A 57,671-nucleotide genomic window follows, 5' to 3' on the forward strand; every position below is an offset into this window, starting at 1 on the left:
GCCACTGAAAAAACCTAGTAACCAATCTTTTGAATAATTTATAGCTGTTGATTGGAGCAATAGGCGAAGACTCCTACGGGGGAGTAGCGACAATGTTGAGACCCCGCAGGGCGTAGCCTGAGGAGGCTCAAGGTCGCCCCGTGGAAAGCGAAGCCGTTTGCGGAAATTAACAGCGGTGTCTTAAAATAATCTAACATCAAAGACTTTTTCAGTGGCCAACTTCGTTGCGGGGTCTCAACCTACCGTTACTCCCCCGCTGGAGTCGAACACCTTGCACTTCAATCTACAGGAGATACTACTTTATTCTAAAATTATATAGGAGGTTTTTTGGATGAACCACCCGAAACTCTCTGGGCTTGTGGATGAATGGTTGCCGAATGCGACGATTGAGGAGCTGCAAGCGGCGATGGAAAATGGCGAAGTTACTTCAAAAGAGCTAGTTCTCATGTATCTTCACCGCATTAGTAAATATGATAAAAACGGGCCAAAGTTGAACTCAGTTCTTGAGGTTAATCCTGATGCGGTGTTTATTGCGGAAGCCCTTGATTTGGAAAGAGACCAGTCCGGTGCACGCGGGCCTCTTCATGGCATTCCAGTTCTTTTAAAAGATAATATTGATACAGGCGATATGATGCATACAAGCGCAGGTTCTCTTGCTTTGGAACATCACGTGGCAGCGGAAGATTCCGCTGTGGCAAGTCAACTGAGAAAAGCTGGTACGGTCATACTTGGCAAAACCAATATGACAGAATGGGCTAACTTCATGACGGAAAAGATGCCAAATGGTTACAGCTCCAGAGGTGGACAAGTCCTTAATCCTTATGGTCCCGGCCAATTTGATGTTGGTGGCTCAAGCAGTGGATCAGGAGCTGCGGTTGCAGCAGGCCTCGCAGCTGCAGCCATCGGTACAGAGACTTCCGGTTCCATTTTAAGTCCGGCAAGTTCCAATTCCATTGTCGGGATAAAGCCAACTGTAGGACTGATTAGTCGCAGGGGCATCATCCCAATCTCCTTCAGTCAAGATACAGCCGGACCTATGACAAAATCAGTCACAGATGCCGCTGTCCTTCTGAGCGCATTGACCGAGACAGATGAAAAAGACATTGCCACCAAAACAAATCCAACCCCAGGCATATCCTACACTTCCTTCCTATTAAAAGAAGGACTTAACGGAATGCGGATTGGAGTGGCTCGTGACCCTTATTTTACTTATTTTTCAGACGAGGAAGCACTTCTGATGGAAGAAGCAATTGCCAGTCTCAGAGAACAAGGCGCTGAAGTAATCGGATCCATCGATATTCCATTTGCAAAAGAAGAATGGGATTACCTTACGCTGTTTTATGAATTTAAACCAAGTCTGAACGCCTACTTACGTAATACAGGTTCCTCTGTACCGATTAAAAGCTTGCAAGACTTAATTGCTTTTAATAAAAAGGACTCTTCCAAAATGCTGAAGCATAACCAGACAGTCCTTGAGGAAAGTGACAAACACAGCGGAACATTAACAGAGGAAGAATACCTATCAAGTCGTGAAAAAGATCTTTATCGTTCCAGAGAAGGCGGCTTGGATGCTGTTATGGAAGAACACACCCTTGATGCAATTCTGACACCGAACAACTTTGGCGCGGGCATTCCTGCAAAGGCAGGTTATCCTTCTATCACCGTTCCCGCTGGCTATACGGAAAAAGGGAAACCAGTTGGGGTGACATTTACCGCCAGAGCATTTGAAGAAAGCACCCTTATCCAAATTGCCTATGGATATGAACAAGCAACAAGGCTTCGAAGAGCACCTACATTTCAAAAAACGGAGGTCAAATCATGACGACAGCAACCATAACTTCCTATCTATCAGAGCATCGGAAAAGGCATTTAGAAGAATTAGTAGACTTATTGTCTGTTCCAAGTGTGAGCGCCCTACCGGCACATAATGCAGACACGTTACGGGCTGCGGAATGGATGTCCGAGTCTTTGCGAAAGCTTGGCATGGAAAATGTGGCTTTACACCCGACAAAAGGTCACCCCATTGTATATGGTGATTGGCTCCACGCGGGTGAGGACAAGCCCACCGTTTTGATCTATGGACATTATGACGTTCAGCCCGTTGATCCCCTTCATTTATGGGATACCCCACCTTTTGAACCGGCAATCCGTAACGAGCGCATTTATGCTCGCGGTGCCAGTGATGACAAAGGCCAGACGTTTATGCATATAAAAGCGTTAGAGGCGGTTCTTGCGACGACTGGGACATTACCTTTTAACTTTAAGTTCTGTATTGAGGGTGAGGAAGAAGTCGGCAGTCCCAATTTGCCAACATTTATTGAGCAAAATAAAGAAATGCTTGCTGCTGATGTGGTGGTTGTATCCGACACATCCATGATTGAAGAAGACAAGCCGACCATATGCTATGGTTTGCGTGGAATGTGTGGATTCCAGCTCGATATCAAAGGCCCAAAACGTGACCTTCACTCCGGGCTTTACGGCGGTGCTGTGGCAAACCCGATTCATGCAGTGGTGGAATTGCTCGCTTCCTTCCACGACGGTGATGGTGTGGTGACTGTGGATGGGTTTTATGACAAGGTGGTCCCTTTGACAGTGGAAGAGAAAGCCGCTTTTGAAGCAATTGGCTTTGATGAAGCTGTGGTCAAAGAGGAAGTTGGAGTTCAAGAGTTTTATGGAGAAAAAGGATACAGCTTTTATGAGCGCACATGGGTCCGCCCGACACTTGAAATAAACGGTGTGTACGGCGGATTCCAGGGAGATGGAATCAAAACGGTTCTTCCTTCTGAAGCACATGCCAAAATCACTTGCCGCCTTGTACCAGATCAGGATCCAGATGAAATACTGGCCCTATTACAGGAGCATGTTACGATGCATAAGCCTGCTGGCGTAGAAGTTACTGTTTCCCTTTTTGACAAAGGAGCACCGTTTGTGACTCCATTCAATCACCCTGCCATCCAAGCAGCAAGTCGGGCTTTTGAAAAGGTATGGGAAGTTCCGACCACCTTTACACGTGGAGGCGGCTCCTTGCCGATCGTTTCAACATTGGATGAAGTCCTGCAAGCACCGATCGTATTGATGGGCTTTGGATTGCCTTCTGACAATGTGCATGCACCAAATGAAAATTTCAAGCTGAAGAATTTTGATAAAGGTCTGCTGACACTATGTGCGTATTGGGAGGAGTTGGCAGCAGCGTTGGATGTGGAGTGACGGTAAGATGGTGAATCCCTTCGAATGATGTCGTCTAACACCTTTGGTTTTTAGTTGTTGAAAATTAAATTTGTAGAGCGTGTTTTGCTAATTGTCCGAAGTTTTTCCGAATTTGACCAAAGATTTTACAAAGTTGACCGAAGATTTCGCGAAATTGTCCGAAGTTTTTGTAAAGTTGACCGAACGAAATTTTAAATGTCCGAACAGCTCTCCTTTCTTGTCCGAAGGGAGAGCTTTCTTGACCGAACCTATTAAAAAACAAGCAGCTTAAAATGTCCGAAGCACAAGCTAAAGTGTCCGAACCATTTTAAACCGCATCATAAACCATCTATTTTCCTTTAAAAACTAGCATATATAAGAGCGGAAAGCGTTCCTCACCTGACACCCTACTCTCATAAAGACCGCTTCTACTTCCGCATCCCCCCTCGCATCCACCTTCCACCTATCTACCACATGCTCGCCTTCCACCACCACATACTCTTCAAACATATTGGCCACTGTACACGCATGATTGGGTATGATGCGCACTTTATCATTCAAGCGCAAATCGCAGCTACCTTCAAAGACCGCCACCCCATGCTCCTCGGACAGCCTCTCTATTGTCAATTCAGGATGATCCACCACAAATCCATACCCTTTCACCGAGTCCAGCCCATGTGCACCTTTATCCAAACACAATGTTTTACTTCCTGTATCGAGAACAATTCTCCCCTCATACACACCCACGACAGATGCCAAAACCGTTAACGCACAGTCTGCCCTGTCTGCAACACCAAGCCCTACTTGAATACTGTCAAAGAAAACCGCGTTTCCGGGACGTACTTCTGTAATTCCATCCACTAGTCCTGAAATCCGATAAGTCGGGGTAGAGCCAACACTTCTTACCAAAATCGGGATGCCCGCCTTTTCACATGCCTCCGCACTTTTAACCACCGCGTCTGCTTCAGCTAAAGCAATGCGTTCAAGCTCCTCTTTCCCATTTGCACCATAGGAGTGACCTGCATGGGTAAAGATTCCGCCAATTCGTAACCGGGATAATAGTATGATGGCTTTTGCAAGTTCAACAGCTCTCTCGCCAGGCTCCACTCCGCACCTGTTCAGGCCAGAGTTTACTTTAATCCAAACTTCTAACGAGTGGCTTGTTTTTTCCAAAGCTTTTTGAAGCAGCTTCACTTGTTCCAGACTATCCACGGTTATTTTTAAATCCACCTCTTGATCCAAAAGAGCAATGATTCGTTCTATTTTTGCTGGGCTTGAAACCGGATATGCCACTAAAATATCCTTTATTCCTGAGGCTGCCATCACTTCTGCCTCTTCCAGCTTTGCGGTGGTAATGCCAATTGCTCCATGCTCTAACTGAAGTTTGGCAATCTCGACAGATTTATGTGTTTTGATATGCGGACGCAAATTCACCTTATTTTCTTTCGCAAAATCGCTCATCTTACGTATATTCTTCAGTAAGATTTGTCCATCCAAAATTAATGTGGGTGTATCAAATTCCATCCATTCCTGTTTCATTTTTTCTCCCTCCAGTCCATCTTTTCCTCACTATACCACGCCAACCTAGCCGTTCAAAATTTGATGAAGCCCGGTAGTAAATCAGACAATCCCATATGCATACATTGAAAGAAGTAATCTGGGCAAAGGGTGAGCAGCATGGGAATAATCAACGGAAAACAATATCTAACCCGAATCGACTCGCTTCATGCAAATGTTTGGTATAACGGACAGCAGGTCAAAGGGAATATCTCGGAGCACCCGGCTTTTTCAGGAGTGATGAGAAGTCAAGCCTCACTATTTGATATGCAACACGACAAAAAGTACAAAGATATTATGACTTTCACATCCGACACAACTGGGAATCTGGTCGGAACCTCCTATCTACGACCGACAACTAAAGAAGATTTGGAGAAAAGAAGAAAGATGTTTCAGGTTTGGGCAAAGTCAACATTTGGAATGATGGGGCGTTCCCCTGATTATAAAAACTCTACATTGATGGCACTTGCCTCCTCGGCAGATCTATTGGAAGAACAAGGTCCGCAATTCCCGCAGAATCTTAAAAATTTTTACGAGTATGCTAGGGAAAATGATCTCTCTTTTACTCATACATTCATTGCTCCACAAATAAATCGCTCTTCTTTACATTACGAGGACGATGAGAATATTGTGGCAGCAAGGATGGTTGATAAGACCTCAGAAGGGATTGTCATTAAAGGCGCGCGGTTATTGGCTACACAGGGTGGTATCACCGATGAGATCATCATCTCCTCTTCTGGACTTAAAATGTTTGAAGAGCCTTTCGCCTATGCCTTCAGTATCCCAAGTAACACTGAAGGATTGAAATTTATCTGCCGGGAATCCTTTTCTTATGACTCTTCCACTTTCAATCATCCTCTTGGATCAAGGTTTGAAGAAATGGACGCTATTGTAGTGCTTGATAACGTTTTAGTGCCATGGGAGAGGGTTTTTGTTGCGGAAAATATTGATGTCGCCAACAAACTGTATTCCATTAGTAACTTCAAACCGCTTGTCACCCACCAGGTGGTGTCAAGACAGGTAATGAAAGCCGAATTCATTTTAGGTATTGCACAACTTTTGGTCAACACTATCGCGATAGGTGAGTATGGGCATGTAAAAGAAAAAATCAGCGAAATCATCGTAGCAGTAGAAAATCATAAAGCCTTGCTTCTCGCATCAGAAATGAATGCGAAACCGGATAAGCACGGAACAATGGTACCAGATGTTACCCCTCTTTCTGTTGCTATTGTGCAGTTTCCTAAAGTGTATCCAAGATTCATCGAGATTCTGCAGCTGCTCGGCGCAAGTGGCCTTGTGTCTATCCCAACGGAGGCTGACCTCGAATCACCAATACGGGCGGATATTGACCAATACCTACAGTCAGCAACCACTGATGCTAAAACCCGCATCCAGCTGTTCCGCTTAGCATGGGATATCAGCATGAGCGCATTCGGATCCCGCCAAACGCTGTACGAACGCTTCTTCTTTGGCTGTCCGACGCGCTTGGCAATGGGACTATATCATGAATACGACAGGAAAGAATTAGTGGATGACGTTGCGAGGGAATTAGGATTTTTCGAATAATAGAAAGGTAGCCAAAAAATTACGGCTACCCTCTTTTCTTATTTTCAAACTATTCTATAATTTAAGTATAAGAAGATGAAAAGAGAAAGAGGGTAAGTTACCTTATGGCCGAGATTACCATTCCTTCACAAAAGAAATCCCGCAAAAAAAGAAAAGCCTGGATAGCCCTGGGGACTATTGCCGGTACGATTGGCACACTGGGCCTTTTCTTCACCTTTTTACCTGTTTCCAAGCAAGTGACCAAACCCTTTTTTGAAAATGGTGGACTCCCGCTAGTCATCGCGCATCAAGGCGGTGAGCACCTCGCGCCCTCCAATACCATGATAGCCTTTGAACAAGCAGTGGAAATGGGTGTCGACGTGTTGGAAACAGATATACATATTACAAAAGACGGACACCTTGTTGCCATCCATGACCCTACTGTTGATCGAACTACAAATGGGCAAGGTGAAGTAGCCGCGTTGACCTTAGAGGAAGTAAAACAATTAGATGCAGGCTATCATTTTGTTGATTTAGATGGCAATAACAGTTTCCGCGGAAAGGGCGTCACCATCCCTACTGTGGAGGAAATGTTTCAAGCCTTCCCTAACACCCGTATTGAAATTGAAATCAAAGACACCAATCCACCTGAAAAGTATGAAGAGATTGCAAGGAAGTTGTGAGAGCTGACCAAAGAGTATAACAGAGAAGATACTTTGCTTGTCGCATCATTCGACCAGGAAATTCTTGAGACATTCAATAGTTTCACAGATGGAAAGGTTGCACTTGTTAGCGGCAGACAAGAAATCACTAGGTTTGTCCTTTTTCATAAACTATTTGTCCGCAACCTCTACAAGCCTGAGGTGGACGCTTTTCAAGTCCCTTTACAAGAAAGTATTTTTGATTTGACGAATCTGAGGCTGATTCGGGATGCGCAGAGAAGCGGCGTACAGATGCACTACTGGACGATTGATGATAAGGAAACGATGCGTTACCTGCTTGAAAGAGGGGCAGATGGAATCCTGACGAACCGACCTGATCTCTTGCTTGAGGTTAGGGAGGAAATGGTCGATTAAGAATGCGGAGAGTTTGGTTATGATATAATAAACTATTAGTAATTACAGAAACGTGAGGCTATAGAAAATGAATGGACAAAAACGGTCAGACATCGCTGTCGGTCAATCAGTAAAAATTGTACTCAAACAAGACCAACGCACAGGCAAACTAACGAGCGGGATTGTTAAAGACATCCTAACCAAATCCCCCAACCACCCCCACGGCATCAAAGTCCGCCTCCAAGACGGACAAGTCGGCAGGGTCAAAGAAATCGAAAAAGCGTAACCCCTTTGACGGAGGTTACGCTTTTTCTTTATGCCCCTTCTCTCATCTCTTCAAGCACTGCTCGTTTTCTTCGTTTGCCTTCAATCCAGGCGAAGAGCATGGCGAGGAGCATGAAGCTGCTAGAGATTTGGAAGAGGGCTGCGGTTGGGACGAATTGTGCAAGGAGTCCAAAGATGATTCCGCTTAGTCCAATTCCCAGGTCAATAGAAGAGAAGAACATGCCGTTTGCCACTCCACGGCGGTTTTCAGGAGTCATGGATAAGGTCCATGATTGCAAGGTCGGTATCAAAGAACCGAAACCTACTCCGAACAACGCACCAGCTATCACGATAAACAAGTTGGAGTGCGCAAAGGAAAGCACCCACATGCCGACAAAGGACAAGAACATGCACATTAATACCAAGCCCCGTGGACCATGATTATCAAACCATTTTCCTGCAACTGGACGAGATAATGATGCCATAATCGCATTAACAAGATAAAAAAGAAAGATCTGGTCAATTCCACGTTCTTCACCAAATATCACGATAAACGTGACAATCGAACCGTAGCCAAATGTCGCAATCAATGTGATAAAGGCGGGATACCAGCTGCTTTTTTCCACAAGGGAGCCGATATAGGAAAACTTCAAATCCTCCTTCTTCGTCTTTTCCACGATAGCAGGCGTCTGGTAAGAAACCACACCTAACAGCACAAGCGCAATAACTCCAAGAACAGCACTTACCATGATCAAGTTAGAAAACTCTGTGACCTGATAAAGGTAGATCCCTAAGCTTGGAGCGATAATCATTCCGATTGTAATCGATAATCCGTAATACCCCATCCCTTCACCTAGTCGGGAACGTGGGATAACATCTACCGCTGCGGTTCCATTTACCGTTGTGGACCAGCCCCATGCAAGACCATGTACAAGTCGGAATAATAGGAATACCAGCACTACCTGGGACAATGGATAGATGATTGTCACAGCAAGCAATGCAACCGCGCCGATCAACACAAGCGGTTTACGCGCCCGGTACTCCAGCACAAAACCGATAAACGGCCTGCTCAACACAGCACCGATGGAAAATAAGGCGGTTACCAATCCAATCTCAAAACCCGTTGCTCCCAACGACTTAATATATGGAGGCAACGTGGGAATCAACATCTGAAAAGACATGAACACAAACAAGTTTCCTACCATCAACATGATGAACGATTTCGTCCATAACGCTTCTTTTTTCTGAATCGGTACCATTCTTACACTCTCCCACTATAAAAAGACGCCCTTAAGTCCAAATAAATAAGAAAATGAATCTCCACGTACGAAGATTCATTTTCCTAAAAGGCTGCGTCTGCTACATATATTTCGTCTATCTAAATATTAACACAGACGACATATAAAAGAAATGTAAAGAACTTCCTGCCCCCTGAATTTAGAAGCTGTCTACTTCATAAATTTCCTTAGCACTTTTATGCTCTTATCAGAATACGGCGGGTAAAGAAAACTCAGATTGAACTTGGTGTTCTTTTTCATCACACTTTTCTTATGGGAAAAAGTATCAAAGCTGTCTTTCCCATGATACGAACCGATGCCCGATGTCCCTACTCCACCAAATGGTAAGTATGGATTGGTCAAATGTGTGACCGTATCATTCACACACCCTCCACCGAAAGAAGTGCTTCCAATAACCTTTTCCGCCACCTCATTGTCTTCGGTAAACACATATAATGCGAGCGGCTTTGGATAGTTATTAACCTGTATTACGGCATCCTTTATGTCGTTATAAGCAAGAACAGGTAAAATCGGACCAAATATCTCTTCCTGCATCACGTCATCTTCCCACGTTACACCATCCATCACCGTTGGCTCCATATAAAGCTTATCCCGATCATTGCGTCCTCCAACGACCACTTTTTCCTTATCCAATAATGATACAAGGCGGTCAAATTGGCGCTCATTCACCACACGGCCGTAATCCTTACTTTCTTGTGGGTTGTCTCCGTAAAAATCATGTACCGTTTTTTTCAATGCTTTTACCAGTTTCTCTCGAACATCTTCATGTACAAGAACATAATCAGGCGCCACGCATGTTTGTCCTGCATTCATGAATTTCCCCCAAGCAATACGTTGCGCCGCCACCTCTATATTGGCATCCTTATGAACGATACAAGGGCTCTTGCCTCCAAGCTCGAGTGTGACCGGAACAAGGCGCTTGGCAGCAGCCTGCATCACGATTTTGCCAACCTCTACGCTTCCCGTAAAAAAGATATAATCAAATGGCGCATGGATAAGGGCGGATGTCTCCTCTTTCGCCCCCTCCACGATACTGATGTACTCTTCGTTGAAAAATTCTCGTATCATTTTTGTAAGCACTCCAGATACATTCGGCGTGAATTCCGAAGGCTTGATCACAGCGCAGTTCCCAGCAGAAATCGCCCCAATTAGAGGCTCTAATACTAACTGAGCAGGATAATTAAATGGTCCGACAATTAATACCGTCCCATAAGGCTGGGAATAGATCAGGCTTTTGGAGCCAGTATGAACAAGCGGTGTTTTCACCTTTTTCACCTTAGCCCAGCTCTTTAAATTTTTCATAAAAAATCCGATGCTATCAAGGATATACCCAACCTCAGAACCGTATGCTTCGAATATAGATTTTCCTAGGTCCTTTCTCAAAGCCTCCATCAATTCCGCTTCATATTTCTGAACTGCCTTCTTTAAGGTTGCCAGCTGCTCTAGGCGAAAGTCAATATCCTTTGTATCCCCTTTTTCAAAATAACTCCTATGATTCGCAAGTAATTTTTCAACCTTTTCGTTTATGTCAGTCGTTGAAATCGTCATACAAGATTCCTCCTGTTTTCGCATATTCAGATTATGTTATTTCTATTGTCTTACAAATAGAATGAATTAGACAAGTTTTTACCTGTTGTTATGTTTAAAAGTTTAAACATATAATAATAAACAGTCAAGTAAAATAGAAAAAGCACCCTAACTAGGTGCTTTCCACTTCAGTCCTCATCCTTAATATCAATATCTTCAGGAATCGGTTCGCTTCTTACTTCTTCAATCAACTCTTTATACTTTTCCATCTGTTTCATATGGGTAGTAAATTGTTCTTTGTTGATCATATAGTCGGTTCCATCATACAATGCTCGGATTTTCTTTTCTTGTATAAGGGTTTTCACATAGGACTCTGAACAGGATAAATATTCGGCGGTCTCTTTAACGGATAGGTACATGCTGACACTCCTTTTTTATTGTTGGGGTGATAATGGTAACGTGATGAGGAAAGTCGTCCCTTTTGACGATGTCTCATACACTTCGATACTTCCTTGGTGATTCTCGATAATGCGTTGAACGATTGTCAATCCAAGTCCGGTACCTGTTTCCTTAGATGTATGAAACGGATGGAAAAGGGAGCTTTTCACCTCATCTTGAATTCCTGTTCCATTGTCCTTAAAAAATATTTGATACTTTCCATTTAATTTTTGGGAGGATATCGTTATGATTCCATTATCTTTAATAGCCTCTCTGCTATTTCGATAAAGGTTGTAGATGACCTGTTTCATCTGCTTAAGGTCCACCATTACCTTCGTATCGTCAAGCATCACCTTAAGCTCAGGCACATTTTCATTCGTGTCTGGCAAAGTAGGAATCTGCTCAAAAATTGTCTTAAACGTCGTTTCATGTAGTCTTGGTGCGCCCGGTCTCGCCATGAGCAACATGTCTTCGATGATGGCGTTGATTCTGTCAAACTCTTTTATCAGTAAAGGCACCTGGTACCGTTCAAGCTCGTCTTTTGTAAAGGATTGTTTCATCAAAGAGAAAAAGCCATGCAACACCGCTAATGGATTCCGAATTTCGTGGGCAGCGCCTGCAGCAAGCTCTCCTAAAGCAGCTAGTTTTTCCGATTGATGCATCCTTTTCTCTAGCTCTTCTGTCTCTGTTATATCAATAAAATAAAAAATTCTGCCGATAATGTTTTGATCTTCGTCATGCAAAACGGACTGCGAAACAAGCAAGCGCAGGTCTTCCCCACCTCTTGAGTACCTCACCTTGACGTTCTGACAGATTCTTTTTGACAGCATGATTTCCCAGAAGGAAGAGTTGAAAGCTGGCGGCACTTTCATCATGATGACATCTGTTATTTCTTGTCCGGTCAGGTTCAATAAGCAGGATGCAGCGGTGTTCAATGAAAAATTGGACTGCTTATCATCCGCTGTAATAATTCCAACAGGCAAGGAATTGAGAATCTGTTGCCGATAAGAACGGTCCTTGTTTATTTCTTCATTGAGATAAAAGTATTCCTTGAAGCCTTTAGACACCAATAGAATAATCACAGTAAAAATAATCAGCCCAAGCACGGCATCCGATTCAAACAACAAAGCTAATAAAAGTGCCGAAGCTAGTGTAATAGCATAATTCGAAACAGATTTCTGCAGTGTGCTTTTCATTTCCTGAATTAACTGCGGATGATTCATAGAGTAAAAGAAAACGCCGATAATTAGTATATTAATAAAGAAATAACTGATCAATGTGGTCAAATAAGACAGTAGATTTGAAGCTTGTAAATATCCTATCGTCCCACCCGTCCAAAGAAAGATATAATGCGCTCCTGTAATCATAAGAGCATACATGGAAAAATTCACTAGGTGCTTCCACCAAGCTATTTCCCTCTTTAATAGACTATATACTACTCCACTAGCAAGTAAAGCCCATAAGGAAAGGTTCAATCCGAATACGAACAAAGTCGCTAGAAAAATGGCAGAGTCCATACTGAGAGAATTTCCTTTTGGAGGAAGAGGAACGGTATTGATCGTTAAAAGCACTATTGAAACTACCAGTAAAGCGAATAAAGTAGGTTTCGTTGTTAAAAAGGAAAAAGGAGATTGCAGATGAACGAAAAAGAGGCCGGACCCTAATAGGAATACGACAAGTAAGTTTAGTATGAATTTATGTTTATGGTAGTAAGTTTTCACCGAAATCACTCTCGAATCTCTGAGCTGTCTAGTAATCAGCTTTCATTGTATGCCATATCAATGGGCAAAGCAATATATGGCGAATATTAACACTATTCTTTCACACATTTGCTCCATCCGACATGAAAACGGTTTATTTTACAAAAAGTTTATTTTTTTCAGAATAATCTGTTGTTTTTCTGCTTAAACGTGTTAAAATGTTTGAAATTGTAATATTCACACAACAGGAGGAGAGCAGCATGATCACATTTTTTGGCGCACTTATTTTTCTAGTTCTAGGTTATGTTTTTTATTCTAAATTCGTTGAACGGGTTTTCGTTATCAATGATCAGACTCCTACTCCCGCCTATACAAAAAGGGATGATTTCGACTTTGTACCTATGCCTTGGTGGAAGGGGAATTTAATTCAACTATTAAATATCGCAGGATTGGGACCTATCTACGGTGCTATCCTTGGGGCATTATATGGACCTGTGGCTTTCATTTGGATTGTAGTAGGAAGTATTTTTGCCGGAGCAGTCCATGATTACTTTTCTGGCATGTTATCCCTGCGTCATAACGGGGCACAATATCCGACCATTGTTGGAAAATATCTTGGCAATGTCGTAAAGTCATGCATTTATGTTGTATCGCTAGTATTAATGGTCCTTGTGGCAGCGGCTTTTACTGCAGGACCTGCTCAACTGATCGCCCAATTAACTCCACTTAGTTTCATGATGGCCTTATTATTAATTTTCGGGTATTTTTTATTGGCTACTCTATTACCGGTCAATCGAGTAATCGGTAAAATATATCCATTACTTGGCGCAATCCTACTTTTCATGGCAGTTGCCATTGCTGTTGCACTTTTATTTACGGATAAACAAATTCCGAACCTGACATTTGCAAACTTACACCCCCAGGAACTGCCAATCTGGCCGCTATTAATGGTTACCATCTCTTGCGGCGCCATCTCTGGATTTCATTGTACACAAAGTCCAATCGTTGCTTGTACGATGAAAAAAGAATCACATGGTCGCAAAATTTTCTACGGTGCCATGATTACAGAAGGAATGATCGCACTTGTTTGGGCGGCAGCCGGGATGACATTCTTCAATGGTACAGGCGGCTTGCAAGAAGCACTTGCCCTTGGCGGACCATCTTATGTTGTGAATGAAATCTCTATTTCTTTATTGGGTACACTAGGTGGAATCCTTGCCATCCTTGGTGTTATCATCCTACCAATCACAACAGGTGATACAGCATTGCGCTCATCAAGGATGATTTTAACGGAAGTATTTTCGAAGTTTTTCAATATGGAAGGGAAGGTTAAAGTGCTACTAGTAACCTTGTTGCTGGCTGCACCAGCCCTTTACCTTGCTACCATCGACTATACATTCCTTTGGAGATATGTTGGATGGACAAACCAGGTTGTTGCCACGGTAATGCTTTGGACAGCGGCTATGTATCTTCTAAAAGAAAATAAATTCCACTGGATTGCAAGCGTTCCGGCATTATTCATGTCAGGAGTTGTCTGCACGTATATCTTCTACGCACCAGAAGGCTTTGGACTGGATTATAACACCTCGTTACTAATAGGTTCGGTCTTAACCTTTGCGGTACTTGGATGGTTTGTCAGTCAAGTGTGGAAACATCGTAACATTAAGTCTGGTAATGCAGAAAAGCGTGTAGCATAATATGGAAACAGGCAGCCTTGGTGGGCCGCCTGTTTTTTATTTTCTACTCTACTCCTACCGAACTTTTCTCCCGGTTTACGATCAAGTCGAAGTATTGAAGCTTCTTATTTTCTAAATCATACCATGTGTCCGAGTCTTTCCAAGTCATTTGGAGGTACAGTTCGGCTTTCGCCTTTTCACGGGGGTCACCAGAATTAACCCCATCCAATGCAACCACACTTTCAAAAATCTTTACCATCAGGCTAGCAATCTTTTTGGAATAGACGGTCTGGATCTCTGGCGCACAACTGCTCGTAAACTGACATAACTCCTGAAGCTTCACTAGCGCATCCTCTACAGGTTCCTTCATAGAACTGTCGATTTGAAGTAACGCCACTCGCTCTCTCATGGACTCTATAAAAACATGTTCTACTTTAAAACGGCCCATCAGCCTGAGCACTTCCATCCCAAGAATATTCGCGGTCCCTTCCCAGACGGTTAATACCTGCGCATCCCGGAGCAATCTTGGCGTCACAAAGTCCTCAATGAAACCATTTCCTCCATGCATTTCAATTGCTTCATGGGAAAAATGAACAGCCTGTTCTGCCGTTTCTTTTTTCAACAACGCGATAAGCAACCGATTCAATGCAATCTCTTCTTCAGATACTTTGACCCCATCATTTCGCATAACCCGATCAAACAGTGCGACAAGCTCAAAACTAGCACTCAATTCCACCTCTAGTTTTACAGCCATGTCGACCAAAGATTCGCGGATCATAGGAAAATTAATCAGTCTATCTCCAAAAGTCACCCGGTTCTTCGCATAATTTCGCGCTTCGGTGTATGCCCTCCGCATGATCCCCAGGGACGCGATCGCATTACAGACTCGTGACAAGTTCAATGCCTCCATCATATAATGGATGCCCTTACTCGGCTCCCCTACAAGATACCCTTCTGCATCGTTGAAGAGTACCTCAGCTGAAGGGACGGCCCTGACACCGAGTTTATCCTTCAACCGTCGAATTTCGATTCCGTTCAGCTTGCCGCTTCCATCTTCTTTTTTCCAAGGAACTGCAAAAAGACTGAGTCCTTTCGTTCCTTTAGGTGCACCCGGTATCCTTGCCAACACCATCGCAACACCGCACTGCCCGGCATTAGACGCAAAATACTTTTCACCGGTCAAAAGATAGGTATGCTTACTGGGATGTGGCACTGCTTGTGTCTCATTCGCACCGACATCGGACCCGCCTTGCCTTTCCGTCAAGAATGTCGCTCCCTCGAAAAGTTCCACCTCACCAGTCGATATGACATGCGGCAGGAATTTATTCTTAACATGCTGATCCGCATAATGGTCGAGAAGGTAAGCAGTAGCCATGGTTAGCGTTACCGGACAGTAAAACCCGGGCTCTGTCTGGGAAAGCAAGTAGCCTTGTGCATATGAATACAGGTAGTTGCCTTGACGGCCAAGCGCTGGAATCTCCTTGTGCACATATCCGACAATTCCTCTATTATAGGTTTCCTCCACCGTTTTTTTATAGCCTTCATTTACCCAAACTTCTGAAACGTCCTCGCCCATCTTATTATATTTGATAAGCCTCGGCTGCCCTTCCCGATCGGTATGCACCGCACGCTCCTCTATTTCATTTGCACAACTTTCTCCTAAATCCGCGAGCTCTTTCTCAGCCCATTCGTACAATTGCGGATCCAAGTGTTGCTTGAGAATCTGTTGCAAATGCTCATCCTCAGTGAAAAAATTACGTTTACTAGTCATTTGCTTCTCCTCCTAACCTTTTTTGAAAATCTGTGAGAAGTTCATTCATTTCATCCTTCAGTTCAGTGAGCTCCCTTATCCTCTCATCGACTTCCATTACTTTCTTTTTCCCGTATTCAATGGTTTTTTGAAGTTGTTTTGTTCCAGACCGGTCTTTATCAAACAAGGTAACCATCTCTTTAATTTCATCAAGCTGAAATCCATACCGCTTGCCCCTTGTAATCAGCTTCAATCGAGCATACTCCCTTTTAGAAAAGACCCGCTGGTTTCCATCAGAACGAGAAGGTTCCAGGAGGCCCAGCTCCTCGTAATAGCGGACAGTTCTGGTAGATATGTCGAATTCTTTGGCTAGTTGCGAAATCGTGTACATAGAGAACTCATCCTTTTTTTCTGAAAATATAGATAGTTATAGTTTACCATTGACGTTAACGTAAAGTTCAATGGCGAAAGTTAAATTTTTTTATAATAAAGACTTGTGTAACAGGCTTTTCATACTTCTGAGGTCGGTCGTGATTCATTATAAAAACCTCTTGCTCGGGATTTTCCCCCTGTTGATGTCTTTATACGTGCTATAAAGACCTCTCACCCAGAATTTCTTCGCAAAAGAAGTCTTTAGGACCTCTATAAGGGCAAAAAAAAATAGACCTACCTCTTAAAAAGGTAAGTCCACTCAAACTCAATCCGTTTCCCGTCTATTCTTCCCGCGCACGCGTACAAATCGGTATGCAAGAAATGCGATATACAATGGAATTGCTATATAAATCAGGTAAGGATATTGTGCATATGTCCCTTTATATACGATAAATAAAGACGCTCCTAAAAACAAGGTGACAATCGTTCCGTATTTCGGTAGCGGGACATCCTTGAAGCTTGGAATCTTTATTTTGCTAACCATCAGAAAACAAAACGCTGTGAAAATGACGGTTGTCACAATTTGCGGGATTAAATCACCAAATAGCGTCAACAATGCCAGGATTCCACCTGCTGCTGTGATAGGAACTCCAGTGAAATATTTTCCGGAAGACTTGGTTGTACTAATGTTGAAACGGGCCAATCTGTAAGCACCAAACAGTGGAAATAATCCTGCAATGGCCATGCCCAGTATGCCAAACTGAAAAAAGTAGGTGTAATAGATTAAAAAGGAAGGTGCCACTCCGAATGTAACGACGTCAGCCAAGGAATCAAGTTCTTTTCCTAGCTCACCATCTGCATTCAACATTCTCGCCAGGCGACCGTCCATACTGTCGAGCATCATTCCGATCAGGATTAAAATTGCTGCGTTACTATATTGTCCACTTGCGGCAAAGCCAATCGATAAAAAACCGCAGAATAAATTCCCCAGTGTGAACATGTTAGGGATACTTTTAATAAGACGCGTCCGCATTTGCATAAATAATCATCACTCCGTCAATTGATAAGTCCTTAGTCATATGTAAAGGGTCATACCCTTATAGAAAATAAAAAAACCTAAACAAAGGAACATGCTTAGGCTCACCTTTCTTTAATTATACCATTCTGAATGATGACGAGTAAAAATTATTTTGTGGAGGTGTTCGCTTGTTGCTGGTGGATGACTATTCCATTTGTTAAAATTTCCTCCCTTAAATCGGACGGAGCTTCTTCTAGATGTATCATATCTAGGCTCAACAAAGTATCTAGCTCGTCTTCCAGAAAAAATGTAAAAGCGGTCCATTCTTTATTTGTCATATTAGGTATGGAGAAAGCAAGATCAATATCCGAACGTTCCGTATAATCACCAACAGCTCTTGAACCGAACAGGATAATTTTTTCTATCTTTGGTTCATCTAAACCAATTTGCACCAGTTGGTCCCTTACTTTTTTAGGTAGCAATCAAATCATCTCTTTTCCATATTTACCTTGTAATTCAATAAAGGTAGATTTCATTTCAGGAAAATAACCCTCAATATTCTCATATATGTTCTGTGCCATCTTTTCATTATAAATATGTGAAGTTTCATTTCTATCTTTAAGCATTTGCAACCAAGCTTCCTCATTTTTCAACCAACCTACAGCATAAGCCTGTTTTAATGTTTCCCTGGGTGTCTTAGTTACAAGCCCCTCAGCTTCTAATAATCTTCTTAATGTTTTCCAATAAAGTTCGATAGTAAATTCAAACCTCTGTATCGTACCATCTATATACAAGCTATTATCTCTTCCTACTTTTAGCGCTTCTTCTAATCGACTCAGTGCTTTTTCGAGATTATTAAGCCCCTGTACTATTTTTCTTTCGGACATATGATTTCTCCTCCCGAGAAGAACTTTATATTATTCATTATAATCCAAACAGTTCAATATTAAAAATTCATAAGCACTACTTTTCATTTGAACTCCAAAGCAATATATGTTTTAATAAATCGTAACGATTACTATTTTCAACAAAAGGAGAGAATTCTACTATGGCTAAAAAATCAAAAGTAGCAAAAGAAAGAAAGCGTCAGCAGCTAGTTGAGCAGTATGCAGAGATCCGCAGAGAACTGAAAGCAAAAGGTGATATCGAAGGTCTTCGTAAATTGCCACGTGACTCTTCCCCTACCCGCTTGAAGAATCGTTGTGAGGTAACTGGCAGACCGCGAGGCTATATCCGCAAATTCAAAATGTCTCGTATTGCATTCCGTGAGTTTGCTCATAAAGGACAGGTTCCTGGTGTAAAGAAGGCTAGTTGGTAAAATAGCATCTTCCCAAGATTAATTTGCATATACTATTAGAAACTCTTTACAGGTGATGAGGTGCTTTAGATGAAGGAAAGCTTATATAGATACCTTGTAAAATGCAGTGTGGCGGAGCTTCCTCCTGAAAAGCAGCTCTTCTACCATTTTATCCAGGACGTGGAATATTCCTATGAAGAGCAGGCCGAAACTCCTGACCAATATTTTGATTTACTGGTGAAAAGCCACCCATATGTGCAGGCAGCAGAGCATTTTAACCTACCTGTTGAAGTTGCTAGAGATCTTATGTTGGAAATTGAGCAGGAACTCAAAAAGGCTGCAGAAAACAGGATGCAAAAGGTATTCTTTGTAGACTATACAGAACAAGTTTCAGTATATGAGCACTCTAATAAGCAATTTTTCTTTATTGGAATTTAACCAAAAGCTCTTCCACAATGGAGATGTGGAAGAGCTTTTTTCAATTGCTTAAACTAACCAGTTGCATTCCTATGCAGAAAATGGCACCCTTAATAGGTCAGGAAATTTTTCGGAAACGTGTAGGTGATAAACATGATCGAAGTAAAAAGCTCACAAATAAGTGATGGAGAATTCAATAGAGGCGTATTTGCAACAGAGGATATTAAAGCAGGAACACTATTTCATTCTGCACCGGTAATATCCTATCCAAATGAACAGCACGAACATATCGAAAAGACGTTGTTAGCGGACTATGCGTTTGAATATGGCATTAATCATTCTGCCATCTTGCTTGGCTATGGCATGCTTTTCAATCATTCATATGAACCAAATGCAAGATATGAAATCAACTTTGATGAACATGTCTTTGACTTTTTTGCCTATAAGGACATTAAAGCCGGTGAAGAGATTCTCATCAACTATAATGGCGATGTTGATGAAATGGATCCGCTTTGGTTTAATATGGACGAAAACGAGGAAAAAGAATAATAAAATGGTGTCCTGAAACTTAGGACACCATTTTTTTTGATTTGGTATTCTTAACCTCGCTTTAATTCTATTCTACAGCCTTCTTCATTGGAACGACGGGCTGCATCGTTTATTAAGGTGAGCAAATATGCGTCGTGATTACTAATGTCAGGTTCCTTGCCTGATAGAATTTCTGTGACCCATTGCATCATAGCAGATGGAGCGGTCTCAGGCAGTTCGTCTGCAGCCGGTGTATGCCAGCCATCATTCAGCTTTACACTTTTGAGACGAATGGTACCGTCTTCAATCATTAAGGTCCCCTCTGTTCCATAGACCTCTAATTGGAAGGGGCTACCCGAAGAAACAAATCCTGTCTCTAAGATTCCAAGTGCCCCAGATTCATATTCCACAATGGCGACAGCATTATCATCTACCTCATAATCAAACGTTCGGATAAACCGTGCGGTTACCGCTTTAGCTTGTCCACCTAGTCGGTTTGTTAGATAAATAGGATGGGCTCCAAGGTCGATGAATGCACCCCCACCGCAAAGTTCCTTATCGTAAAAGTGTTGTGGTAACCAACCATTAGGGTCCTGCTCTGTCGGAACGGATCCATTGTGTGCAACACGGCAGCGGATGGTAGTAAGCTTCCCCAATAATCCTTTGTCCACAACTTGTTGTGTGTATAAATAATAGTCCGCTGTTAAACGAGGTAGCGAAACCATCAGTTTAACCCCTTGTCTCTCTACCACTTGGAGAATGGCCGCTGCATCTGCTTCCGTTTCCGCAAGCACCTTTTCCGTGAAAACATGCTTGCCGTGCTTCGCAGCTTTGGTGATGATTTCTGTATGCATGTTTGTTGGAGAAGCGACAATGACCGCATCAATTTCTGAATTTCTAATTATGTTGTCTAATCCTTCTTCAAAAATGAGACCGAGCTCCTCTGCCAACGCTTGTCCTCTTTCCTTTTGCTCATCCCATACATGTGTAAGGACTATGTGTTCATTCTTTATCGCTTCTTCTGCATACTCTTGTGCATGCACATGCCATTTGCTAAGTAGTGCAGTTCTAATCATGAGTGATGCCTCCTTTTATTAAAATAGTTAATAAAGTAAAATCAAAAAAGACAGAGTCACCCCTGCCTTTTACACTAACGACATAATTACAGCTTTACTTTAATCTTAACATCTTCCCCGACTTTTTCATCGTTCTCATCCACAGGTGCTTTCATATTAATCTGTACCCATTCCACATCTTCGGCTTTCGTTTCTTCTAGTAAGAAGAAAATAGCGCCCTGCTTCTTCTCGCCACCAGTGAATTTCTCATTAAGCTCACCTGTATCCTCACTCTTTGTTGTCAAACGAGAATCAGGTGCAGCAATTTCTTCCCCTGTATTTGTGACAATGCTAGCTTGGTATGCTTCAAAGTTTAAGGAGTCTGAAGTTTTATTTTCGACTTCTAAATCAAACTGGATATATTTGATTTCATCTTGGCCCATGTAATCTTTAAATCCACCAGCAAGCTTTCCACTCATTACGGAAACTTTGTCCACATTAATGGTAAAAGAGTCTGTTTCAATTGGTTTGAGACGGTTATTTCTCGCATGGTATGTAAAGCTTCCACCTTCCGTCTCTGCAGTTTCACCAACTGGAATCAAACTATCTTCATCTTCTCTTTCTTCTGTTTCTTCTGCAAATCCTTCTTCATTTGCTTTCTTATCATCTGAAGTGCATGCCGCAAGCACCACAACTAGCAGCCCTATTAAAAATAAAGATAGAACTTTCTTCATAGTATGTTTCCCCCTTGTGTAACTGAATCTCTTTTTGTGTATATGGATGATTATACTGCATATTTTCGCAGAATTGCTAGTATTCCGACAATATTCTTCGCAAAAATGACTTCCATTTTCAGGAACACACTGAAAAAGAGGACTTATCTTTATGATAAGCCCTCTCCAAATTATCAACCTTCCAACAATAAGTCTTCCGGATCTTCAAGCAATTGCTTTACTCTTACCAAGAACTGTACTGCATCTTTCCCGTCAACAATACGGTGGTCATAAGATAATGCGATATACATCATCGGCCTTACTTCCACTGTATCGTTATCATCCACAACAACAGGGCGGCGTTGGATTGTGTGCATTCCAAGGATACCAACCTGTGGTGTGTTCAAGATTGGAGTGGAGTAAAGAGAACCGAAAATCCCACCGTTTGTAATGGTGAACGTACCACCTTGAAGATCTTTTAGCCCTAAGGAATTGTCACGAGCTTTTTTACCAAGATCACCGATTTCTTTTTCGATACCGGCAAAGCTTAGTTTGTCAGCGTCACGAACAACTGGAACAACTAGACCTTCTTCTGTGGATACCGCAACTCCGATGTCATAGAACTTCTTCAATAAAATTTCGTCGCCTTGAATTTCCGCATTTAATAATGGGAAAGATTTAAGCGCGCCGATAACCGCTTTTGTGAAGAAAGACATGAAACCTAGTTTAACGCCATTCTTTTTAAAGAAAGCATCCTTACGACGGTTACGAACGTCCATCACGGCCGTCATATCAACTTCGTTGAAAGTAGTTAGCATTGCCGCTGTGTGCTGTGCTTCCACTAGGCGTTTTGCGATTGTTTGACGTCTTCTGCTCATTTTGATGCGTTCTACGCGTGCGTCTTCTTGAACAGGAGCTGCCGCAGCTGGTTTAGATGGTGCAGCTGCCTGTTTGGATGGAGCTTCAGCCTTTGGTGCATTTTTAGCTTGGTTGTGTGCTTCCACATCTTCTACACGAACGCGTCCCATTGGATCACGGTAGGAAACTTCATCAAGATCGATGCCTAGCTCTCTTGCCTTTTTGCGTGCTGCCGGAGAAGCTACTGTTCTAGATTTACTTGCTTTCTTCTCTTCAGCAACTGGAGCTGGTGCTGCCTCTTTAGCAGGCTCAAGCTTAGGAGCCTCTTCCGCTTTCGGTGCTTCTTCTTTTGGCGTAGCGTCAGAAGCAGCGCTTGCTCCTTCTTCCCCAAGTTTCGCAATAACTTGTCCAACGACAACATTGTCACCTGGTTCTGCTAAAAGCTCCTTGATTACCCCGCTGAAGTCGCTTTTAATTTCTACGTTTACCTTATCTGTTTCAAGCTCTGCGATTGTTTCTCCCTTTTCAATCGCATCACCTGTTTTTACTGTCCATTCTGCTATCGTACCTTCTGTGATTGATTCTGCTAGTTCTGGCACTTTAATTTCGATCATTTGTTTTCCCCTCCATGCCCTTTGTGTACGTTCACTGTATCTTCCACGATCCATGCTTGTTCTTGTTTATGAATATGCGGCTCACCTGTTGCTGGACTTGAGCGTTTCGGACGCCCAATATAATCCACAGAGATACCGTCTGTTGCAATTTCATGAAGGTTTGCTTTCACAACTGGCCATGCTCCCATGTTCTTTGGCTCTTCCTGAACCCAAACGATTTCTTCTAGGTTAGGGAATTGTGCAGCAAGCTCTTCTACTTCCTTATGCGGGAATGGATATAGTTGCTCGACACGGGCAATGTGTAAGGTATCCACTTCCTCACTACTCATCTCATCCACTTTGGAAGCAAGGTCAATGGCAACTTTACCTGTACATAATGCAAGACGTTTTACTTTATCCTTGTTTTGACCTGTACGTTTTTCTTCAACCAGCAGTTTGAATCTGCCTTTTGTCAACTCGGACAGATCAGAAACAGTCATCGAGTTACGCAACAAGCTTTTTGGTGTCATAACGATAAGTGGTCTTGCATCCTCTTTTGTCGTCAGCTTTGCCTGTCTTCTTAAAAGATGGAAGTATTGCGCTGCACTTGTCACGTTCGCAACAATCCAGTTATTTTCTGCAGCAGAGTTCAAGAAACGCTCTACGCGACCGCTGGAATGCTCCGGCCCTTGTCCTTCATAACCGTGTGGCAGAAGCATGACTAGACTTGATTTCTGGCCCCACTTCGCTCTTCCGGATGCGATGAACTGGTCAATGATTACTTGTGCAACGTTTACGAAATCCCCAAACTGAGCTTCCCAAATCACAAGGGATTCTGGCGATTGTACGCTGTATCCATAATCAAATCCAAGAACTGCCGTCTCAGATAACGGACTGTTGTAAAGGGATAGAGAAGCTTTTGCTTCCGGTAATTCATGCAACGGAATAAAGCGCTCTGCAGTTTTGTTATCATGTAACACAAGGTGACGATGCGAGAACGTTCCGCGCTCACTGTCCTGACCTGTTAATCGAATTGGCGTCCCATCAGCTAGAATCGATGCAAAAGCAAGCGTCTCCCCTAAGGACCAATCCACTTTGTTATCATTAGCAAGTAGGCTTTCACGCTTTTTCAAAATACGGCCTAGTTTAGGATACACAGTGAAAGTTTCCGGGAATTTCACCAGGTTGCTGTTAATGGTTTTCAACACGTCTTCAGGGACTGCCGTTTCAAGCTCTGGAACTTGATCACTGATCGGTTTTGGCACCTGCTTAATTTTCACATTGCCTTCGTCCTCTTTACGTAGCTCATCGAAAATACCTTGCAGCTTTTGCATGAATTCCGTTTTCTTACCAGTAAATTCTTCTTCAGAAAGGATGCCTCTGTTCACAAGCTCTTTTCCGTACTTTTCGGCAATTACCGGATGGTTGTTGATTTTTTCATATAAAAGTGGTTGTGTCACATTGGCATCATCCATTTCGTTGTGACCGAAACGACGGTACCCAATAAGATCAATCACGATATCTTTTTCAAATCTCTTACGGTATTCATAAGCAAACACCATAACAGCCAAACAGCTTTCTGGATCGTCGGCATTCACATGAATAACCGGGATCTCATAACCTTTTGCAAGGTCACTTGCATATTTCGTGGAACGGGAATCGCTGTAGTTTGTCGTGAATCCAAGTAAATTATTAGCAATGATATGAATTGTTCCACCAGTTGCGTAACCCTTTAGCTTCGTCAGGTTCAACGTTTCTGCAACAACCCCTTCACCAGGGAACGCTGCATCTCCATGTACAAGGACACTGAAAGAGGACTGCTTGTTCTGTTTCGGATACCCTTTTTCTGAACGGTCTTCCTGGGAAGCACGTGCCACCCCTTGAACGACAGGGTTCACAAATTCCAAGTGACTTGGGTTGTGAGCAAGATTGATGCGCACTACTTGTTCCTTTTCACCCGTTACTTGACGATCTGCACCCATATGGTACTTTACATCCCCTGACCAACCAAAGTTAATGCCGCGAGAACCTTCAGAAGGAACCAGTTCTTTGTTCGGAGAGTGGTGGAATTCAGAGAAAATCAACTCGTACGGCTTGCCAAGAACATGCGCAAGTACATTCAAACGACCGCGGTGGGCCATCCCGATGCTAATATTCTTTGTTCCATCCTCGCATCCGGACTGAATCAGCTTGTCAAACATCGGAACAAGCATGTCCAACCCTTCGATGGAGAATCGCTTCTGGCCAACGAATGTTTTATGTAAAAACTTTTCGAAGCCATCAACTGAAATCAATCTTTCCAGTAATTCTACGCGCTGTTCTTTAGTGAACGGTCGCTCAATCCTTGTATTCTCAATATAGGAGTTTAGCCACGTTTGCTCTTCCTCATCATGAATATGTCCGAACTCGTACGCAATCGTCGCTGTATAAATGCGCTTAAGATGCTCGTACGCCTCCCACGCATTAGAAATCGCCTCAGGTGCAGCTTCCCATACAAGGTCAACCGGAATTTGGACAAGGTCTTGTTTGCTTAGTCCGTATGTTTCCACGTCAAGGAATCCAACATCATCTTGTGGTTCCTTGTGCAGGGGATTAATATTTGCCGCAAGATGTCCAAGCTCACGAATATTGCGTAAAAGCTTGTTAGCGGAGATTACTTTTTTAATCGCCATTTGCGGTACAGCTTGAGGATTGCTTCCACCCTCTGCTCCGTTTGCATTAGAAATGGAAATGGAATCCATTCCAGGAGGTGGACCTAGTTCCTCAAAAAGCGCACGAATAGATCCGTCTACTGATTCCGGATCTTGTTGGTACTTTTCATACATGTCATACACATAACCCATATTCGGGCCATAAAAGCGCTCCCAAATTTGTTCAACTTCGACCTTACTCATTATTACATGCCCCCATCTTAGGCTGTGACGTTTTTAAAATGCCTCTGAAATAGTTATTATATAAAGGTTCCGGTACTTAATTGACTCATTTACAAATCCTATACCCTCACCTATTTCTTTCACACCTAAATTATACAGAAAAAACTTTCTATTTACCATAAAAACGTTTTCATATTTTGGACAAATTTTCTTTTGTATTGGAAATAAAGGTTTTTTCAGAATATTATAAATAAATAGGACTATGTTTGGGGTTCGAGTGAGGTTGAAAATATTATAGTGGGTGAGCGCCTTTTCTATGCAACTTGGCACAAATATAAGTAAAAGGCCTGCCTAAAACCTCAGGCAAGCCTCTATATTAACTTACTTTTTTAACTTCTTTATCTTTACCTTTTTCAAGCTTCAATTCTTTGTTTAGCTCCTTTAACAATCCGTAGCACATAACTAAAACGATTAATGTTAAAGGCAAGGCACTAACAATGATCGCTGTCTGTAAACCAGCCAATCCACCTGAGGCCATTAGTACTAACGTTGATGCGACTAAAATGATTCCCCAAACGATTTTCACGTTGTTTGGCGGGTTCAATTTTCCACCAGTTGTCTGCATTCCTAAGACAAAGGTAGCTGAATCAGCAGAAGTAACAAAGAACGTAGTAATTAAAGCGACCGTCAATACTGATAAGAGCGCGCCAAACGGCAGTTGTTCATATACATAGAATAGTGCGGTCTCAAGGCTTTGCTCTGACACATTTAGACCTTGAACAAACTCTAAGTGTATCCCAGTTCCGCCGAAGACTGTAAACCAAAGGGCACATACTAAACTTGGAACAAGCAGAACGGCGATTGTAAACTCCCTGATTGTTCTTCCCTTTGATACGCGTGCAATGAACATTCCTACAAAAGGTGTCCAGGATATCCACCAAGCCCAGTAGAATACGGTCCATCCTTGTGTCCACGCAGCTTCTGTGGCATCAAAAGGTGACAGACGCAAGCCCATCAATGCTACATTCTGTACATAGCTTCCAAGTGTAGTAGTAAACATATTTAATAGGAAAAGTGTTGGCCCAAGAATAAGTAACGCAAAGAACAAAATAACTGCAAGTGACATATTAATGTTACTTAAGTATTTGATCCCTTTTGAAATCCCTGTAGTTGCTGAAACGATGAAAAGCACGGTGATCACAGCCATAATGATGAACTGTACTGTGAAATTATTTGGAATGCCAACTAAATACTCCAATCCCGCATTAATTTGTTGCGAACCTAGTCCCAGTGATGCGGCTACACCGAACAATGTAGCAAATACTGCAATGACATCAACCGTTTTTCCAATAGGTCCTTTCACCTTTTCACCAAGTACAGGACGAAGTGTAGCACTCATCAATCCTGGTGCATTGTTTTTGAATTTCTGATAAGCAAGCGCCATCGCTACTATTGCGTAAATGGCCCATGCATGAAGCCCCCAATGCAACCACGTATATCTCATCCCTAAAATTGCAGACTGTTCCGTGCTTCCTTCACCAAGTGGCGGTGTAGCGAAATGAGAAATCGGCTCTGATACGCCATAGAAAAGCAGCCCTATCCCCATCCCGGCAGAGAAAAGCATCGCAAACCACGTGGGGCGATTGTATTCAGGCTTATCATCTTTCTTTCCGAGTTTAATTTTTCCGTATTTACTGAAGATCATGAATGCGGCAAATAAGAGGAAGAACGTGGCAACTAATTGATAGAACCAACCAAACGTTTCCAAAACAAAAGCTTGTGCAATTCCCATCGCATTTCCAAGCTGATCTGGAATCAATACACCTATTAATACAAAAAATGCGGCAATCCCAACTGAAATTTTAAAAACTGACCTGTCCATAAGCATCAACATCCCTTTTTTTCACAATTTTTTATTCTATTCCCTACAATACCTATTAATTAAACCATAATACTAGCCGTTTGGAAAAAGGGAGGAGAAATGATATTTCAGTATATTCAGCAATATATTCCCCCATGGCGCATTCACCTTTCACAAAGGGAAGGATTACGACCAAATAGTTAATAATGCTCCCATTTCCACACTTTACGATAGGGAAGAAGGGATTCCACCTTCACACTCGTTTCTCCAAATCCTTCGCGGTCTTGCTCGTTTCCACGTCTTTTTCATTTTTCAGCGTGCCAAACAGTACATCCACAAAAGGCGTGGATACCCCGTACCAAAAATTCTCGTTTTTAAAGTGATGAAGAATATGCGTCTTTTTCACCCATTTCCCAAATTTCGTACGAGGCTTGATTGGTCGGTGGGCAACGTAGTGCTTCCACTCATAGAGAAAGAGCATCATCATCAACCCGCTTGCAAATCCAAGCGTTAACCACCAGCTGCCAGCAATTAAATAGAAAATAATAGCGAGCACCGACAGATTCGGCAGGCTATACCAGAGCGGTAAAAATAGTAAATGCAAATCATTTGGATCCGTATGGTGGTCATAATGAAGACGTTTTAACATTTTTAATAAAAATGGATGTTTTGGCGGCTTGAGGTGAAACACAAAACGGTGCGTAAGATACTCACTGAACATAAATGTCAGCATTCCGAACGCAAACACGATTAACGCTCCCCACGTTAACCCACTCCAGACCTGCCACCCGATACTCCCCACAATCAGTACTAGTAAAATAGTAATGTCCGGAAACAAAAAGAACTCCCTGTAATACCCCTTCATCTCTTTTCCCCCTTGTTCTGTTTATTTTACAGCCGTTTGCTCTTGCCACATCTTGATGCTTTGTTCCATCATGCTGTGCACAAGCTGTTCCACTTTGTCACCATCTTTTTCTAATACAGCTTCCATCAGCTTCATATAGTAACTCTTTGAGGCATTCCGGTAGGAGGCTTCTGTGAAATAATAGGTTGCAAGTTTAAGATAAAGATTCCCGAAACTATTTAAAATTAACAAGTAAATAGGGTTCGGTGCAGCGGCCGCAAGTCCCCGTTGAAGATGCCAGTCATATTCGGCAAAAGAGACAGGGTTGTCGGCGACGCTTTCGCTTTCTTTTAACAAAGATATGACCTCCATCGGTTTATGTAGGACCGCTCCTTTTACATAGGAAGGTGAAAGGTTTTTTCTTAGCTCGAGGAGGTGGATGATAAATTCGTTCGGAATACTCTCCTCTTTATTTAGAATGTGGGCGATTGTCATAAGATTGCCCTCTTTCCAATAGTCGTTCACTGTAGCACGTTGATTATGGCGAATTGTGAGCCAGCCATCCCGTTCAAGGCGTTGCAACACCTCACGGATAACAGGCCGGCCGACTTCAAAGACTATAGCAAGTTCACGTTCAGAGGGAATTTGTGTCCCTGACGCAAATTCTCCCTTGAGAATTTTTTGAATAAATAGCTTTTCGATTTTATCGCTTACCCTCATGATGGTTAAGGCCCTCCTTTTATTCGCGTAAAATAAAACTGGTAATACCAATTTTATGCGTGGTATTACCAGTTTATCCTTATATTTAATTAGTTTCAATAATTTTCTGTTAATTACGCATACCACTTGTGCCACATTTTCTTGTTGTTGCCTCTTACAAAGGTGTCGATTCTGCCTCCTCCCCATGAAACTGCTGCTGGATGGGATTGCACACCACCACGAGGCGCACCAAGATTGCCCCACTCACTCCAACGTTGGCCATTCCAATATTTCTGCCACATGCGGTTGTCATCACCTTTTACAAAAACATCGATCCGATTTGGTGCCCATGAAGCTGCAGCAGGCGCACCTTCAAACCCGCCTCGTGGGGTGCCGAGATTCTCCCAGCGGCTCCAACTTCTTCCGTCCCACCATTTGTGCCACATGCGCTCATTCATCCCTCTGACAAAACAGTCGATGCGGTTTGGCCCCCATGAAACTGCACCCGGGGAACCGGTCAAGCCGCCTCGTGGGGAACCAAGATTTTCCCACTGACTCCAGCTAGATCCGTCCCACCACTTGTGCCACATGTTATTGTCCATGCCTTGAACAAAACAATCCAAACGATTAACTGACCAAGAAGCTACAGATGGCGTTCCTTTAAAGCCACCACGTGGGGATCCTAAATCCTCCCACTGACTCCAACGCTGCCCATCCCACCATTTGTGCCACATCGCTTCATTGGCACCGCGCGCGAATGTATCGATACGATTTTGTCCCCATGATACGGCTGCCGGCGAACTTCTCAAGCCGCCTCGTGGTGCACCAAGGTCATTCCAGCGGCTCCAGCGTCTTCCGTTCCAGAACTTTTGCCATAATCTGTTGTCTTCTCCGCGAACGAACGTATCTAGACGATTAGCAGACCAAGAAGATACTGCAGGTGCCCCTTTCATTCCAAGTAAAGGCAATCCAAGATCCTCCCATTCCCGCCAACTTGCACGCATTTCATTTTCATTATCGTCCGTTCTGTAATACGGGTACGGGCGTGGACGAGGATAGTAGTAAGGATAAAAATATGGCGCCGGATAGTATGGATAGTAATAAGGATAAAATGGCCTTGGACGAGGATAGACATAAATCAAACGTTCATCAGCCGGTGTTTGCCGAAATGCATGAGGATTTTGCCCATAGTGTTGATTGGAATACATAAAAAAAACCTCCCCTAACTAGACTTCTGCCTAATAGCTTATGCAGAGAGAGTGTGGGGAGGTGCATGTTCTATGTGATTAAAGGTGCGAAGGTATTATAGGATTTGCTCAGCAATTAATCGGTCTAGCTTGCGGATATCCACTTTTTTGTTAATATTCAGTTTGAACGTACCCGCCTTTGTCCATAGCTCTAATTCCGCATTGGTATCGAGCATCCCACCGTTTTCCGAAGAGTACATCACAATGGATTTAAAAGGAATCGTGTACATCTCAACTTTTTTCCCAGTGAGGCCTTGACGATCCGCAATTATAATCCGTTTATTTGTGACAACCGCTATATCCCGGATAGTTTTATACGCAATTTCCGCCCTTTCCCCTTCAATTAAAATATCCTCAATGTCTCGGGTTACAGCTGTTTCTGACAAGAATGTCCATGTCATTAATGTGTTAACTGCCATGCTTTCATCCTCCTTTATTTCACCTATATTGATAGTATTATATAAACAAAGGGTTAATCCTGCATGGAAGATGTGTATTTTTGGATAATTGGTAGACGGCAATCTAACGGAAACCACCAACAAATGGTCTTATCCATTGTAAAAATGATATATCCATTGTAAGCGGGGATATATCCATTGTAAAAACGAAATATCCATCATAAAAATCATATATCCATTGTAAATCCAATATATCCATTATAGCCTTCCAGCTCACCTTCCCGCACTCTAAAACAAAAACAAAGCCCCATAAAGGAGCTTTGCCACTAAATCCTTCATCACTTCACCGTACAGCGGGTCAGACCCCTCTTTATCTCTTCATCACTTCACCGCACAGCGGGTCAGACCCCTTTTTCAGTTCATCACCCATTTATCCTTCAAGAACATAATCCTAGCGATCACAAATGCGACGATGATGCAGATGAGGTTGCTTCCGATCATGATGGCGAGATGTTCGTAGTTGATGATGCCGAAGCTTAGTTCTTTTAGTACGGTAAAGATGTTCATGATTGGTATCGCAAAGTGTTCGAATGATAGTTCATTGATTCCAATACCAGAGATAATCATGATAGGGAACACGGCGATCATCATAATTGGGGTGCTATAGCTTTGCGATTCTTTTACTGTTTTACCCATGATGCTTGTGATCATTTGCAACGTAGCAATGAACATGGCATAGACAACCGATACGAAGATTGCAAATCCGACCACTAAGTAAACATTTTCACCAAACGAAATGGCATTTTTCATATTTTCCGTTAAGAAGGTGATTTCCAGCGCAACTACAATCAACGTGACAATACCAGTCAGTGCACCAATCGTTGAAATAGTTAACCATTTAGCAAGTAACAAAGTCATTCGGTTTACTGGTGTCATCAATAACGCTTCCATCGTTTTCTTCTCTTTTTCTCCCGCAAACAAATCAGAGGCTGAAGGGCCTGCTCCAATTCCAATCGCTAAAGCTAAAATTAACGGTACAAGCATGGCAACCATATTTACACCTGCTGTCTCCTCTGTCAGTTCCTTCTGCTCAATCGTAAATGGTTGAACAAGCTCCTGAGGCGTACCTTCTGCTTCTAGTCGATCTGCAATCACCAATTTTTCATAGGCTCCAAGAACACTAGTGACCTCCCCCATTAGCATGGAAGAGCTTTGACTAAAAGAATTACCTATAAGTGTCACAACAGTCGCTTCGCCATTTTCAACTTTTCCAAAAAATCCGTTTTCTATAATCAATACAGCCTGCGCTTCTCCTTCTTCCAACAACGCTTCTGGATCTTCCGCTTTTAAAAATTCAATATTTTCAACTCTAGCAAACAAAGCTTCTTCCTCTGCACCAAACGCTTCATTCACAGCTAGGGTATAAGTTTCCCCTTCCCCATCTGACAACATGCTTTCGTAAAATAATACAAGTCCTGTCATCATCACAATCGGCAATAAAACGGTCAATAATAGTGTCCTTCTATCTCGGAATGAATCTTTCATTTCTTTAAAGTATATTTTACGAAGCATAGTCTTCGTTCCCCCTTACAAGTTTACTCATGAAAATATAGTTAAGGTCACGAGAACCTTCTGATTTATATAAGGCTTCCAAAGAGCCATGGTGGACAAGTTCTCCTTTATGCATCATTGCCACCGAATCGCACAGCATGCTCACTTCTTCCATGATGTGACTAGAGAAAATGATTGTTTTCCCATCACGCTTTAACTGATGGACAAGCTGGCGGAATACATTAGAAGACGTTATATCCAAACCCGTTGTTGGCTCATCGAACAAAATGATATCCGGATTGTGAATCAACGTGCGGGCTATTGCCACCTTTTGACGCATTCCTTTCGAAAAGCCGCCGATCTTCCGATTCAAGTAATCTTTCATCCCGAACATTTTCGCTAACTCTTCAATCCGCACCTTTGTCTCATGCTTGCTCATTCCGTATAGAGCCGCAAAATACTCCAGGTTCTCGCGTGCAGTCAGGCGGTCATATAAGCCAGTTTCCCCTCCGAACAGTACCCCGATTTTTCTTTTAATAGAATCTGAATTTTTAACGGTATCAAAACCCGCCACACTGATGGATCCGTCTGTTGGTGTTAATAACGTCGCGATGGACCTTAACAAAGTCGTCTTTCCAGCACCGTTTTCCCCCAGCAAACCGACTACCTGCCCTTTGTTCACCGTAAATGTTACATGCTTGAGCGCCGTGACATAAGTCTTTTTATCTTGAAATTTCTTTGTTACTTGATTAATTTCAATCATGTTTCTTTCACCTCGTTTGTTTGATTTCTTGTTTTCATCATACAAACTATTTGGTTAGGAATCTCTAGTTATGTCGCGAATATTCCTTTTGATGTCGTGAAAATGACCATTTCTACATTTTTGATGGTAAAATAAAGATAATTATCATGAAAATGGGATGTACTAATATCATCAAGGTGAGGGTAAAACAATGCGAGTTGGTCTTGTAGATGACAGATACATAGATTTGGACAAACTAAATGGAATTGTGGCAGCCGTTCCGAATGTGGAGATCGTCTTCTCTACTCAATCTGCCGAAGAAGCCTATGATTATATAAAAAAAGAAGCCGTGGACCTTTTGATTGCAGATATTGAAATGCCAAACCTTTCCGGCTATGAACTAGCAGACATCATCCACTCACACGCATTGAATATCGCAGTTATATTTGTCACTGGCAGCAGTGGTTATGCCGTCCACGCCTTCGAATTGAACGTGCACGACTACATCATGAAGCCCTATCCAAAAGACCGTCTGGTGAAAAGCATAGAAAGATTATTGGAAAAATCCAAGTCTGCCGAGATCGCCGGCAGACTCTATCTTAAACAAAAAAACGACATCCACATCGTTCAAAAAAAGGACATTGTTTTTATTGAAAGATCTGGCCGCTCCACAACCATCTACACAAAAGGCGGCCCTATCAAAACCTACCAAACATTAAATGAACTAGAAGGAGAACTGCGCGAGCGAGACTTTCTCCGCTCCCACCGTTCTTTCATCATTAACATTCATCACGTGAAAAACTTCTCCCTCTATGCGAAGAACTCGTACATCGTAACGTTTGAAGGCATGGAGGAACAAGCAATGATCACAAAGGATAAGGTGGACTTTTTGCAAGAGAACTATTTCTAAAAAGAAGAGGATTGATTAGTGTTGAAGACTTATTTTCATAGAAAAATAGCAGCACCGATTAGAATCTTAGGTTGGAAGGTCAATAGTGCTCTTTGTGGTGTGCAAGTTGTCGTGGTGGCGGTCGCTTTAGGGGTCAACCTTCCTGCATGGTTGGCGGTAGGACCACTAATCGCATTTATCGCATGCGAATACGTGCGGTTATCGATTGGTCAATATTTTATTAGATTACACCGGGACCTTGCTCAACACGAGGAGCAACGAGCTCATATCAATGAAACGTTCCGTATTGTCCGCAGCGAGCGACATGATTTCCTCAAACATGTGTCAGCGGTCCACTTTATGCTAGAGAACGGAAAGGCGCAGGAAGCCAAGTTTTATCTCGATGACCTTGTAGAGGACTATGAAGAAACCAACTACTCCATTAGAGGAGAGCGCGGGGTGGTGGCTGGCGTGCTGCATCAAATGTACCGACGCGGAAAATCTTCAGGAGTCAGTGTGGTGTATGACTTAGATTTGCCTTTGTCTACATTGCCAATCGGCGACCAGAAGATTGTGGCATTGCTTGGGAATCTATTGAGCAACAGCTTGGATGCATGCGAAGAATGGCAGCGTGAGCGCGGGGAGCAGGCAATGTTGACGTTACAATTTTATAAACGCAGCGGTCTGTATATGCTGACCTGCAAAAATAACACCTTGCCAGTTCCGGTTGATGTGCTGGACTCCTTGTTCGCTTCTTATGGACATACCACTAAGGGCGGGGATCACGAAGGATTAGGGACAAAAATAATCAAGGATATCGTGGAGGAGCACCAAGGTTTCTTGGATTTTGTGTGTAAAAACGAGAAATTCACCGTGAAAATTAAAGTGCCGGCGATACGGTAGTAGGGTAGGTTCGATTTGTAACAGGCGGATTGGACTTATCCATTGTAAAAATGATATATCCATTGTAAACGGGGACATATCCATTGTAAAAATGATATTTCCATCGTAAAAGTCATTTATCCATTGTAAATGCAATATATCCATTTTAGCCCTCCAAAACAAAAAACAAAGCTCCCTCAAAACGGGAGCTTTGCCAATATATCAATATATCTGTTGTTCTACTGTATCCCTTCCTCATCTGCCTCCAACAGCATTTCCGCCACAAGCCACTTTAATGTCTCTTGGAAAACAGTCTGATCCTCGGCTGGAGTCAATGGGACGAGACTGATACTTTTCCCGTCCAGTTCCTCCACTTCAATCCCACCGTGCTTTTCAGGATAGAGCACAAGCACCTGATGCACCGGGCGATATTTCTGCCAACGCTTTTTCCCATAGATATAGGGAGACCTGACATTATCGGCATAGCTTGTCAGCTGCCTCATCGAATCTGTCAATGCATGACGTTTGCGGTACTTCATGTCAATCATAATGGTGCCAATATAGATCTCCCGTAAGAACAGATCCATCCGAACATCCGGATTATTATTTGTACCAGTCGTATACACCGGCACCGTCCATTTATCCGTTGCTTCCGGATGGCTCGGAATCGTTCCGTCATAGGTAATATGCAGAGAAATATCTCCAAACCTATATTGAATCATATTATCCTTTGCGACAGGCTTACTAGTTATCTCGAAGCTACCACGTTGCCCGGCCTCTCCACTGCCCATCTCGCCAAACACATCCACCACCTGCAGCCAACCCCAAATCTCATATAACTGATCGGTTCGTTTCCACTGCTGTCCAAGCCCTGTGTGAACGGGAATCTCATCCCCTTGAAGAGCCTGGTCGATTTGATAAAGCTTTCGGTACCTTACATCCACAAACATGACCGTAGGAACCGCAAGTGCCTTTTTATAAGACACCTCCCGATACCAATGGCTGGATTTAACCAGACTTAACGCGCCACTCATGCGCATTGCTTTTCCACGATACTCCTTTAATTCCTCCACAAGGCGCCGCTTTCTCTCCAATGGAAGGGAAATGGAGAACGAATAGTCCTTGCGAGTAGATAACCCTTTAATGGTCGTATCCATACAAGCCACAAACTCATGCAACAACCTGTTCCATTTTTCCAAAATTGCCTTTAACATCTGATTTTCCGGCAGGTCATAATTTATCCGCTTTTGCACCGATTTCACCAGATTCATCGTATCCGGCCGTTTCAACCGGTGCTGAATGGACACAACGTCCACATGCGCAGGCATTTCAGCAGGTTGCATCTGGTATTCTTTCGCGACCGAAGACCGCACCTTTTTGGCAAGGTCGGAAACAAGGGCGTATATATCCGTAAAATAATGCTGCAGCACCTGGTACTGACGAAACAATACCGGATCAATCCGCAAGGCCACTAAACTCTTCGGGCTATGCTGTTTGCGGATGACGTCGAGGGCAACACCCTTTAGTTTTCCTTCTACATCAGAGCGCATCGTGGCAAGCTGATCGTCAAAAAGTCTGTTCGAAATAACCTTTACGAGCGTATAAAACGTCCTCCCATCTGACGTTTCCACCCTCAAGCTGTACAGACCAGGAATATAAGGATAATAGTTATCGGAAGTAGAATGCCTGAAAAGTGTTACATGAGCATTGCAGCCAAGGTAATTCTCCTCTGACTCCTGATCAACCAACAACCTGTCATCCCCAAGCCCATCAAATCCGTCCATATAACATTTTGCACCCTGATCCTCACAGCGGAAACGCAACTCAAGATTGACGTTCTCCCGAATCTCCGTGTAGACATGTACAGTTTCATCCCAGTCTGAGAGATGCTCGACAAAGCTTTGAACCTCTGAATCTTCCCGAGATCCGTTTTGAAAAACATGTGTAAAAATAACCGAAAAAGGCTGCGTGCTACATGGTGTATCCATTATATTTCAGCTCTTTCGCTTTTTGTTTGATGACATTTCTGCTTTCCTTGAAAATCGATACATTTGTATAGCGATCAAATAATCGTATTAACAAACTGCCTTCCACAGTATCCTTTTCACGGTTGTAGCGTCCAAGCAATTCCCTAAGCTGATCTTCAGACCCTCTCACCTTCGTCAAAACACGCTGAACAACTTGAAGGTCAAAGGCATCCTCCCGTAAAATATATTCCTGCACCGGGAGATTGCCCAAATACTGATCAATCTGCTTCACAATCCGCGGACCCACTCCGACCTGTTTGTTCACATTCTGCATCATTTGGTGAACCTCCCACAACAATGCAAGTTCATCATCATGAAGACTTATACTTCTATTTTTATATTGAAAAGATTCAAATGTGTCATAATCGACTTCATCTGCCCGGGCGACCATCCCTTTTTTCTTTTCCGGCAGCTGTTTCATCTCCGTGAACGGCATCACATCTAACGACAACACATTCGCCCGGTCCAACACTTTATCGGAAAAGTGATAAGTCGACTCATCCATATTGACGGTTCCGACAAACAAGACGTTTTCCCGAATCACGATGGTCGGCGGATATTGAGCGGAATTATACAACCTGCTCTCCAAATCATCGTTATACAACCTCAACACACGCTTCCCATGATCCATCTCCAAAATCGATAAGAACTGAGAAAAATAATGCTCCACCCTTGCCAAGTTCATCTCATCAAAGCAGATAATATAAAGCTTATCCTTATCATCTTCCGCCTTTCGAAGGGCATTGATCAATCCAGAATCCCCGGGACGGTACACCATATTCAGCGTATCCGCATAACCAATTAGATCGGAATCCGACGTCCAGGACGGACTTACCGGAATGACTGTAAGCTGCTCTCCTTTTAACCCAAGTGACTGACTGTACAACTCCACCAGCTTTGTTTTCCCTGTTCCACTCATTCCTGACAAGACCACAAGAGACGACGACTTCATGGAAGTGTGAAAATTAATCAGATTCTCTTTTCGATATATGAGTCCAGCGTCTTGCGTGTGACTATATAGAAGCTCCAAAAACTCCTGTTCCTTTTCGTTTCCTTTTGGGGCAGGTACGTTGATTTCGCTTGTCGGCTTTTCCATCACCGAAACGGCAACTTCTTGCCTGCTGCCTTGAATGTCCGGTGAGGCTTGCTGCTCTAAGGAAGCTGACCCGCTCCCGGTCTCTTGCGGGTAATTTTCTCTAGCAAACTCGCTAGATACCTGTACCGCCTCTTGTTCTTCTAAACGATTCAATAACTCCTGATAAATTCCAATTGGCACAAATGCAACATTTGGACTTTCATCCGTGAGGTAGCACTCATCCAGCCACTCTTCCTCCAAGTCCAACCCTTTCAACTCATCCCGCAATTCAAAGTTGAAACCACCATGCGCATACTGATGTTTTTCAAACACGCCGTACACTGTAAACTGTTCGTCCTCATCCGTTTCTTCCTTCCAAAGCACAATCGGAGGGGTATCATTCGCCTCATGGGACACTTCCACAATGCGGCCGACAAATTTCTTCTCTACAAGCCTTGATATAAATTCACCCTGCCCCATCCCATTTACTTTTTGGCTGAAAATAGGAACAGGAATCAGCTTCAAATCCTTTTCATAACTTGGAAGCTTCGGCATCACCCGCACACCAAACATGTTATACACTTCTTCATGATTGTAACGAATGCGTTTCTCCACCTTGAAAATTAACAACCGATCATCCAACCATTCGCGTAATTTTTCTTTACGAATAAATTCCGGCTGCAAATAATCATCTTCAAATCCCCATTTTTCCAAATCAGAATAAAATCCTGTCACCGCTTTGACATTCGGAAAGCTTTCGGCAGGCTGTGAAATGATTCGGACAAAAAACTGGAGACTGTCCTGCTTATTTATTAAAATGGAGTCCCTGTACAGTAGCTCACTTTGATCAACATCTGCCAGTACACCAACTAAGTCATTCTCCCAAACCTTATTCATCGCTCTCAACCTTTCTCTATATAACGTTTCATTGTCGGGAAATCGCTAAATTCTTTTATACTTTTCTGTACCGTTCGTTTTATCTTCCTTCTCACCTGTGGCGGCACTAGATACGTCATCATCCAAACCTCATCGCACTTTTCAAGCCAATCCGATTCCAGTGCTTCCGGAACATCCTTTAGTTCCAAAACACGAATGGTGTGTTTTGCTGAATTTTCTGTTAATTTATTCTTCGGATCACCCACCAAGACGATTTCCTTTTGATCCGTTGCAACTGGTTGTTTTTCATCTACCTTAGCTGCTGTTGCGGCCACTTCTTGTTGTTGATGAAGCAACATCGCGTTCAAGTGAGAAATCTCCCCCTTCAACTTTGCCACTTCCTCTTTCAGCGTTTCATTTTCAACAGCGGTTTTCTTATTGTTTTCTACCGTTTCCCTGTGTTGGGCCCGTTCAGTACCAAGTTCCTGCTGCAGCTTTAGCTTCTCGCTCAATGCCGATTGTTTCTCTTCCTTAGATTGCTGCTTTAACTGCGAGTACTTTTTTTCCCAATCTCCTATTTTCGCACGCAAATCCTTATTCTTGTCTTCGGATTTATTCCATTTTTTCTCCCAGTCCGATGTGGACTTGGACTCCCCTTTTTCTTGCTGGACCTCATCTTCCTTTTTTTCTTTGCTGTCTATGAGACTACTTAAATCATCCACCTGATATTTTTCTAGCAACGTCTCTTCCAGCTCCAGCGCAAGCTTTTCAAACTTCTCCTCTTCGCTCGCATATAAACCACCAAGAATCAGATGCAGCTCTTTTCCTTCTTCATATATCTCGATTAATGCATTCAGCGTAATTTCGTCCCCTTTGTCTGCCGGTTCATCTGCTTCGTCATCATTTATCGTGTAATAAGCTTTTATCATTTTTAGATTTCGCGGCTTCAATGCTTCAGCGATAACCATCGCCCTTGCATGTTTTATATTTTCCTGATTTATTTGGCGGAAGCCTTTTACCTGTATCGACCAAAAGTCCGCTAACTCCACCAATTCTCCATCTGGAATCGTACTAAATACCTTTTTCCATGTTTCCCTGCTCAATTGAATGACCCCCTCTTATTTCTTGTTAGTTTCCTATTTTCTTTGGTACTCTATTAAGTAATGACACTTTTAATTCTACATGAATACACACGTTTTTGTAAGGTTTCGAAAATTTAAACATAGAACTATCTTCCTAGAGAGCTCTTTTCTAAAAGATTGTTGTTATTTAGAGAGGTGATTGGTCATGAGTCTTTTACAAAAAATAAAAGAAATACCTGCTACACCAGGTGTTTATCTAATGAAGGACTCTTTAGGCCAAGTCATCTATGTGGGAAAATCAAAACGTCTTCGCCAACGCGTCCAGTCCTATTTCAGGGAGTCATCTGCTCATTCAAACAAAGTCCGAAAACTTGTCAAACATATAAGAGATTTAGAGATCATCGAGACAGATACGGAGTTCGAAGCACTACTGCTCGAATGGCAGCTCATCCAAGAAATCCGCCCACAATACAACCGACAAATGAAAACACCAGAGGCATTCCTCTATCTAACCATTCGAAAAGTCGGCAAGCTCTATCGTCTTCGCCCAACCACCCAGCCCTTGCGTGGCGGCGACGGCTGGAGCTTTGGACCATATACAAGCAGAAAAACAGTCAGTTTTGCAATACAAGGATTGAAAGATGTATACCGACTAAACTGCTCTAACCCCGCCATCAACGGGTCTCCCTGCCTAAACTATTCTCTTGGCCTTTGCCGCGGCATCTGTCTTGGAGGCAAAGCAGTCGGTGAGTACAATGCCATTGTGGAACAGCTAATCGCCTTGCTTAATGGGGAAAGTGCAGAGTTGCTGGAAGACATGCAGCAGGAGATGGGGCAACTTGCGGCCGACTTGGATTTTGAGCGTGCAGCTAGATACCGTAACTGCATACAATCTTTACAGGCCCTACTGCAAAAAGAAGATGTGATGGACTTTACGGAAGGAAATCATTTAATGTTAGTCGCGGAAAAACTGGATGAACAACGGGTGAAGTGCTTTTTTATTCGGAGGACAGATGTGTTGTTTAGTGAGGTTTATGGCGGTGGGGACGGAATGGATGAGGAAGTCCTTCAGAAAATTACCGCGAGGCTTTCGGGTGAACTTACTGACGCCGCCCCTGCTGCAGCGCGAGAAGTAAGCCGCTTTGAAATTGATAAAGCGCAAATTATCTACAGTTATCTGCGCAGTGGTAAATGTACGTATAAAATGGTCAGTCGTGTGGATTTGGATGCGTTGGAATCGGTAGTTTTAGAGGTATTTTCTGAAGAATAGGAGCTCGTGCTCATTTTCCATTTTTTCCAAATCGCCCGATTACCTGTGATTTTCGCCCGTATTTTTGAAAAATCGCCCGTAATTTTTTATTTTCGCCCGATTATCCAAATTATCGCCCGTAAATCTGAAAAATCGCCCGTATTTTTGGATTTTTGCCCGATTTAGTTAAAGTTCAACATCAAAATAAAGAAGCATGCCAAGGGGCACTCCCACATCGCATGCTTCCAGCAACCTTAAACACTCACTAACCTACTCCGCAAACTAATATTCACAAACGAATATGGACTGGAGAACTCCTCAAAACCAACCTCAACCTTCAAGTTGTGCTTATCATGATTCCACACAAAGTTACTCAAGCCCTTTATCCGATTATAGAACCCCTCCACTTGCTCTTCTGTCAACAGTTCAAAACCATGCACAAGACGGCTTTTATTCCGCAACGTAATCATATTATTCATATCCGCAAGTCCAATATCGCGGACCATTGGCTCTTGCAGTGCCCTCAGCAAAATCAGCCCGCTCATCAGGGTAATTTTGTTCGGAAAATAATGCAACGGCCGGTAATTTGGAAATACCTGCTCCCCTAGCACATTGTAGTCTTTCAACAACTGTTGCTGATCGAGATGACTGAAGCTAGCATTGGCCGTATAAATACCATGCTTTAACAACAACCTCTGGACCGTCATCTCCAAACACCTATACGTCAAAAGGGCTGTAATATCATGTTTGTTATTGGATTTATAGTGCTTCGTCATCTCAAACAAATAAGCGTAAAGATGCCAATAAAGCTGGTCATTACTCAGTTTTTCACGGTCTGAACGGTCGTGCAATGCCATCAACGGTTCAATCGCTTTCAGCTGCTTACGCAAATCATACGTCGGCACCTCTGATAACTCCATTCGCTCCGCCCATTCCACCGCTTTCCTTATGTAGTCGTGTGCCAGATCAAACCGCATCGATTCCAGATGAGCATAACCAACAGCCAGATTTTCAAGTACCTCATACTTACGAGGGTTGATCACCCGCTCCTTGATCGCCTTAAAAATCTCTGCCGCCGCTTCAAAATCCTCACTGTTAAACTTGGCAATCCCACGCTTATATTCATTCTGACCAAACACCACAAGCGGGTCCTGCAGAATCATCGGCTCCTCTTTTCCAAGATAGCCGCTATCGGATTCCTCCTTATGAATATAGAGCAGGTCCATACCAAGATGATTTGCCGTCAGCGTGCAGCCGGTCACCATACTTTTCGTACCATCCGTAATATCAATCGCCACTCTATTAAGCTTGTTTTCTTGCATAATTCTATTCTTCTCAATGAACTTGTTAATCATCTCGTAAACATCTGTACCATTTGTTTTCCGGATGACTTCATGATCGCACTGCGTATGAATCAGTTCAGCCCTTTTGCAAATCTCATCCACGTACTTCTCTGTATCCTCTGAGCATAAAAAGAACACCCGCTTAGGGCTCAACGCCTTAATCCACATCACCAACGGCTCGATGTTGTAGCCGACCGTCATGATTAAATAATCATATTCTTGAATTTCTCGGTTCGCCTGCTTTTCCGCAACCTTCTTCTTAAACTCATGACAGACATTATCAAACATGTGTTGAAAGTAATATTCCTTGGCTTCATCTTTGTTTTGGCGGAGTTTTTCGTAATATACTGCTAAATGATGTTTCAATTAAATTGCCCCCTCCTTTTTCACCCTTTTATCTATATATCTATTTGTATGTATGTGCATAATCAATTAATAAAATTATCCTATAACAGGATTATAATAGACCTGGATATATTTATCTAGACAGGGATTGAAATATAAAACGCCTTTATCCATATGAATAAGGCGTTTACATATTTATAATTCCAATTCTATAAAATTAAAAGGTCCTTTTCTGTGAGTGAAGCAAACTCTAAAATTAAATCAAGCATCTCCTGATAACCTTTCTCTGAAACAGGTTGTAGGCCATGTGCCAGAATCGACATATTACGTAAGCTTAACCTTTTAACTATATCATCGTGGCGTTTCACATATAATCTTCCTAGGTCATCCTCGAGTTCATTTAATAGAAGGAAGTTTGAATGCAATCCAAATTTAAGAAATTCGCTAGTTGGATCTCCATACCTTTTTACATATTCACTCCTAATGGACTCAGAAATTTGCTCTTTTTTGCACCTACTTGAATGGATACCATACTTTTCAATTAATTGATTTTGGCCAAATAGCTCGAGCGCACGATACAAGCGGGCAACCGCGTCATCACATCCTTTATCCCTTCACCATATATACCCCAAACGGCGATTCCAATCTACCATCCTTCTCCATCATCGCAACCAAATCACGGTACCCTTGGCCGTAGACGTCATTTCTTCTCATCAACGAGTCGTGGATTTTGTCTGCATATTCCTTTTCGTCGATGGAGCGGGCGTAGTGGACTTCGATCCAGCTTGCGAAGCCTTCTATTTCTTGGATGGTCATGTATTGCATGTTCAGGTTGTCAAACTGCCAGACGTGGGTAAGTTCATGGGCCAAGGTGATGGCGATTTGGACGCGCGGGGCGCCCATTTCAATATAGACGGACATGTTTTTGTCTTCATCCATGGTGGCACGGCCGACGATTCTTGGGTTGTATTTGGTTGTCGGGACGAACGGGATGCCGCTTAGTTCGTGCAGTTTTTTGGCGCTGTGCAGTTTCATGTTGATGTCACGGCGCAGCTCGATGCCAAATGAGTTGACGAAGTATTGACGGATCTCAGGGTAAATGGCCTCTACTTGTGACACTTCTGTGATGGCGGTTTGTGTGCAGTAAGAGCAACGGTTAAGTCCTTCGTCCACTTCTTCAAAATCGGTAGAATAGTATTCTTTAGCACAATAATCACATTCTATTTTTTCTATGCCTTCATCGTTTAGGATGACAGGTTTATGATTGCCTTGGCGGAGCTCACGCAGGCAACCAGCCGGCAGCAATGTGCGGATTAGGTTTGATGTTTCTTCCAAAGCAAAGGCATGTGGTACATCAGGAGCACCCATTTTCAAGAAAGCGGCATGATTCAGTGGGTCCTCGAGCAGCCAGGCTAGATAATCGTCCACAATTTCAAGAATGTGCTCCCAGTTTTCCTGAATGGACGCGAGCAATCCAAGCTGAAGTGTAGAGTCTTCAATAAAATAGAGTTCCACGGCTTCTTCGTTCTTATGTTCCACCTTTAAAGTTGGAAACAGACCATCAAATAGCTCCTCGTCTTCCTTGTGAGTATCGTTAAACCCTTCAGACAGCTTCGTAGTCGCCTTTACATACATATGGGACGACGGGAAGAGGCTGAAGAAAGTTTCATTTAGCAAGAATGCCAGGGTGAAGGCGATTTTCTCTTTATTTTCTATGGCGAACAAACCTTGGCGTTGACGAAGTGATACTTTGAGCACCTTTCCATTTGGATAGATTCTCCTTGCCTGCTGTTTTTGTTTTTCCGTCAGAGTTTGATAGGAGTAAAAAGCATCATCAAAATTGATATCATTTTGAAACTTGAAATAGCCTTCCGTTACGACATCAACCACTGTTTCGCCTGTTTGAAACACCTGTTCATAAGGACCAACCTGCTTGATGTCCGTTACGCCTACAAGATCACCTATCGTGTAAACCTGATTCTGACGGTACAGCGGTTTTCCGGTGAGAGACTGAAAGCTAACATCCACTTGCTTCATCTCTTCGTTAAATTCATTCATTCGAAACAGTTGCCCATCTAGTGTTAACAGTTGGCCTGGCAAGTATTGTTGAAAGAGATGGCCGCTGAACACACTGCCGATAATTTTACCAGTATGGGTTTTGAATTCGAAAAAGTCATAACTGTTTTTGGTAAGCATTTCCCTGACCCTTACTGCAAACTTATAAGAGACCGTTTCCTCAAAACTCTTGCTTTTCGAATGAAAGCTCCGGTCTTTTTTTACTTCAATTGCATGGCGATAATCCTCTTCTGCACCAAAATGTTGCTGAAAGAAGCGGTTTATCCCTTCCATCACAATTGGTTCTTGGATATCCGCGCTTCGGAGGAAGCTTTTGACCTCTTGCTCCGGGATATGAGTATGGGACATCCTTTCTAGTAAAAACAAGGCGGCGCCCCAATTTCGTTTTGAAAGTCGCGGAGCCAGCGGTGACACCTTCCTGTTGTTGTCGAGATAAAATTCTGCCGTGCCCGCCAAGTAGTCACGCAACAAATACGGCGGACTTATGATGTGCACAAACAGCTCATCTTTCGCATTGGACCAACATTGGGAAATGGTGTCAATCAGGTTGTAATTCGAGTCCCTTAACTAAAAACAAACCTTGCTCTTCCCTTGGAACCTCCCAATAATTTTTGTAATAATGGGATCGTTTCTGGAAAGAATCGATATAGTCGCCGGAGATATACAGTTCTCTCAGGTGATTAGGATTATCGATTAGTTCGTCGATACTTTCTGAGACCGGGTTTTTATCTTGATACAGGTAGCTGATTTTCTCAATATTATATTTGAGTGCGATTGTCGCAAGTGCCGCTTCCGGTTCAATGACGCGATGAGTTAGCTTTGGAAAAAGCCGCTTCTGAAAATGCTCCTTCCCCTCTTGGCGCCACACTATATAATAGAAGTTTCTGCTTTTCGGAACAGTGGCAAGCGTGTCGTAAATATTGGCCTTCGTAATTTTTCGTAAAGATGCTTCCAGACCCTCTCCCCATTGAGAAAGAACAATATATTGTAGCTCCTTTTGCAAGTAATCCTCCAGTCTCAACGTAAAGGTATGAACAAGCATGCCGTATTCCATAATGATTCGTTCTGCTTCGATCATCAGTACCGCTTCGAATTCCGCCGTTCCATTGGCATGCTCGAAATAGTCGTACACGCCTCTTTCCATCAGATTTTCCGGAGCAAGTACGAGAATATTAGTTTCAATTTTCTCTTCAATTGTCTGGTTCAAAGTAGCAACCTTCCACAGGAAGTCGATCCCGCTCGAACGTTTTATGCCATCTTCTATCCAATCTACTGCATGTTCGGCACTTTGTTTATCCTTTGTCAGCACGACGATTTTTTTATTTTTCACCAGCATCGAGGTGATGGCAGGAAACAAAAACGGACTAATTTCATCATAGACCGGATCTTCCAAGAGAACGTCCTTTTCTTGAAGGATGTTTTTCAAAAAATCCATATGGCTTGCCCGCAACGGAATGTTACGCTTTTGCAGCCGCTGCAGTATTTCTGTGAACTGCTTTTCTACTTCTCCAAGGGCCGGGTCTTTACCCAATAGAGCAAAGCTTGGAGTGGATGCCGTCTGTGTTTCGATATGCCCTTGGGTAAGAATTCGTTCCGGCCACATATCTTGGTAGACATGGAATAAATCCTTGTATTTGGAATTCAGTCTCGACTTGCTGTTCTCCCCTTCAAATGTTTCCTGGCGCAGTTTCGGCCTCTTTCCGCCAAGGAACCAGGCGCATTCCAAAATGACGATCAGAGAAAGAGCCGGATAAGTTGGAAGGAAAGGCTGAACAACGTCTATCCTTCCATAAACGATGCCTGCAATATATAAACAGAGTATGAACGCAGGTAGAAAGCTGATAAACACAAACACGTTACGGGGATAGAACCATTCAGGCTTTAAAGTGATACTCCGTTTATCATCATGGTAGGCGATCGCAACCGTACGGGAATCCCCGTTTTTTACAATAAGGCGTTTACGAATGTTCTCTGGCAATCGTTGAACCAATGTCACAAATAGGGAGTTTCGTGAGCCTCTGGAGAACCGGTTGATTCCTGAGAACTTCGCTACTACCCAAGAACCTGTGACCTCCACTGTTTTTGCAGCCATTTTCAACCCCAAAAACAACAACAGAATAACCATGTTTAAAAAGAGCAGCACAGCTCCTTCTAAAAAAGGAAATCTTTCATAGGCCATATTGATATATGGGTTGGACAAGACATAATCAATTCGAAGGACCGCCAAGGCGAACAGGACACCAAGGAACGGGAACCATAACTGCTTGTGTCTTTTTTCTTCTTTATAATTGGTCGCCCAAAGGGATGCGATGATTCCAAGGAACACGACGATGGAAGTAAATAATAATAGCCATTGATTCATAGTTTATACACCTGATCTTTTACTAATCTAAGCTCCTGAATGACATGAAGATAACCGGCATGTACGGAGCTTTTTTGTTTACCTACAGAGATGGACAGTTTTTCAAGCTCCGTCTCTTTTTCGATCTGACAGTCAAATGGCGAGTAGATCGGACTTTCTGAGACATCCACTTCCGGTTTGAACTTTGTTTCGAAAAAATCGTGGTATTCCTTGTTTAATTTTGGCGAGAGTCCTAGATTGTTGATGAGCCGTCCACATGTATCAAGAAATTCATCGACCCTGCTTTGATGATAGCGGAGCTGATGGTTCTCTTGCTTAATCTGATCGTAATGGGCTTTGACGGTTTCGTAATACTGCCTCGTCCGATAAAGCTCATACATTTTGTTCAAATAGTTGTTGTACTTCCTATGACTTTCCTGTTGGCTTTGCAAAAGATCTTTGCGCTTGTCTTCAGAATTCTTGCTTAACCGTTCCACTGGCTTTAGCATATAAGCCTTTACTAGAAAACCAATGGCAAGTACCCCAAATAACATTCCTGCAGGTACGATGGAATAAGAAAGCCAGTTATTACGGAAGTCGATGGTACTCCACTCCAAGGAGAACAACTGAGGAGCCAAGAGCATCAGTCCCGATACTCCCATGGCAATGGCTACCTGCTTTTTGGTTGGACAGGCTTTGGAGTGGATCTCCATATAGAAGTTGGCAACTCTCTCATGCTTTTCCCACTCTTTCGTCTCGATGCTTTGACCTGGTTCATTTTCATCTAGCTCTGCATACAGGGTGTCCACTTTATCTTTTAACTCTTCCAAGTACTCGGTGATTTCCACTTTTTCATCTTCAAGCACGGACTTTCTTCTTTTCAATTGTTGAATTTTTTTTGCACCGGCACGGGCACCAGAAATCATATCCCTTTCCCTTTTTTCCAGTTCTGCACTGACACCATCCATGTACTTTTCCCATTCAAGCATGTAGGTCGCTTGGTTTCTGATTTTAAAGACAGGGGCCAAGAGACCTTCATTTTCCTTTAGTGGCTCTGTCGAATAGGGCTGAACTTGCACCTCTTCAAATCGATTATGGGTCATCCCTTGTCTATCTAAGAGCTTGCTCTCAATCTTCGTCCTGGCTGCATGTAGAGAAGAATCATAACCGGAAAGCATCTCCTCTAGTTTTCCGCTTCGCAACACCACTTCCAATTCAAAAATACCACCGGGGGAAATTTGAGAAAGGATGTGATCCTTGAATGCGACGGCATTAAGGAATAAGGCGATATTAACAAGGGCTGTCGTTCGTTTTTCAACCGAATAAATGGCAGAAGTCTGTCGAATAATCCGGTAGTCGCCAATCGAAGACTGAATGGACAGCTTCTCCTTTAACAGTTCCTTTAAAATAGCTGATGGCGCAAAGTCTGCGAGGTCTTCTGCAAGCGGTGGGATTTTCTTTCGTTGTAACAGCTGCAAAAAGGAAGCTTCCAAGCTTTCCAATTGCGGTAGCGTCAGTTGTTCCCCAATGATGGTATCCTGTTTTAACAATTCTTTCTTGTCGCGGATGATTTCAATAAACCTTCCCGAAACACGGTTTATTTTTTCCACAAGAACAGAGATGAATGCTGGATCCGGACGGTCTATACGGCCCGCTTCGGTCAAGTTCAACTGATTGCCCCATGTGGCATCAAGCTCCTCTAGTTCCCTTTGTACAAACATATTTGCCGGATGTCTCACTGTCATTTCATCAAAATAATATCCCTCATTGTCCAGTTGCCAATATGGGTTGCTGTCCCCATCATCTGGAGCAAAATTCGAAGTCCTTTTGATAGGATCGAGCATCAGGAAGGCCACCGCACGTGGTGGTAGTTCATGTTCAATGAACTGCCGGAAAAACTTCTCCCTCATTTCTTTTAAAAGACAGGTGAGACGTTTAGTATTCAGCCTTGGACACGGAACGGTTGTCAACACGACGGCCTGCCATTTGGACACCCTCATCTGGGACATATGGTGAGTGATTTCGTGATACAGCTTGTCGAAGCCACTCCCATTCTTACCCTCCTCCACCTGAAAGATGGAAAGTTGACCTGCGCTTTGGACCTTGTAAAAGAACGGTTCGATCAGATGCCAATCCTGTGGGACGTCCTGTAGTTGAATTACAATTGTATGCATGGTAAAACCGCCTTTACGAGTGCTGCTTTAACGAGTTCAGTGTTTTCTCGATCAAGTTCTTCCATTTCAGATACTCTGTGCTATTCTTTTCGGCCACATGACGGAATTCCGAATCATCCCATAGACTTTCAATGAGTTTGGCAGCATCAATTCTTGCCTGGGTGGCACGGTGATTGCCATAAGCTCTTGCGAAGTAACCCGTGATTTCTTCGAGAAGTGTCTCGCGCAAACGCTGCCCGATTTCTGGAAGCGTCTCATCGCCCATCCCTTCCGTTTCATAGGCCAATACCGCGTCGAGAATGGACGTGATACCTTTTTTTGGAACTGTAGCAAGTCGCTTGGCACCAGTAAGGAAGGTGTGCTCCTCGATATTTTTCACACGACGGATTTCTTCCTGTTCCTTCGCTGCCGCTCTGTCTAAAATTTCTTCATATATTGCCGGGTTGTGGCTCAATGCATTATGCAGGCTGTAGAATTCCTCCGGTACGACGGTGCCACCTTTTAAAATAAGGGATGTCCCCGTCAACCCATTGTAAAGATAAACATTACGACCCGCTTCTGTTCCTAGGTACACATAGCCATGAATCAGACCAAGCAGGAAGGCGCGATCATTTTTCTCTGTATCCAATTTCACCTGTTCTGGGTTAAGGTCCGGCATAAAAGCTGGAAGGTGCCAACGTTTATCCAAGTGTGGTGTAACGGTCGAACCTCCTTTGTTCAAGCGGTCCACTCTGCGACGGTAGGACTCGTAATAAACACCTGGTTCTTGTGTGTGACTGGCTGATTTTTTCCCAGAAGAAAACTTGCCGAAATCACTGACACTTAAGCCATAATGCGCTTTATAAGAAACAATTTCGTATTTGGAGAAAGCATCATCCCTGATATCTTTGCCTCCGAATACATGCAGGGCAATTTGTTCTTTCAGGTGTTGGGATGCTTCTGTATGAATTCCCCAGAATATCAACTCGCGCGCGTTATCAATCCGTGGAATGAACGGGCTAGACAATTGGTTGATGCTGCTGATCCGCTCTGTCAGATACTCATCAGAATCCACCTGCTTAAACTGCGCCTCTTTTCTTAATGCTTGAACGATACTAAGGTCTAAGCGGTCATTGAATCGTGAGCGCAGCTCTTCTCGGCAATAAGCCAGCACATTTTCACGGAACAGCTCCTCCACTTTCAGCTCCTCTACATAATTGCTGTAGGATGCTTCGTTGCGGTTGCAATATTGGCGATAATGGCTAAGATAGATCTGTCCGGAGATATCATCAGGAAGCATGCCCTGATCAACGGATGGACGAATGCTTTGCCACATGTTTTCTTGTAATTCTTTTGTCGCAAGAACATACTCCTTAGTCGGATCTACTTCCTCTTCGTATTTGACTGACCGCTGGTTCGTCTCGACCAACAAGCTGTCACGGGTATCCTTCAGGTTGTCAAAAAAACGCTCCCAATCACGAATCATGCTTTGGACCGCTTGGTTGATAGAAGTGAGCACAAGCTCGATCAACATTCCTTCCTTGTAGGCATTAAGGTTGCTCAGTTGGCGATTGGACTTCGTTTTGTAATCGCTGATGAATGACTTGAACTCATTGGAAATCAGGGCGCGCAGGAACTTTTGGTTCAGCGCCATATCCACACGCTCAATGGCCGTTTCCTTGCGATCTGTCTGACGGATATCAAAAACATTTTTATAGTTATCGATGTTTTCCTTTAATTCCATGTTTTGATTTCTAACCTCAAGGATCTTGTTGTTGATTCGCTCACTGATTTGATACAACATAAACCTTGTCGCCACAGGATGAAGAGGGGACGGTTTTTGGATGAACCACGTGTTCAAGCGGTAATCCTGGCCTTCCGATCCATTCGGCGCATCACAATCCTGATCCAATACCTGGTGGGCGATAAAGGAACGATATTCATAGACTTTATTTTTAATCTGTTCATAATAGAGTGCAAGATTTGCTTCCGTATCGGAAATCTCCTTGCGGGCATGATCACGCACGTTCAGGCGCACATCGCTAGGTCGGCAGTTGTTCTCATACATTTTCAGCACACTGTCGCTATGCAGTACTTGCATAACTTTCTCTTCAACTGCCTTTAGGAAAAGAGATGATTTATAATCTCCATACTCTCCATTATCCAGCTCAACCCGAACTTGATTGTGGGCGAGCTTAAAGAATGGGTTCGGTTTCTCTCCATTTGCCAACTGCTCCAGGTGCCAGATATAGCGTTTCCCTTTTTCAGGACGCTCCCGGTTGATCCCGCTCCGAAGGTCTTTTTCATAGCGGTTTCGCTCTTCTTCAAACATGCGGTCCAAAGACAACCAGGACTCATCCAAGCCGGAAGTCGCCCATTTCAGCGCACAATACTCCACCACATCCTCATAAGGATAGTTGATGGTCGAAGCTGCCGCCCCACAATAACGTCCCATTCCTTCTGAATCGATAATCTGTAAAATTTGATTATCTTCTTGCGAGAAATGCTTATTGGACAAAGGACTGAACAGCTGAAGATAAATGGTCTGTGACACCTGGTCCACATACTGACTGATAGAATGCAGATGCTTGCCCTGCAGATTTTCATAGTCATAGAGGAAGCAGAAATCATAAGGACGCTGGCCAGCCTGGATAGCGTGGGTGTTGCGTCCTTGGATGTCCACCTGATTCGGACGGTATTCAAGGTCGATGGTCACATCCGGACTGTTCGTAAGCTGGTTGGTCGCACTCATCATAATGGCATTCAACTCTTTTAAACTTGCATAACCATTGGCCCGAACCGACTCATACTCCCGTTCATTAATGGTCCGTGTGTTTACGAGAATATCAGGAAGCAGGAATGCCCCCCTGATCAGAATGCTGGAATGGCCGAATTTCCGCTTCAGCATTTCGCGAATGTTCATCGCCACCTGCAGAAAGATTCCAGAACCCGTCCCGCCGGCAAGGGAACTAATGATAATCACGCGAATACCGTGCACCATTTTATCTGTGGTCACCGGAAAAATTTTATCGATATCATCCCAAAGCCCATTCATTTTCCCCTCTGCCATCGCAGCCCGAAACGCAAGTCTTGAAACAGAACGAACCTGACCTGCTCCTGCCGTCATCGATTTGTCCTGAAGGTGAGGACTATCGGGGAACCACGTCAACAAGGACGGGTTTCCATGTAGATATTGTCCGACAGTTTTTAAAGTACTCGTTTGCGTAATGCTCCCCTCCAGATGCTCCATTCCGACAATGGTGTTCACATCTGTATCAAACGCATGAACAGCCACGCTGTCCCGACGTTCCACCGGTATATTTCCAAATATCGTATTTACGACTGTACAGCCGACTCCACCTAATCCCACTAATATTGTTGGTGCATTATTCGCCATTGTATTTCCTCCCTTATCACTTGTTTTTTTATCTGGTAAAATGATAGATTTCTTTGCTCACTTGGGTTTCAGCCGTAATTTTATCCCCCTCATAAAGAATGAGATCCTCTTTACCGGCGTCTTCCCCAAGACGGGTATATCCGATTCTCATATCCTTGCTTTGACATCCTTTTACAAGCAAGATCTTATCTTTATCCCTTGTCGCTTTAAAAGTTAGATTGCCAATCAATTTTGTTTCGGCTTTATAGGGGTAAAAGTACTTAAAAAATAGATTTGTCTTGAAATCGTACTCCGTATCTCTGCCGGGAAGCTCCATTCCGTTCACTTTCTGGATAGATTGCAGATTAATTATTGCGCCATGCCGATCGAACCGCGGCTTCCTTATGACACCAATCAGCCAATATAGAAATAACAATACGAAGGCGGAAATTCCTAGGAGTTTTCCGTACTTATCGAGAAAGGGGATGTCTTGAATACTGGCTCCTACTTCAATTTGTGCACCTTCCCCCTCATATCTTCCTTGGAGCTCCACAAGAAAATTAATTTCCCCTGTGGAGGTGAATGCAGGTATCATATAGGCTCTTGGATAGAGCTCTATTTGGTTGCCATTTTGCCTCAATTCGTATTGGACGTTCTGTTCGGTGGTGACCTTGATCTTATCAAACAACTCGGTTAGTTCTGGTTCCGTCATTTCACGTTCGTCCACATAAGGCTGGACGATGATTGGTGTGGTGGTATCAAGCTGATCAAGCGGATAGCTCCAATCGCTTGTTAGTGTTTGAAGGCTAAGTTGCCTGTCTTCCACTCCTTCAAGCGGCATGCTTTTGGTGTCCTGATAGAACCCTTTTACAATCGTTGTAAACGATTGCTTCAGTTGGTTCGGTTGGCATGATGAATGGTCCCGTGAAACTCTGCCGTTCTTCATTCCAATTGAGTGTGAAGGTGTCTTCTTTTAATTTTCGCTGTCAACTTCAATTTCCTGGTCGGGGTTCATCTGGTTAAAAGAAACCTTCCCTTGTGATCTATCACTTGGAAAAAGTTCGACTTCCATCATCATTTCTGCTTCGTAAAAAAAAGTCTCCGGCTCGTTATTCCCACGATCCGTCGCTTTCGAGTTTATGTATATGAATATCAAAATCAAGCGATGGTTCTGCAATGAACTGAAAGCTGTCTTGCTCTTGAGGAGTAAGGGTTTTGTTGAAGCTGATGGTATATTCCCCTGCTTGCAGGCTACCTTCCGGATTTTTTGGTGCAATATGGGATACACCACCGTAAATATCGCCTCTTAGTTGGTTGGGATCATCCGGTGTTTTCATATAGAAAGGTCCGTCTGTGGTGAGTTGGCTCGCTTCGCCATTGTGGTCAATTTTATTAATCTCCCATTCCAACTGGCTTCCTGTGGTCTGATGTAGGACGGTGAGCCTTCTTAAGGGAAAAGGGGTCTGTATCGTTACTTCCTGCCCTTCATTGGAAAAGGTCGGGTTCAGGTCAAAAGTACTTTCTGTTTCGGTAGAATTTGGGTCACGATTGGTAATAAGGGCCGCCACCTCGTTGATTCGGTCAATAATTTCCGATTCATTATCGGCAGTCAGTTGGATGCCGCCGGTTGTTTCTTGGAACATCCCTTTGAACTCTTCCATTTGCGAGATCTCATCCTCTGTAAGGAACGACTCGATGGTAACGAGGATACTTTTAAACTTCACTTCTTTTTGTTTCATATGGTCTGCCATATCTTCAAGCGATTGTCTGGCAATCTCGTAATTTCTGGAGAGCTTGGCGCTGTCCTCTTCAAAGGATGTGTCCAAATCATTAAATACGCCATCCATGATGATGATAAACCAAAAGTCACTGGACGGATCTTGTTCGACCGCTTTTTTCATATTGTCAATAGAGGTAAGGACAGTTTGGAATGGTGTCCCCTTTCGATCGTTCCAGCCAGGGATACGATTGATTTCTCTTTGCCTGCTGGAATAGCTGATCCCAATTTCATCAATACTCTGGGAATCGCTCATGCGCACAACAGACAATTCATCTTCTGGCCCAAGCAATGAAATCAAACTTTGCAACGAATAGTTGGCAAACTTCCAGTTATCACTCGGTAACTCTTTACTCGGGTCACCATTCTCATAAGTGAACCACATACTTCCAGAATCATCGTAGATCAAAGTCACATTTCGATTTTTATGTATGAGGTCTTCTTCTGCAAACACAAAGGAATTCACTGGAAAAGAACCACTTAACAACAGTACACACAACAAAAGTATCGGTAGTCTAGTTCGCATCTCTCTCTCCTATGGTCGTAGTTATTAATACCTATAGTTAATTTCGACACAAATGGCTAAGAACCTTTAAAAATGGTGACATTTTTCCAATCATTCCAGTAATAAGAAAATTCGAAAACGCACAAGTAATACTTACTCCCTTTGCGTGGTAATTTAGAACCAAAAAATGCACATGCCTGGTAAGCATGTGCATTTTCACGTGGACTTCTTTTTTATTATCAAATAAACGCCTGCTAAACCAATCCCCATCACCAAGCCGGAAACAGGATAGAGATATCCCATTACATTTTTATGAATCCCAGAAAATATTATTTTCGTTGTAGGGAATACCGGCAAAATAAAGCCCGAGAAAAAGCCACCCATGGCGAATAAAGCAATATGAAAAATTGTCTGTTTTAGTTTATAATAACGAATCAAAAGAACTGTAACAAAATAAACCATCCCACCAACCACTAAGACAAAAACGAGAATAAAAAAATAAAAGATAAAAAGCGTTGCACCAGACAACTCATTTAAGCTTTGATAACTAGAGGTACTCATCTTGGGGAGGATAGGATAAACTAGATGCAGCATTAGATTTAAGATAAATGCTATTGCCAAAAAACCCGTATATGAATAAATGATAGTGTTCTTCGTTATGTGGATTATCTGTCATTTTGTTCCCCCTTTTGCATTTACCAGTTTCATTACTTCCTTATTAAACTCTTCATCAGTAAGGTCACCAGATAGGTTGCGACGAACCAGGTCTATGTGCTTCTCATTAAATCTGAAAATCAGAAGCCTCCATGCTTGCTTTGGCTGCCTTTTAACGCTTTTTCTAATTTGTTTTTTCAATTGCAGCCCTCCGTTTTGTGCCATTAGTTGACCTCAGCACATTCATCATATGACAATTGTACCAATTTTTTGGGTTTTATAAGCCAACTTTTTAATTTATTTGCCACTTTCCCCCATACAAATGCCATTCGACACAAACACACAATCGACACACACCTCCGCCCACATCACCCCAAACAAAAAAAACCGCCCCCACCCAAAAGGCAGAAGCGGATTTCCCTCACACAGTTTAATTATTCCCAACCAATTTCGTCTTCATCTTACGCTCACCACCGGCACCTGCCAGCTCGCCCATTGGCTCCGGTTCAACCGCTGCCTCAAGATCCTTCGCCTGTGTGGCTCTCTTAATAAAGAAAGACAACACAAGCGCAACCATTGCAATAAACGTGGAAACGAAAAAGGCGAAATTGATTCCTTCTAACATTCCTTGCATCATGACTTGCTGTTGGACGCCCGCAATGGCTTCAGTGGAAGGATTTTCCCCCAAAGCTGCCATGGCATCTCCGGAAAGTTCGCGACCAACACTTTCCGCACGGGTAGACATCAACGTCACAAGCAACGCCGTTCCAATCGCACCGGACACTTGCTGTAACGTGTTGTTCATCGCGGTACCATGCGGATAGAAGCGAGTTGGAAGTTGATTTAACCCGTTTGTGGACACCGGCATAAACACCATCGACATCCCAAACATCCGCACCGTATACAAAATCAACAGTTGCGTGTAAGTTGTTTCAAATGTCAATTGACTAAAAAAGTACGTAGTGACAACCGTAATCGTCAAGCCAGTAATCGCTAGCGCGCGTCCCCCGTATTTATCAAACAACTTCCCTGTAATTGGCGACATCAACGCCATCACAATCGCACCAGGTAGCATCAACAATCCTGCATCCAATGGTGAAATTCCACGGATCGTCTGCACATAAATTGGCAACAAGATCATCCCGGAGAACATCGCCATCGTGATAACCATGGAGATGGCAGATGATAAAGCGAACATTGGATAACGGTAGATTCGGAAGTTTAGCATCGGTTTTTCTTTTCCAAGCTGACGTAAAATGAACCAAACTAACGATAACGTTCCGATGGCAATCGTTCCGTAAACAAGCGGACTGTCCCAACCCTTGGCGCCTGCGGAACTAAAACCGTATAGCAGTCCACCGAACCCAAGACTCGATAAAACGACAGAGAATCTATCCAAGCGAATATCCTGTTTTTCTTTTCTATCTTTCAACAAAAATACCCCAAGAAGCAAAACGCCGACGGCAATCGGAGAAACGAAATGAAATAGCATTCTCCAATCATAATGCTCAATCAGCCAACCAGAAAGCGTCGGTCCGATTGCAGGTGCTCCCATCAAAATAAGTCCAAATATCCCCATCGCGGTTCCACGCTTTTCAATTGGGAAACTGACCAGCATGACATTCATCAATAACGGCATTAAGATCGCTGACCCGGATGCCTGCATCATTCTGCCTGCTAAAAGAACCCCAAAAACCGGTGCAAAACCGGCCATCACCGTTCCAACGGCAAAAAGACCCATCGCGACGATGAACAAATTCCGCACTGAATACTTTTGAATAAGAAAAGCTGTGGTCGGAATCAATACCCCGTTGACCAACATGAAGCCGGTTGTCAGCCATTGTACGGTAGAAGGCCCCACTTGAAGTTCCGTCATAATGGACGGCAGGGCAATATTCAATAATGTATTATTTAAAAAAGCAATAAACGCGCCGATCATTAAAATGGCCAAAATACCAT

General features: G+C 43.1%; 45 protein-coding genes and 3 pseudogenes (1 of these 48 running past the window's edge). 12 read left to right on the forward strand and 36 right to left on the reverse strand.

Going from position 1 to position 57,671, the window contains the following annotated elements; genetic code table 11:
- Nucleotides 1–331 precede the first annotated feature (331 nt).
- Both M313_RS0119230 and M313_RS0119235 read left to right on the forward strand, forming a co-directional pair.
- Nucleotides 332–1,822 (forward strand): amidase family protein, encoded by a 1,491-nt coding sequence (locus M313_RS0119230; protein ID WP_010199106.1) that lies wholly within the window; start codon nucleotides 332–334, stop codon nucleotides 1,820–1,822.
- Entirely contained in the window at nucleotides 1,819–3,207 is a 1,389-nt protein-coding gene (locus tag M313_RS0119235) for a dipeptidase (protein WP_010199116.1), read from the forward strand. Before M313_RS0119230 ends, M313_RS0119235 begins: the two co-directional genes overlap by 4 nt.
- Before the next feature lie 345 nt (nucleotides 3,208–3,552).
- Here M313_RS0119235 and M313_RS0119240 read toward each other — a convergent pair whose 3' ends face one another.
- Nucleotides 3,553–4,725 carry a D-TA family PLP-dependent enzyme gene (locus tag M313_RS0119240; RefSeq protein WP_010199118.1) on the reverse strand — a complete coding sequence of 391 codons (1,173 nt, stop codon included), beginning with the start codon at nucleotides 4,723–4,725 and terminating at the stop codon, nucleotides 3,553–3,555.
- Nucleotides 4,726–4,863: 138 nt separating this feature from the next.
- Between M313_RS0119240 and hpaB the strand changes: the two genes are divergently transcribed.
- The 3 genes and pseudogenes from hpaB to M313_RS0119255 all read left to right on the forward strand — a co-directional run bounded on the left by hpaB (nucleotide 4,864) and on the right by M313_RS0119255 (nucleotide 7,629).
- Nucleotides 4,864–6,309, forward strand: coding sequence for a 4-hydroxyphenylacetate 3-monooxygenase, oxygenase component (gene hpaB, locus M313_RS0119245; protein WP_010199120.1), 1,446 nt, complete (start codon nucleotides 4,864–4,866; stop codon nucleotides 6,307–6,309).
- A 104-nt stretch (nucleotides 6,310–6,413) separates the two neighbouring features.
- Nucleotides 6,414–7,364, forward strand: a pseudogene (locus M313_RS26870) (glycerophosphodiester phosphodiesterase family protein).
- Between the two features lie 67 nt (nucleotides 7,365–7,431).
- Nucleotides 7,432–7,629 carry a YwbE family protein gene (locus M313_RS0119255; RefSeq protein WP_010199127.1) on the forward strand — a complete coding sequence of 66 codons (198 nt, stop codon included), beginning with the start codon at nucleotides 7,432–7,434 and terminating at the stop codon, nucleotides 7,627–7,629.
- Nucleotides 7,630–7,657: 28 nt separating this feature from the next.
- Here M313_RS0119255 and M313_RS0119260 read toward each other — a convergent pair whose 3' ends face one another.
- The 4 genes from M313_RS0119260 to M313_RS24140 all read right to left on the reverse strand — a co-directional run bounded on the left by M313_RS0119260 (nucleotide 7,658) and on the right by M313_RS24140 (nucleotide 12,591).
- Nucleotides 7,658–8,866: an MFS transporter gene (locus M313_RS0119260; RefSeq protein WP_010199128.1), complete on the reverse strand. Its 1,209-nt coding sequence runs from the start codon at nucleotides 8,864–8,866 to the stop codon at nucleotides 7,658–7,660.
- Nucleotides 8,867–9,055: 189 nt separating this feature from the next.
- Entirely contained in the window at nucleotides 9,056–10,432 is a 1,377-nt protein-coding gene (locus M313_RS0119265; RefSeq protein ID WP_029326601.1) for an aldehyde dehydrogenase, read from the reverse strand.
- A gap of 188 nt (nucleotides 10,433–10,620) precedes the next feature.
- Complete coding sequence (locus M313_RS0119270; protein WP_010199132.1) at nucleotides 10,621–10,851, reverse strand: excisionase family DNA-binding protein; 231 nt, start codon at nucleotides 10,849–10,851, stop codon at nucleotides 10,621–10,623.
- A gap of 15 nt (nucleotides 10,852–10,866) precedes the next feature.
- On the reverse strand, nucleotides 10,867–12,591 hold the full coding sequence (locus M313_RS24140) for a two-component system sensor histidine kinase NtrB (protein WP_157182515.1): 1,725 nt from the start codon (nucleotides 12,589–12,591) through the stop codon (nucleotides 10,867–10,869).
- A 239-nt stretch (nucleotides 12,592–12,830) separates the two neighbouring features.
- Here M313_RS24140 and M313_RS0119285 point away from each other — a divergent pair, with 239 nt between their 5' ends.
- The gene (locus tag M313_RS0119285) at nucleotides 12,831–14,267 is read left to right on the forward strand and encodes a carbon starvation CstA family protein (RefSeq protein ID WP_010199138.1); all 1,437 of its coding nucleotides are present in this window, start codon (nucleotides 12,831–12,833) and stop codon (nucleotides 14,265–14,267) included.
- Between the two features lie 43 nt (nucleotides 14,268–14,310).
- Here the strand turns inward: M313_RS0119285 and M313_RS0119290 are convergent, their stop codons facing one another.
- The 5 genes from M313_RS0119290 to M313_RS0119310 form a co-directional block, all read right to left on the reverse strand.
- Entirely contained in the window at nucleotides 14,311–16,017 is a 1,707-nt protein-coding gene (locus M313_RS0119290) for an acyl-CoA dehydrogenase family protein (RefSeq protein ID WP_010199140.1), read from the reverse strand.
- Nucleotides 16,010–16,387 (reverse strand): MerR family transcriptional regulator, encoded by a 378-nt coding sequence (locus tag M313_RS0119295; protein WP_010199144.1) that lies wholly within the window; start codon nucleotides 16,385–16,387, stop codon nucleotides 16,010–16,012. Before M313_RS0119295 ends, M313_RS0119290 begins: the two co-directional genes overlap by 8 nt.
- A 306-nt stretch (nucleotides 16,388–16,693) precedes the next feature.
- The gene (gene pssA / locus M313_RS0119300) at nucleotides 16,694–17,407 is read right to left on the reverse strand and encodes a CDP-diacylglycerol--serine O-phosphatidyltransferase (protein ID WP_010199147.1); all 714 of its coding nucleotides are present in this window, start codon (nucleotides 17,405–17,407) and stop codon (nucleotides 16,694–16,696) included.
- Between the two features lie 146 nt (nucleotides 17,408–17,553).
- On the reverse strand, nucleotides 17,554–17,868 hold the full coding sequence (locus tag M313_RS0119305; protein ID WP_010199149.1) for a nucleotidyltransferase family protein: 315 nt from the start codon (nucleotides 17,866–17,868) through the stop codon (nucleotides 17,554–17,556).
- Nucleotides 17,869–18,273 carry a nucleotidyltransferase substrate binding protein gene (locus M313_RS0119310; protein ID WP_010199151.1) on the reverse strand — a complete coding sequence of 135 codons (405 nt, stop codon included), beginning with the start codon at nucleotides 18,271–18,273 and terminating at the stop codon, nucleotides 17,869–17,871.
- Nucleotides 18,274–18,434: 161 nt separating this feature from the next.
- Here M313_RS0119310 and rpsN point away from each other — a divergent pair, with 161 nt between their 5' ends.
- The 3 genes from rpsN (at nucleotide 18,435) to M313_RS0119325 (ending at nucleotide 19,649) form a co-directional block, all read left to right on the forward strand.
- Nucleotides 18,435–18,704 (forward strand): 30S ribosomal protein S14, encoded by a 270-nt coding sequence (gene rpsN, locus M313_RS0119315; RefSeq protein WP_010199153.1) that lies wholly within the window; start codon nucleotides 18,435–18,437, stop codon nucleotides 18,702–18,704.
- A gap of 69 nt (nucleotides 18,705–18,773) precedes the next feature.
- On the forward strand, nucleotides 18,774–19,121 hold the full coding sequence (locus M313_RS0119320; RefSeq protein ID WP_010199155.1) for a hypothetical protein: 348 nt from the start codon (nucleotides 18,774–18,776) through the stop codon (nucleotides 19,119–19,121).
- Between the two features lie 132 nt (nucleotides 19,122–19,253).
- Nucleotides 19,254–19,649 (forward strand): SET domain-containing protein, encoded by a 396-nt coding sequence (locus tag M313_RS0119325; protein WP_010199157.1) that lies wholly within the window; start codon nucleotides 19,254–19,256, stop codon nucleotides 19,647–19,649.
- A 50-nt stretch (nucleotides 19,650–19,699) separates the two neighbouring features.
- On the opposite strand, the gene M313_RS0119330 is transcribed toward M313_RS0119325, so the two are convergent.
- The 12 genes and pseudogenes from M313_RS0119330 to M313_RS0119380 all read right to left on the reverse strand — a co-directional run bounded on the left by M313_RS0119330 (nucleotide 19,700) and on the right by M313_RS0119380 (nucleotide 33,083).
- Nucleotides 19,700–20,704, reverse strand: coding sequence for a Gfo/Idh/MocA family protein (locus M313_RS0119330; protein ID WP_010199158.1), 1,005 nt, complete (start codon nucleotides 20,702–20,704; stop codon nucleotides 19,700–19,702).
- Nucleotides 20,705–20,790: 86 nt separating this feature from the next.
- On the reverse strand, nucleotides 20,791–21,417 hold the full coding sequence (locus M313_RS0119335) for a hypothetical protein (protein WP_010199160.1): 627 nt from the start codon (nucleotides 21,415–21,417) through the stop codon (nucleotides 20,791–20,793).
- Between the two features lie 173 nt (nucleotides 21,418–21,590).
- Nucleotides 21,591–22,868, reverse strand: a complete 1,278-nt coding sequence (odhB, locus tag M313_RS0119340) for a 2-oxoglutarate dehydrogenase complex dihydrolipoyllysine-residue succinyltransferase (protein WP_010199162.1) — start codon at nucleotides 22,866–22,868, stop codon at nucleotides 21,591–21,593.
- Nucleotides 22,865–25,741, reverse strand: a complete 2,877-nt coding sequence (locus M313_RS0119345) for a 2-oxoglutarate dehydrogenase E1 component (RefSeq protein ID WP_010199164.1) — start codon at nucleotides 25,739–25,741, stop codon at nucleotides 22,865–22,867. Before M313_RS0119345 ends, odhB begins: the two co-directional genes overlap by 4 nt.
- Nucleotides 25,742–26,096: 355 nt before the next feature.
- Entirely contained in the window at nucleotides 26,097–27,602 is a 1,506-nt protein-coding gene (locus M313_RS0119350) for a glycine betaine uptake BCCT transporter (RefSeq protein WP_010199166.1), read from the reverse strand.
- A gap of 232 nt (nucleotides 27,603–27,834) precedes the next feature.
- Nucleotides 27,835–28,446 carry a sterol desaturase family protein gene (locus tag M313_RS0119355; protein ID WP_010199168.1) on the reverse strand — a complete coding sequence of 204 codons (612 nt, stop codon included), beginning with the start codon at nucleotides 28,444–28,446 and terminating at the stop codon, nucleotides 27,835–27,837.
- Nucleotides 28,447–28,467: 21 nt separating this feature from the next.
- Nucleotides 28,468–29,145: a GntR family transcriptional regulator gene (locus M313_RS0119360; RefSeq protein WP_010199170.1), complete on the reverse strand. Its 678-nt coding sequence runs from the start codon at nucleotides 29,143–29,145 to the stop codon at nucleotides 28,468–28,470.
- A 113-nt stretch (nucleotides 29,146–29,258) separates the two neighbouring features.
- Nucleotides 29,259–30,128 (reverse strand): PLL family lectin, encoded by an 870-nt coding sequence (locus M313_RS26190; protein ID WP_157182522.1) that lies wholly within the window; start codon nucleotides 30,126–30,128, stop codon nucleotides 29,259–29,261.
- A 24-nt stretch (nucleotides 30,129–30,152) separates the two neighbouring features.
- Nucleotides 30,153–30,332, reverse strand: a pseudogene (locus M313_RS27080) (hypothetical protein); the annotation flags it as partial.
- A 95-nt stretch (nucleotides 30,333–30,427) separates the two neighbouring features.
- Nucleotides 30,428–30,790, reverse strand: a complete 363-nt coding sequence (locus M313_RS0119370; RefSeq protein ID WP_010199174.1) for a PH domain-containing protein — start codon at nucleotides 30,788–30,790, stop codon at nucleotides 30,428–30,430.
- Nucleotides 30,791–31,183: 393 nt separating this feature from the next.
- Nucleotides 31,184–32,341 (reverse strand): ABC transporter permease, encoded by a 1,158-nt coding sequence (locus M313_RS0119375; RefSeq protein ID WP_010199176.1) that lies wholly within the window; start codon nucleotides 32,339–32,341, stop codon nucleotides 31,184–31,186.
- A complete protein-coding gene (locus M313_RS0119380; protein ID WP_010199178.1) occupies nucleotides 32,331–33,083 on the reverse strand; it encodes an ABC transporter ATP-binding protein in 753 nt (250 codons plus the stop codon). Before M313_RS0119380 ends, M313_RS0119375 begins: the two co-directional genes overlap by 11 nt.
- Nucleotides 33,084–33,273: 190 nt before the next feature.
- Here M313_RS0119380 and M313_RS0119385 point away from each other — a divergent pair, with 190 nt between their 5' ends.
- A complete protein-coding gene (locus tag M313_RS0119385) occupies nucleotides 33,274–33,972 on the forward strand; it encodes a LytR/AlgR family response regulator transcription factor (protein WP_010199180.1) in 699 nt (232 codons plus the stop codon).
- An 18-nt stretch (nucleotides 33,973–33,990) separates the two neighbouring features.
- Entirely contained in the window at nucleotides 33,991–34,854 is an 864-nt protein-coding gene (locus tag M313_RS26505) for a sensor histidine kinase (protein ID WP_010199183.1), read from the forward strand.
- Nucleotides 34,855–35,072: 218 nt separating this feature from the next.
- Here the strand turns inward: M313_RS26505 and M313_RS0119395 are convergent, their stop codons facing one another.
- The 3 genes from M313_RS0119395 to M313_RS0119405 are packed head-to-tail and all read right to left on the reverse strand — an operon-like array spanning nucleotide 35,073 to nucleotide 39,914.
- The gene (locus M313_RS0119395; protein ID WP_010199190.1) at nucleotides 35,073–36,821 is read right to left on the reverse strand and encodes a DUF2357 domain-containing protein; all 1,749 of its coding nucleotides are present in this window, start codon (nucleotides 36,819–36,821) and stop codon (nucleotides 35,073–35,075) included.
- Nucleotides 36,805–38,832 (reverse strand): McrB family protein, encoded by a 2,028-nt coding sequence (locus tag M313_RS0119400; protein ID WP_010199192.1) that lies wholly within the window; start codon nucleotides 38,830–38,832, stop codon nucleotides 36,805–36,807. The genes M313_RS0119395 and M313_RS0119400 overlap by 17 nt, the downstream gene beginning before the upstream one ends.
- Nucleotides 38,833–38,837: 5 nt before the next feature.
- Complete coding sequence (locus tag M313_RS0119405) at nucleotides 38,838–39,914, reverse strand: hypothetical protein (RefSeq protein WP_010199194.1); 1,077 nt, start codon at nucleotides 39,912–39,914, stop codon at nucleotides 38,838–38,840.
- A 184-nt stretch (nucleotides 39,915–40,098) separates the two neighbouring features.
- On the opposite strand from M313_RS0119405, the gene M313_RS24150 reads away from it, so the two are divergent.
- On the forward strand, nucleotides 40,099–41,163 hold the full coding sequence (locus tag M313_RS24150; RefSeq protein ID WP_010199196.1) for a GIY-YIG nuclease family protein: 1,065 nt from the start codon (nucleotides 40,099–40,101) through the stop codon (nucleotides 41,161–41,163).
- A 233-nt stretch (nucleotides 41,164–41,396) separates the two neighbouring features.
- On the opposite strand, the gene M313_RS0119415 is transcribed toward M313_RS24150, so the two are convergent.
- The 11 genes and pseudogenes from M313_RS0119415 to M313_RS0119475 form a co-directional block, all read right to left on the reverse strand.
- The gene (locus tag M313_RS0119415; protein WP_010199198.1) at nucleotides 41,397–42,851 is read right to left on the reverse strand and encodes a TIGR02710 family CRISPR-associated CARF protein; all 1,455 of its coding nucleotides are present in this window, start codon (nucleotides 42,849–42,851) and stop codon (nucleotides 41,397–41,399) included.
- A gap of 188 nt (nucleotides 42,852–43,039) precedes the next feature.
- A pseudogene (locus M313_RS0119420) lies at nucleotides 43,040–43,420 on the reverse strand (hypothetical protein); the annotation flags it as partial.
- A gap of 16 nt (nucleotides 43,421–43,436) precedes the next feature.
- Nucleotides 43,437–45,401, reverse strand: a complete 1,965-nt coding sequence (locus M313_RS0119425; RefSeq protein WP_157182516.1) for a hypothetical protein — start codon at nucleotides 45,399–45,401, stop codon at nucleotides 43,437–43,439.
- Nucleotides 45,402–45,444: 43 nt separating this feature from the next.
- Complete coding sequence (locus M313_RS0119430; RefSeq protein WP_010199207.1) at nucleotides 45,445–47,268, reverse strand: hypothetical protein; 1,824 nt, start codon at nucleotides 47,266–47,268, stop codon at nucleotides 45,445–45,447.
- A complete protein-coding gene (locus M313_RS0119435) occupies nucleotides 47,265–49,421 on the reverse strand; it encodes a hypothetical protein (RefSeq protein WP_010199210.1) in 2,157 nt (718 codons plus the stop codon). Before M313_RS0119435 ends, M313_RS0119430 begins: the two co-directional genes overlap by 4 nt.
- Nucleotides 49,422–49,434: 13 nt before the next feature.
- Entirely contained in the window at nucleotides 49,435–52,797 is a 3,363-nt protein-coding gene (locus tag M313_RS24155; protein ID WP_010199213.1) for a tubulin-like doman-containing protein, read from the reverse strand.
- Between the two features lie 28 nt (nucleotides 52,798–52,825).
- Nucleotides 52,826–53,722: a hypothetical protein gene (locus M313_RS0119445; RefSeq protein WP_157182517.1), complete on the reverse strand. Its 897-nt coding sequence runs from the start codon at nucleotides 53,720–53,722 to the stop codon at nucleotides 52,826–52,828.
- 163 nt (nucleotides 53,723–53,885) lie between these two features.
- A complete protein-coding gene (locus M313_RS0119450; RefSeq protein WP_010199219.1) occupies nucleotides 53,886–55,079 on the reverse strand; it encodes a hypothetical protein in 1,194 nt (397 codons plus the stop codon).
- Nucleotides 55,080–55,274: 195 nt separating this feature from the next.
- Nucleotides 55,275–55,679, reverse strand: coding sequence for a hypothetical protein (locus tag M313_RS25975; RefSeq protein ID WP_157182518.1), 405 nt, complete (start codon nucleotides 55,677–55,679; stop codon nucleotides 55,275–55,277).
- A 51-nt stretch (nucleotides 55,680–55,730) separates the two neighbouring features.
- Nucleotides 55,731–55,937, reverse strand: a complete 207-nt coding sequence (locus tag M313_RS0119465; protein WP_010199231.1) for a hypothetical protein — start codon at nucleotides 55,935–55,937, stop codon at nucleotides 55,731–55,733.
- 205 nt (nucleotides 55,938–56,142) lie between these two features.
- Nucleotides 56,143–57,671: the 3' portion of a DHA2 family efflux MFS transporter permease subunit gene (locus M313_RS0119475; RefSeq protein WP_010199233.1), read on the reverse strand. Its footprint extends 43 nt past the window's final position; only the last 1,529 of its 1,572 coding nucleotides appear in the window; its start codon lies off the right edge, out of view — the gene reads right to left on this strand; its stop codon occupies nucleotides 56,143–56,145.

The organism is Bacillus sp. m3-13, assembly GCF_000175075.1.
Lineage (GTDB): Bacteria > Bacillota > Bacilli > Bacillales > Bacillaceae_I > Sutcliffiella_A > Sutcliffiella_A horikoshii_C.

What these genes read in the sequence shown, in the direction of transcription:
- rpsN (WP_010199153.1), top strand. Translation starts at nt 18,435, where the DNA reads ATGGCTAAAAAATCAAAAGTAGCAAAAGAAAGAAAGCGTCAGCAGCTA.
- M313_RS0119235 (WP_010199116.1), top strand. Translation starts at nt 1,819, where the DNA reads ATGACGACAGCAACCATAACTTCCTATCTATCAGAGCATCGGAAAAGG.
- M313_RS0119230 (WP_010199106.1), top strand. Translation starts at nt 332, where the DNA reads ATGAACCACCCGAAACTCTCTGGGCTTGTGGATGAATGGTTGCCGAAT.
- M313_RS0119255 (WP_010199127.1), top strand. Translation starts at nt 7,432, where the DNA reads ATGAATGGACAAAAACGGTCAGACATCGCTGTCGGTCAATCAGTAAAA.
- M313_RS0119290 (WP_010199140.1), bottom strand. Translation starts at nt 16,017, where the DNA reads ATGACTAGTAAACGTAATTTTTTCACTGAGGATGAGCATTTGCAACAG.
- M313_RS0119400 (WP_010199192.1), bottom strand. Translation starts at nt 38,832, where the DNA reads ATGAATAAGGTTTGGGAGAATGACTTAGTTGGTGTACTGGCAGATGTT.
- M313_RS0119385 (WP_010199180.1), top strand. Translation starts at nt 33,274, where the DNA reads ATGCGAGTTGGTCTTGTAGATGACAGATACATAGATTTGGACAAACTA.
- M313_RS0119285 (WP_010199138.1), top strand. Translation starts at nt 12,831, where the DNA reads ATGATCACATTTTTTGGCGCACTTATTTTTCTAGTTCTAGGTTATGTT.
- M313_RS0119355 (WP_010199168.1), bottom strand. Translation starts at nt 28,446, where the DNA reads ATGAAGGGGTATTACAGGGAGTTCTTTTTGTTTCCGGACATTACTATT.
- M313_RS0119375 (WP_010199176.1), bottom strand. Translation starts at nt 32,341, where the DNA reads ATGCTTCGTAAAATATACTTTAAAGAAATGAAAGATTCATTCCGAGAT.
- pssA (WP_010199147.1), bottom strand. Translation starts at nt 17,407, where the DNA reads ATGCAAATGCGGACGCGTCTTATTAAAAGTATCCCTAACATGTTCACA.
- M313_RS0119450 (WP_010199219.1), bottom strand. Translation starts at nt 55,079, where the DNA reads ATGCGAACTAGACTACCGATACTTTTGTTGTGTGTACTGTTGTTAAGT.
- M313_RS0119270 (WP_010199132.1), bottom strand. Translation starts at nt 10,851, where the DNA reads ATGTACCTATCCGTTAAAGAGACCGCCGAATATTTATCCTGTTCAGAG.
- odhB (WP_010199162.1), bottom strand. Translation starts at nt 22,868, where the DNA reads ATGATCGAAATTAAAGTGCCAGAACTAGCAGAATCAATCACAGAAGGT.
- hpaB (WP_010199120.1), top strand. Translation starts at nt 4,864, where the DNA reads ATGGGAATAATCAACGGAAAACAATATCTAACCCGAATCGACTCGCTT.
- M313_RS0119345 (WP_010199164.1), bottom strand. Translation starts at nt 25,741, where the DNA reads ATGAGTAAGGTCGAAGTTGAACAAATTTGGGAGCGCTTTTATGGCCCG.
- M313_RS0119350 (WP_010199166.1), bottom strand. Translation starts at nt 27,602, where the DNA reads ATGGACAGGTCAGTTTTTAAAATTTCAGTTGGGATTGCCGCATTTTTT.
- M313_RS0119325 (WP_010199157.1), top strand. Translation starts at nt 19,254, where the DNA reads ATGATCGAAGTAAAAAGCTCACAAATAAGTGATGGAGAATTCAATAGA.
- M313_RS0119445 (WP_157182517.1), bottom strand. Translation starts at nt 53,722, where the DNA reads ATGAAGAACGGCAGAGTTTCACGGGACCATTCATCATGCCAACCGAAC.
- M313_RS24150 (WP_010199196.1), top strand. Translation starts at nt 40,099, where the DNA reads ATGAGTCTTTTACAAAAAATAAAAGAAATACCTGCTACACCAGGTGTT.
- M313_RS0119430 (WP_010199207.1), bottom strand. Translation starts at nt 47,268, where the DNA reads ATGAATCAATGGCTATTATTATTTACTTCCATCGTCGTGTTCCTTGGA.
- M313_RS0119370 (WP_010199174.1), bottom strand. Translation starts at nt 30,790, where the DNA reads ATGGCAGTTAACACATTAATGACATGGACATTCTTGTCAGAAACAGCT.
- M313_RS0119335 (WP_010199160.1), bottom strand. Translation starts at nt 21,417, where the DNA reads ATGAAGAAAGTTCTATCTTTATTTTTAATAGGGCTGCTAGTTGTGGTG.
- M313_RS0119395 (WP_010199190.1), bottom strand. Translation starts at nt 36,821, where the DNA reads ATGGATACACCATGTAGCACGCAGCCTTTTTCGGTTATTTTTACACAT.
- M313_RS0119295 (WP_010199144.1), bottom strand. Translation starts at nt 16,387, where the DNA reads ATGTACACGATTTCGCAACTAGCCAAAGAATTCGACATATCTACCAGA.
- M313_RS0119435 (WP_010199210.1), bottom strand. Translation starts at nt 49,421, where the DNA reads ATGCATACAATTGTAATTCAACTACAGGACGTCCCACAGGATTGGCAT.
- M313_RS0119465 (WP_010199231.1), bottom strand. Translation starts at nt 55,937, where the DNA reads ATGGCACAAAACGGAGGGCTGCAATTGAAAAAACAAATTAGAAAAAGC.
- M313_RS0119240 (WP_010199118.1), bottom strand. Translation starts at nt 4,725, where the DNA reads ATGAAACAGGAATGGATGGAATTTGATACACCCACATTAATTTTGGAT.
- M313_RS26190 (WP_157182522.1), bottom strand. Translation starts at nt 30,128, where the DNA reads ATGCGTGCAAGTTGGCGGGAATGGGAGGATCTTGGATTGCCTTTACTT.
- M313_RS0119310 (WP_010199151.1), bottom strand. Translation starts at nt 18,273, where the DNA reads ATGTCCGAAAGAAAAATAGTACAGGGGCTTAATAATCTCGAAAAAGCA.
- M313_RS0119320 (WP_010199155.1), top strand. Translation starts at nt 18,774, where the DNA reads ATGAAGGAAAGCTTATATAGATACCTTGTAAAATGCAGTGTGGCGGAG.
- M313_RS24155 (WP_010199213.1), bottom strand. Translation starts at nt 52,797, where the DNA reads ATGGCGAATAATGCACCAACAATATTAGTGGGATTAGGTGGAGTCGGC.
- M313_RS0119380 (WP_010199178.1), bottom strand. Translation starts at nt 33,083, where the DNA reads ATGATTGAAATTAATCAAGTAACAAAGAAATTTCAAGATAAAAAGACT.
- M313_RS0119260 (WP_010199128.1), bottom strand. Translation starts at nt 8,866, where the DNA reads ATGGTACCGATTCAGAAAAAAGAAGCGTTATGGACGAAATCGTTCATC.
- M313_RS0119360 (WP_010199170.1), bottom strand. Translation starts at nt 29,145, where the DNA reads ATGAGGGTAAGCGATAAAATCGAAAAGCTATTTATTCAAAAAATTCTC.
- M313_RS0119330 (WP_010199158.1), bottom strand. Translation starts at nt 20,704, where the DNA reads ATGATTAGAACTGCACTACTTAGCAAATGGCATGTGCATGCACAAGAG.